Source organism: Actinomycetospora aurantiaca (genome assembly GCF_037401875.1).
GTDB lineage: Bacteria > Actinomycetota > Actinomycetes > Mycobacteriales > Pseudonocardiaceae > Actinomycetospora > Actinomycetospora aurantiaca.
In genome coordinates, this window is the sequence record NZ_JBBEGN010000013.1 from 115,344 (window position 1) to 161,314 (window position 45,971).

Genomic DNA, 45,971 nt, shown 5'->3' on the forward strand with positions numbered 1-45,971 from the left:
GGGAGAATTGGCTCTCCGAACACCTGTCACGGCTCGGCGGAGACGACGTCGCGGCCCTCCTCGCGGCAATACCGGCCCTCGAACAACTCTGTGACCCCGCCCTCGAATGACGTCTCACGACGGTTCTGTGCGCGACAAGCGCGATCGCGAGCGAGCCACCGCCTCGTCCGCCCCCGACCGGCGCGCCTCGGCGAGGAAGTTGAACTCGTCGGGTTGGTGGTGGATGTTGCTGAGCGAGGCACCCACCACCGTCGCCGCGGCGAAGGAGTGGTCGACTCCCATCGTGGCCAACGAGGCGAAGACCGCGTACTTCTCGGTGACGATCCCGTCTCTCATGATCGACGCGCACATCGCCGCCAGGCCGTCGACAGTGGCGTCGACATCGTCGGCGACCTGGTCGACGAGTCCGGTCCGCTCCGCCCTGGCCGCGTCCCAGATCCGACCCGCGAATGCCAGCTCCGACGTTCGCTTGAGGCCCACCGTGGCGATGAGCAGCGACAGGTCGCCGTCCGCCCCGAGGCTGTGCCACCGCGGGACGGCGAACCGGGCTCCGGTGCCCGCCACCACCAGGTCGGCGCACACGGCGAGGAACAGCCCCGTCTCGAAACACTCCCCCACTGCCTTGACCACGGTGACCTTGCGGCAGTGCAAGAGCCGCCGGTAGAGCCCCTTATCGCCCCACCACGACTCGTCGAACGCCTCGAGGCGGGCGCGTTGGCTCGGGTGCTTGCGCACGGCGCCGCCCGGCGCCTCGATGAACTGGCGCCAGGCATCGTCCGGATCCCACCCCCGGGACAGGTCCGGCCCGGTGTTCTCGATGACGACGACCTTGACGTCGTCGTCCGCGTCGATGGTGTCGAGGTGGTCGACGATCCGCCGGGCCATCCGCCGCGTCACGAACGCGCGACCCAGCTGGATGATCGCCCGGTTCTCGGCACGGTCGAGCAGGAGCTCGACCTCCTCGGTTCCCTCCATCGTCCTCACCCCTCCACAGCTCGCCGGCCCGACGCGTAGTGCGGGGCGAGGTCGAACTCCCGGCCCACCCCGTGTGCGTCGAGGACCGCCTGGCGAAGCATCGTCGTCATCACCATCCCGTCCAGGGGCATCGCCGCCATGTCCACGGCGAGCCGAGCCGCCGCCTCGGGCAGGGCCGCACGCGAGACGACGTCGTTGACCAGCCCCGCCTCCTCCGCCCGGACCGCCCCGAGCGGCTCGTCCGTGACGGCCCACGCCTTCGCCCGGTTCAGCCGCATCGTGAGCGCGGCCAGCACGAAGTTGGACTCGGGCAGTACCGCGAACGGCGAGCCGAAGAGCGCGTCGTCAGCGGCTACCGTCAGGTGGGAGCAGAGCACCAGCATCGCGCCCGCGCCGACGCATGAGCCGGCGACCTCGGTGACGACCGCCTTCTTCGCGAAGCAGAGTGACTGATAGAGCCCGTTCGCCCCAGCGAAGACCCGCCTCCACCGAGGAGACGGGGGCGACGCCGCCGAGACGGGACCATCCGGCCATGGAGCGAAGTCCGCCCCGGTCGCACGCAACAGGACGACCTTGACCAGGTCGTCGTCCGCCAGGGCCACGACGGTGTCCCGTAGCTCCCACGCGAAGTCGGCGTCGAATCGGGAGAGCGGCGCGAAGCCGGGGACCGAGACGGTCGCCACCCCGCCGGCGCTCGACACCTCCATCACGACGTCCCCTCCACATTCGTGACACCCCGGGACCGTGGGTCCGCGGCGCCCCGCAGGGCCTTATCGGCGTCGAGCGCCCCTCCGACACCGACCTCCTTCGCGGTGCGCCAGAAGTCCGCCTCGTCCTGGCCGGGCTGCAGGAAGTGCGATACCAGCAAGCCGGTGATGGAGGGCACGCTGGTGTTCATGAGTGCCTCCGCCGCCCGCAGCCGCGCGACCAGGTGGTCGACCTCGGCAGGGGAACGCATGGCGACCCGCCGGACCACCGCCTCCGTGAGGGTTGCGAGCTCGGCTGCCGGGGCGCAGGCATACACGAGGCCGAGCCGCTGCGCCTCCAGCCCGCTCATCGGCTGCGCGGTGTACCCGGTGCGACGGGCGGCTTTCATCCCGAGGATCCGGTTGATGTGGACGCTCGCCACCGCGCCCGCCGGTCCGAGGAAGCGGGCCTCGAGCGCGCCGATGCGGGCATCCTCCGCGGCGAGCACCAGATCGACCTTGCATGCGATCATGAAGTAGGCGGCGGCCGCGCAGTACCCGTGCACCTGGGCCACGGTCACCTTCGCACACCGCGAGACCGCCTGGCTGAAGCCCAGCCGGCCCCAAGCCATGTCCGCCCCGTACCGATATCCGACGGCGAGGGTGCGGCGCCGTTCGTGCGGCCGCCGTTGGCCCCACTCCTCGTTGATCTCGTTGCCGCTGCAGAAGGACCTGCCTTTGCCACGGAACACCACGGCCCGCACATCGTCGTCCTCGTCCACCTCGGCGATCAGGTCGACGATGCGGTCCCGCATGGGAACGCTCAGCGCGTTGTGCTTCTCGGGGCGGTTGAGGGTGATGGTGGCGATCCCGGTCCCTCGGTCGACGTCGTAGAGCACCTGTTCGGTCGCGGCGGCGCGGGACGCTTCTGTCCCCCAGCGACGCGGCCTCACGGCGCTGCCTCTCCGTCGGCGGCCTCGACGACGCCGGCCTCGAGCAGGGCCTGGACGTCGGCGGGCGTGAACCCCAGGGCCACGAGCTCGTTCCGGGTGTCCTCGCCGAGCGCCGGCGTGTGCTCGCCGACGCGACCCGGTGTGGCGCTCATGTGCAGGGGGTGGCCGATGGTCCGGACCTCGCCGAAGGTGGGGTCTGGCTGAGAGACGACGTAGCCGTTCGCCAGTACGTCGGGGTCCTGCGCCAGGTCCAGGAACGTGTTCACCGGAGCGACGGGGACGTCGGCGGCCCGCATCCGCTCGACCCAGTCGTCGCGATTCCGGGTGCGGAAGGCCTCCTCCAGCATCGGCTCCAGCACGGCACGGTGCTCTTCGCGGAGCTTCCCATAGGCGAAGCGATCGTCGGCGAACAGGTCGTCGCGATCCAACGCGGCGGTCAGGCTGCGCCACAGCTTCTGGTCGGTGGCCCCGACGACGAGCCAGCGGTCGTCCCGGCAGCGGAACGCGCCCGAGGTCGAGGTGACCCGCCCCTGCGGTCGGTGGATCCGTTCCTCGTTCAGCGAGATGGTCAACTCGGCGGTGTGCATCCCCAGGCACGCTCCGACGAGGCTGGCGTCGACCCGCTGCCCGTTGCCGGTGCGCTCCCGTACGTAGAGCGCGGACACCACGGCGAGCGCCAGGAAGATCGCCCCGGCGGAGTCCGCCATCCCTCGGGTGGCCAGCCGAGGTACGCCCTCGGGGCTGCGCATGAAGTCCGAGACGCCAGAGACGGCCTGAGCGACCATGTCGTACATCGGTTCGCCACTGTGGGGGCCCGACGGCCCGTAGCCGGAGGCGCCCGCATAGATGAGCCGAGGGTTGACTCCACGCAGATCGTCGTAGCCTAGGCCGAGCCGGTCCAGGACTCCCGGCCGGAAGTTTTCGATCACCACATCGGCCTCCCGGGCGAGGCCGAGGACGATGTCCCGTCCCGCCGCGACCGTGATGTCGACCGCGAGTGACCGTTTCCCGCGGTTAAGACCGTGGAAGAAGCCGTGGAAGCCGTTCGCCGCAGGCCTCAGCCTCCGGTCCCACTCACCGCCGGGGCGTTCGATCTTGAGCACGTCCGCGCCCATGTCGGCGAAGAGCCGCGTGGCCAGCGGGCCCTGCATGAACCGGGTGAAGTCGAGGACCCGGACGCCCGCGAGAGCTCCGCCGGGATTGTGGCTGCGGCCCGGCGCCTGCCCGGGGGCGCTCACCGCGGACCCTTGGTCAGGACGAGAGCGTCCAGACCCTCGGCACCGGATACCGTCGCCAGCAACGGGTTGACCTCCAGCGTCTCCAGCCGGTCCCCTAACGACAGGGCCGCGTTGCTGATCGCGACGATCGTCGCGGCGAGTGCATCGAGGTCGACCGGGTCGACGCCCCGGGCGCCCTGCAGGAGCGCGGCAGCCTGGAGCCCCGTCAGCATCTCCTTAACGGTCTCGGCTCCGACCGGCAGCACGCGCAGGCTCACGTCCTTCAGCACCTCGACCCAGATCCCACCGAGCCCGACGGCGAGGACGGCACCGAAGGTCGGGTCGCGGGTCACCCCCACCAGGAGCTCGACGCCGGCGGCGTCACGCATGGGAGCGACGAGCACACCCCGGACGTCCGCCTCGGGGGCGTGGCGCGTGGCGGCCGTCCGGATCCGCTCGAACGCCGAGCGGGCCTCCGCCTCGCCCTGGACGTTCAGCACCACTCCACCGACATCTGACTTGTGGGTGATCGCCCGTGAGCAGACCTTCATCGCCACCGGGCCGTCCGTGTCCGCCGCCACACGCGCGGCCTCGGCGGCGTCCTGGACCAGGACCGCGGGCACCATCGAGGCCCCGTGCCGGTCAAGCAGCGCTCTGGCCTCGTCCTCCGCCCAGGCCCCGACCGGTTCGTCCGCGCCCTCGACGACCGGTGGTCGGGCGGGTGGCTCGACGGCCAACACGCGGTCACGGAGCCTGATCCAGCGCACCATGTTCCCCACGGAGGCGAGGCCGAGCTCGGCTCCCGGGAGCAGGAAGAGCTCCGCCCCCTCGAGCAGGCCGCGAGGGTAGTCCGCGACGTCCAGACAGGTGTTGGAGGCCATGACGACCGGGACGGGCGAGTCCCGCACGATCTGCCCGAGGATCCGCAGCCTGCTCTCGATGAACGTCGGGTCCTCGGGACGTGCGCTGGGCAGCGGCGTCATCATCGTGAACATGAAGTCGATCCCGCCGTCCTGAACGGCGATCTCCATCAGGTCGTCCTCGGCCTTCGTCGCCCGTGGCCGGGCTCGTGCATGCCCGAATCCCGTCGTGTCGAGGGGGTTGAGGGTCGAGGCGAAGGTCGGCAGCTGCTCGGCCAACGCGGTCACCACGGAGGGCTCCCACGCGGGCAGCTCCAATCCGTTGACGGTCGCGAGGTCCGCAATGATGTTGCATCCGCCGCCGGACGAGGTGACCACACCCATGCGTGCCCCCTTCGGCCGCACTTTCTGGTAGCCGAGCAGGCCCGCCGTGGAGACCAGCTCCTCGATGCTCGCGGCGCGGACGATCCCGGCCTGCCCGAATGCTGCGTCGACCACGGCGTCGTCTGTCGCCACGGCCCCGGTGTGGGCCATCGCCGACCGTTTCCCCGCCTCGCTGCGGCCGGCCTTGAACGCCACGACCGCTTTGTCCAGCTCCAGGGCCCGCCGCCCCAGCGCGAGCAGTCTCTCGGGTTCGCGGACGGTCTCCAGGAAGAGGGCGATCGAGCGCGTGCCCTCGTCCTCGAGGAGGTACTCGAGAATGTCGAGGCTGGTCAGGATCGCCGAGTTGCCGACCGACGCCCACAGGCTGCAGCCGACCCCGTGCGCCTGGGCGAACTCATACGCCGCCCGGGCCATCGACCCGCTCTCGAACACGGCACTCACCGGTCCGCGCATCGGCGGGCGCTCGCTCGCCACGGCCCAGGGCGCGATCCCGAGGCTCGAGTTCACGTATCCGATCGTGTTCGGCCCCATGACGGTGATGTCGAGCTCCCGGGCGAGCTCGGCGAGCCGCTGCTGACGCGCACGGCCTTCGTCGCCGGTCTCGCCGTAGCCGGCCGCGAGCACCACGGCGTTCCTGACAGCGGCCGCGGCGGCGTCCTCGAGAAGTGGCTCGACCCGGGACGGACCGACCATGAGGAACGCCAGGTCCGCCGGTTCGTCGAGGTCGCGCATCGACGGGATCGTCGATCTACCGAACAGCTCGGAGTATTGCGGGTGGACGAACGTGAGGTCCTTCAAACCCCCCGCGGCGTCCAGGTTCCGCATCAGATTGCGGCCCCAGCTCGAGGTCTCGGACGCACCCACCACGGCCAGTCGCCGCGCGCCGAAGAAGTGTCGGAGGCGATCAGGTGTAACCAGCGCGCGCCGTTCGGCGAACTCGAGGGTCGTCATGTGGCCCTACTTCCTGCGCGGCCACGGCACGCGCGTTGTCGCCTGTATACTTAGTCATGTGTATCATCTTATCGGCGAAGGAGGCCATCCATGTCGGATCCCGCAAAGGTGCGCCTATATCACACGGGCCTGATCGTGAACGACCTCGATCGGGCCATGTCGCAGATGGGGCGTGCCCTGGGCCTGCGGTGGGCCCCACCCAAGGAGTCCACGACGCCGCTGCTCGGCCCGGACGGGCTCGTCGGGCGGCACGTGCGGTTCACCTACTCGCTCCAGGGCCCTCACTTCGTCGAACTGCTGGAGCAGATTGACGCACGCCCCTACGTGAATCTGACCGGCGGCCGCTTCATCCACCATCTGGGCTACTACACGAATGATCTGGCCGCGGCCTCGGCCGACCTCGAGCACCATGGCTATCGCCGGGAGCTGTCCGGTGACGAGCAGGACGGCGCAATCACCCGGGCCGCCTTCCACTACAACGACGAGACTCCGGGCATGTGGATCGAGCTGGTGAGCCACGAGATCGCGGTCGAGATCGGGGCCTGGATCGCCGAGTCCGCAGCCGCCGCCGGGATCCCGTACGTCTCGCCGTTCGATCCCGTCCCGAGCCCTCCGCCGTGACGTCGGCCGACCGCTGTCAGCTCGGTCGGTGCCCCTGACCGGAGCCACCGCCGACGACCGGCATCAGCGCCTGCGACACCCCACCGTCGACGGTGATCTCGGTGCCGGTCACGTGGGCCGCCGCCGAGCCGATCAGCCACAGCACCGCCTCCGCCACATCCTCCGCGCGCCCGATCCTCCGCAGCGGAATGAGGGACTCGCGATGGCGTCGGTTCTCCACCGCCGCCTCGTTCGAGGTGTCACCGAAGGCCGAGAACGTCAGCCCGGTATCGGTCGGCCCCGGGGCGACCGCGTTGACCCGCACCCCGTCGGGCCCCCACTCGAGGGCGAGCTGCTTGACCAGCATCAGCAGTGCGGCCTTCGACGGGCTGTACGCACCCATGGGCGGCGTGGGCTGGCGGGCGGAGACCGAGGTCGTGGCGACGATCGACCCGCGGCTCGCCACCAGCGCCGGGTAGGCCGCCTTCGCCAGCAGCCATGTCGCCCGGACGTTGACGGCGAAGATCCTTTCCCAGGACTCCACGTCGAGCGTCCGCAAAGGACCACCGTCACCCAGCCCGGCGTTGCTGAACAGCGCGTCGATGCCTCCGAGCTCCTGCTCCGCCGCGCGCACGGCGTCCGCCGGACCCACGACAGCAGAGAGATCCGCCGGGACGACGACCGCGCGGCCACCCCCCGCGGTTACTGCCCGGGCCGTGTCGCGGAGCGAGTCCTCGTCGCGATCCACCAGGGCGATCGCGGCCCCGTCGAACCGTTCGGTCGCCATTCGGGCGACCGTCCCGCCGATCCCGCCCCCGGCTCCTGTCACCACCAGTCGCATCATCACCACCTCGTCGTCGTGCCGGCGAAACCCTCAGAGAGATGCACCCGCATCGAGGAGAGTCTGCGTCGCTGTGATGTGTCGGCCGGAGTCGGCGACGAGATGCAGGACGGCCTCGGAGATCTCCGAGGGGTCCAGGGCTGCGACCGGGAGCAGGTTCACCACTGTCGCCGCGGCCTCGAACTCCTCGCGTGTCGGGGCGTCGAGGTCAGGCCGGAAGAGCTTGTAGGTCGAGTCGTTGAGCACCATGCCAGTGGCGACCGTGGTGGGGTGGATCGTGTTCACCCTGATTGCATGGGGCGCCCATTCCTTCGCGGCCACCTTTGCCAGGGCGACGAGACCGGCCTTCGCCGCGCTGTAATGTCCGATGTTCTCGTTCGCCTTGACAGCGGCCACTGAACTCGTCAGGACCACCGCCCCACCCCGTCCGCCCTCGATGATCGCCGGCACGCTCGCCGCGAGTGTCCGCCAGACGCCGGTCAGGTTGATGTCGATCATCTCCTGCCATGCGGTCTCGGAGAGCTCCAGCACCGGCGCCGGACTGGACACGCCGGCGTTCGCGAGCACGATGTCCAGCCGTCCGAATTCACGAAGACCTTCCGCCACGGCGAGGTCGAGCGACTCGCGATCCCGGACATCCGCGTCGACAGCCACGATGCGTCGGTCCATCGCCTCGACGAGCCGGACGGTCTCGGCCAGATCCTCGGGTCGGGCGAGTGGATACGGCACGGAGTCGACCGGCCTCGAGGTGTCCACCGCGATGACGTCCGCGCCCTCCTGCGCCAGCCGTACCGCATGGCTCCGGCCCTGCCCACGCGCGGCGCCGGTGATGAAGACGACCTTGCCCTCGAGCCTACCCATGAATGCCCGGTCCTCCGATCACGATCGAGAAGGTCAAAATGTGAGACCAGGTCCGACTCACACGAGCACCGGGAGAGGCCGGACCAGCGGCAGCAACTGGGCGCGAGCTTCCGCGGGCGTGATGAACTCGTTCTCGGGGACCTCAACCACGGTCGTCTCCCGAGGGTCCTCGTACACCGTCTCGCCGATCATCCGACCGTGCTCGTCGTACGGCCAGTGCATGCAGATGAGCCGGCTCTGCACGTAGAACTTGTCCGGGTCCCCGTCAGGCAGCGCCGAGCCGCGGAGATAGACGTGAACTCTGTACTGGGAGGCGAACCCCCAGTCCGCCACCGCGAGTTCCTCGTCCTCGACGGCCATGACATTCATACCGAGGTCGACCAGTTGCCGGTAGAACCCGGTCACGGCGTCGTGCCCCTCGAGCGTCATCCGACCGTTCGGACCTTCGACGTTGTAGATCGGGTGCTCGACCGTCATGTCCGGAGTAAAAATCTGTTCCCACGATCCGGCCACCTCGAAAATGGCGTGCAGTCGATAGTTCTCCAGAATACGTCGGTGCAGGGGATTATCCACACGTAGTAGTGCATCGTCCGCCGCGGCGACCAGTCGCTTGATGTCTCGCTTCATGATCTTTTCTCCTGTTATCACGTGGTGGGGTGCTTCAGAGTCATCCGTTGCTGAGCCTCTGGCGGTCAGCGACGGAAACGAGAACCGTAGTGCGACGGCGCCAGACGTGGCCCTGCGCCGAACATCTTCTCCCGGAGCGTCCCTGGCCGGTACTCGGTCTTGTATCGACCGCGGTTCTGCAGCTCCGGTACCACGAGGTCGACGAAACTCTTGATATGTCTCGGCTCGAGATTGCGGGTCAGGGTGATGCCGTCGACACCGACGTCGTCGACCCAGGAGATCAGCTCGTCGCACACCTGCGAGGTCGACCCCACGAGATACCCCTCACGGCCGGGCATCCCGTTGAACTCGGCGAGGTCCCGCAGCCGGACGGTTCGCCCTCCCTTGGATGCGGTCATGGCATCGGCCAGCGACTGGATCGCGTCGCTCTCGATGTTCTCGACGGGGTCGTCCCAGGCGTACTTCGAGAGGTCGGCGCCGATCATGCCGGACATCGCCGCGAGATTTCCTTCGGCGCTCGTGTACTCCCGGCACTCCGCCTCGATCTCGCGGGCCTCGGCCTCGGTGGGCGCCACGATCACCGTCATCGCATTGAAGACCTTGAGATCATCCGGAGCACGTCCCGCGTCCACGGCGGCCTTCCGGTACCCGTCGACGACGCGTCGAGCGAAGCCCTTGTCGAAGGCCCCCATGAACGCGGCCTCCGCGTGCTTCCCCGCGAACGCCGTGCCGCGGCTCGACGCACCTGCTGCGAAGAGGAATGGTGTGCGCTGGGGCGAAGGTTCGCACAGGTGGTAGGCCTCGCAGGCGTACCTACCCTCATGCTTGATCTTATGAATCCGGTCGGGATCGGCGAAGACCCGGCTCGCCTTGTCGCGGACGACCGCTTCGTCCTCCCAGCTCTGCTCCCAGAGCTTGTACATCAGATCCATGTACTCCTCGGCGACGTCGTACCGCTCGTTGTGCGGGATCGGTTCGACGCCCACGGCCTTCGCTACCGACCGCATCGCGCCGGTCACCACGTTCCAGCTGATCCGGCCGCGGGTCAGCTGGTCGAGGGTGGAGAACCTTCGAGCAAGCAGGAAGGGCGGTTCGACCGTGGAGTTGCCGGTGATGCCGAACCCGAGATTCTCCGTGACCACCGCCATGGCGGGGACGATCACCATGGGGTCGTTCATCGGGAAGAAACCGCCGGTTCTCATGACCGCGTCCGGCTTGCCCTCGTAGGTGTCGTAGACGCCGATACCGTCCGCCATGAACACAGTCTCGAACAGACCACGCTCGGCGGTCCGTGCGAAATCGAGCCAGAAATCGAACTGATCGTAGCGCTCACCGTTGGACTCGGGATGCGCCCACAGGCCCGGCCACTGGTGCGAGGGCGACGCCAAGGAGATGGCGTTGAACAGGATCTCTTTTCCCACGTGACGACTCCCTTGTCGGTGTCGGTTCGCCTGTTCTGTCGTCCGACGACGGCACGGCCGTACCGAGCTCCATCACAAGAAATGAGACGACGGCAGAACCCCGCTTCGCTCTTTCCCGCTCCGGCGACCCCGTCGACTGTTCTGGCTCGCCTCTGCTCGCTGATACTTAACTATGTGTTGTACTTGATGTCAAGCGGACCGTCGGACTACGTCGTGCACGTGCAGCTGACATGATCGAAGCCCTGGGTCGGCACGGGTCCGGAACATCGATGCGGCCTCCGCACCCCCGAGTTCGAGTTCCTGCTCGGGCCGGGTCCATCGCCGGCTCAGTGCGTTCCCGCGGCATCGAGGGCCGCGAACTGCTCGTGGCTGAGCTCGATGTCGGTGGCGGCCACGTTCTCCTCGAGGTGGGTGATCGACGAAGTGCCCGGAATCGGACACATCACCTCGGCGCGCGCCAGCAGCCACGCCAGGGCGACCTGCGCGGGCGTGCCGTTGGTCTCGGCCGCGATCCGATCGGCGACCCCACCGGAGCGGGCGAGGTCACCGTTCATGACCGGGAACCAGGGAACGAACGGGATCCCGGCCTGCGAGCAGTACTCGACCACGTCGTCCCAGGTTCGCGTGGTGAGGTTGTAGATGTTCTGCACCGCGGCGACGGTGATCACGCTGCGGGCGGTGTCGACCTGTTCGATGTCGACCTCGGAGAGCCCGATGTGGGCGATCTTGCCCTCCTGCTGTAGCTCACGGAGAGCGCCGACCTGGTCGAGGAAGGGCACGGACGGGTCGGCGCGGTGCAGGTAGAGCAGGTCGATGCAGTCAGTGCCGAGGCGGCGCAAGCTCATCTCGCACTGGTGGCGCAGGAACCACGGGTGGCCGACCGGCACCCATTCGAGGGGGCGCGGCTGAACCTGGCCGATCTTCGTGGAGATCAGCAGGTTCTCCGGGTAGGGGTGCAGGGCCTCGCGCAGGATGTCCTCGGAGACTCCCAGCCCGTAGGTGTCGGCCGTGTCCACGTGCTCGATGCCGAGCTCGACGGCTCGTCGAACCAATCGGACGGAGTGCTCGCGATCCGAGGGAGGCCCCCAAATCTGCGGGTCGGCCAGTCGCATGGCGCCGAACGCCATCCGCGGCACTCGCTTGCCTGCCACGATGAGCGAGTCATTGGTCAGGGTCGTCGTCGCCACGTCCGGTGGTCCTCCTCGGTCGATCGGTACTTCTCATGACGGACACGGACGGGCCCGGCCGGCCGGTTCAGGACCGGGCGCGTCCTCCCGGTCATCGGTCCGGGTAGTGCTCGAGACGGGCCGCGGCGAACCACCAGGTGAAGCCCCGCGCGGTGCTCCACGCGGGCGGGGTGCGGTCGAGGGCCCGGGCCCAACCCGCGACGTCGTCGGTCATCTCGACCGACCACTCGTTGTCGGTCAGCCAGGCAGCCGGCGCCGACGGAGGTCCGGATTCGAGGAGCTCGCCGATCAGCTGTCGGGCGATGCCGCCCGAGTCGAGCTCCTCCAGCACGGCGGCCATGTCACCGTGCGGGTACTCGAGCGCGATCCTGCTGCCGGGCGCACTGAGATCGGTGACGGCACGGATCAGCACCGAGCAGTCCGCAGCCGGCAGGTAGAACAACAGGCCCTCGGCGAGCCACGCGGTGGGCGCCGCGCGGTCGAAGCCGGCGGCGAGCAGCACCTCCTCCCAGCCCTCGCCCGCGAGGTCGGACACGACGGAGCGGACCGGGCTGCGCTCGGGGAGGCCGTGCCGCTCGACGACACTCCGTCGGTAGTCGGTGACTCCGGCGGTGTCGACGGCGAAGACCGTGACGCCCGGCAGGGTGAGCCGGTACGGCCGCCCGTCCAGACCGGCGCCCAGCAGCACGACCTGCCCGATCCCCTCCGCAGCGGCGCGCGCCAGGTAGCCGTCGAACCATCGCGTACGCATCGCGACGTAGTCGCGCAGCGCAGCCGCGATCGGGGTGGGCGTCCCGTCCCGGACCCAGAGCTGCGCGGTCTCGGTGTCGATCTCGTCGTCGACGGCCTCGGCCAGCGGGTCGGAGCCGAACAGGGAGTCCGGCCGGGTCGACTCGGAGGCGCGCAGCGCGGCGATCAGCAACGCCGTCACTCCCACACCCGTCGGAGCCGTTATGCCGGGCGCTCGGCTGTCGTCGAAGTCCATGGCGACAGCGCACACGGTGCCGTCGCGGCACGGTCCAGCCGAGACGGTGTGACGTGGGCCGGCCCACAGGTTCTCATCATCAGTACGGCACGGACGAGCCGTTGCGGAGCGGGTCCCACTCATCGAGCCCGGACGGTGTCGGCCGGTGCGGACGGGTGCGCTGCCCTCCGATCGTCGGATGGCAGCGGGGTTGCGGTGAAGACTCCGGTGGGGTCGACGCGGTCCTTGACGGCGAGGAGGCAATCGGTGTTCGGACCGTAGGCGCTGCGGACCTGGTTGCGGTCGTCGGCGGCGAGCAGATTGACGTACCCGCCGGGCATGGCGTCGTCGGCGAGCGAGCGGTGCACCTCGTCGGCCCACTCGCCGTCGCGCGCACCGGATTCGTCACCGGAGAGCCACATCCCGACGATCTCGACCATCTGGTGCCGACGCCGTTCCCCGAACGCGGCGCTCTCGAGCGGGATGCGGGTCGCGGCGCCGTGGAAGGGGTGGATCGAGAGGGCCGAGTAGGGCGAGTTCCTCGAGGAGCCGGCCGTGACCAGCCGCTCGACGACCCGAGGGGAGAAGTCGGGCACGTTGCGCGTCCGGATGCGCACGTGCCGGCCGGGCGGGAACGACGCCGAGACGCCCGTCATGGCGGCGTGCCACGCCGAGGTCCCCATGTCGACCGCGATCGGGTCGCCGAGCGCCTCCACCGGTGCGACCGCGGCGGGCCCCTCCGCGAGGGATCCGCTCCAGGTCGGCATCACCGCGACGAAGGGGTCGCCGTCAGGGCCGCTCGAGATGACGGTCTGCAGGCTGAGCTCGTCGGGGCACGAGGAGAGCAGCGGGTTCAGGCCGGTCAGGACCGACGTCGCCTGGGACCACGGAAAGATGATCATCCCGGTGTACACGGGTCCGACCTCGTGCAGACGGACCACCGCGGAGGTCACCACGCCGAAGTTGCCGCCACCACCACGCAGAGCCCAGAGCAGGTCGGGATCGTTCTGCTCGTCGACACGGACCACCGTGGCGTCGGCGGTGACGAGCTCGGCCGAGACCAGGTTGTCGCAGGCGAGCCCGAACCGTCCGTTCAGGGGACCGTACCCACCGCCCAGGGTCAGACCGAGCATGTGAACCAGACCCACGGTCCCCGTGACGGGGGTGAGACCGGCCTCCTCGGTCTCGCGGGACACCAGGTCGGAGCGCGCCCCGCCGCCGACGCGGGCCGTCCGGCTCTCGACGTCGACCTCGATGTGGTCGAGGGCGGAGATGTCGGCGACCAACCCCCCGTCGAGGACCGAGCGACCGGCCCAGTCGTTCCCGCCGCTGAACACCGACAACCCCAGCCCCGCGGCCCGAGCCGTACGAATCGCCGCCTGCACGTCGGCGGTGTCGCGGCAGCGCACCACCACGTTCGCCCCCGCCGGTGTCGCGGCGTTCCACATCGGCAGCGTGGCCTCGTCGACCTCGGTCACCACCCGCGACGGCTCCAGACCCTGCCCGCGAGCAATCGATTCCACGGTCGTCATGTTCTGCCTGCCTCCGATCTCACCGACACCGATCGGTCTGCCGCCGACGATGTGCCGGGCCGGAAGCTATCGACGTACGACGCCCCGTCCCGGTCGTCCGACGATCGGTGTCTGCAGAACGGGGAGGACCATCCACGAACGACGGGAGCTTGCGCGGACGCGCTGACGCGGGCGTCCTCGGCAGGCACCGTGTCGAGGACCGACATCGACCCCGTCAGGTCGTGGGGCGACCGAACCAACGGGGCTCGGCGTTCCTGGCGTATAACGCTGCTACCCAAGATGACCTCGCCCGTGTAGCGTTGCTAGCGTGAAACAGCAGGTGCCGGCGGGAGCCGTCGACGGAGATGTCCGCACCAGGTTGATGCGGACGGCCGAGCATCTCCTCGCGTCGTCCACCAACGGCCAGATCTCCACGCGCGAGATCTGCTCGGGAGCGCGTGTCACTGCGCCGACCCTCTACCACCACTTCAAGGACAAGCACGCTCTGCTGGACGCCGTGGTACTGGAGGGATTCACCGAGTATCTCGACAGCAAGCGAGCCGTCGCCCGGAGCGACGACGTGCTGGAAGACTTCTCTAGGGGCTGGGACATGCACGTCTCCTTCGGCTGCGAGCATCCGGCCCACTATCGGTTGATGTTCGGCGACCTCCGGGTCGACCACACGTCTCCTGCTGCGGTGGTGGCCCAGGACGAGGTGGATCGCGTCGTGTCCGCATGGGCGGCCGCAGGCCATCTGAGGGTCTCGGCCGAGGCGGCGAAGGAGACGATCTCTGCCGCCGCGGTCGGGGTCACGCTGCAGCTGATCGCCGTGCGGGCCACCAGCTCGCACATCATCTCGACGAACGTCCGCGACACGATCGCTCGGTCGGTCTTCCGGGCGCAGGGCTCGAGCGGCACCGCCGCCGACGGCTGCGCCGGCTCAGCTACGCAGCTCCTGGACGCGTTGCCGAACGGCCCGTGGAAGTCCTTGCGTCCGACCGAGGTCGCTCTCCTGCGCGAATGGCTCGCCGTTCTCGCCGACCGACCCCGTTGACCGAGAGGGAGACACACGTGTCCTATCCATCGAGGGAATCACAGGCGCTCGCGGGCGAGCAGGCCATAGTGACCGGCGCAAGCCGCGGCATCGGAGAAGCCGTGGTCCGCAGACTCGCCGCCCGAGGGATGCGGGTGGTGATGGTCGGCCGGAACGACACGACTCTCCGGCAGGCCGCCGAGCGGGTTCGGTCGACGGTGCCCGACGCCGAGCTGCGCCTGGAGCGCGCCGACCTGTCCCTGGTCCGCGAGGTCCGTGCGCTGGCGGACCGGCTCGCCGAGAGCTCGTCGCCCCGCGTGGTGATCAACAACGCGGCGATCACGGCCGACATCGGCGCACGCACCGACGAAGGACTCCAGTCCACTCTGGCCACCAACCACCTGGCGCCCTACGTGCTGATGCGCACCCTCGCTGAGGCGGTCGGGGACATCCCCGCCCGGTTCGTGGTGGTCGGGGCCAGTCCCCGGGTGCTGAAGGCCTTCCCGGTGGACCTGAACGACCTCGACGCGCAGGACGCCCGCGCCCTCAGTCGCTTCCCGAGCCTGCGTCCCTTCCATGCCTACGCACGCACCAAGAACATGAACACGATGTTCGTCCACAGCCTGGCGGGCCGACTGGCGGACAGCAGCATCACGGTCAACGGAGCCCATCCCGGGATCATCGCCGGGACCGGCCTGTCCCGCGACGCGCGCGGGCTGGAGAAGGTGCTGGCCACGGCGGTGGCGCTCAACCCCGCCCGGAAGCTGCCCGACCAGGGGGCGGACAACCCGGTGTGGGTGGCGACCGACACCGGTCTCGACGGCGTGACGGGACGCTTCTTCGTGGACCGCAGGGCGGTCCCCACCCCTGATCACACCCTCTCCCACGAACGCTGTGAGGCCCTCTGGGAGATCAGCGCGCGACTGGTCGGGATGAAGCCGTAGACGAACCCGGGCCGTGACGCGCCCGTGCGTGGTCGTCGTGGAGCGCCCGTTTCCGACGACGTGGTGCGTTCGTCGCCTACACGCTCCGGCCGTGCGTGAGGAGGAACGAACCGTTGGTGCGCTCGGTGAGCGGGTCCAGGTCCCGGTGGTACTCGACCGCAGCGGTCCGCAAGGTGCGGGACTCGACGACCCAGCGTCGATCACGTAGCCAGACCTCCGAGGCGGGCCGGGGCCCGGCCTCGAGCAGAGTGGTCAGATCGATCCCCATGGACTCGGAGACGGTGCGGGCGGTCGGATCGCTCATGCGGTCCAGGAAGCCCAGGTCGTCCTCGATCGCCCATCGCGAACCCGGCGCGGAATTGTCGTCGACGGCCTCGAGAAGCGCCTGCTGCGCTTGCGGGGTCAAATAGTAGAACAGACCTTCGGCGATCCACACCGTCGCGTCGTCGCGCCGGAACCCGGCGCCCACCAGGGACGTCATCCAGTCGTCGCGGAGGTCGTGCGGTACGACTCGGTGCCGACAGGTCGCGTGGGCGCCCAGGTCGACGAGGACCTGACGTTTGAACTCGAGGACCTCGGGCTGATCGATCTCGTAGACCGTGGTCCCGGAGGGCCAGTCCAATCGGTGTGTTCGAGTGTCGAGACCCGAGGCCAGGATCACGACCTGCCGGACGCCGGCACTCATGGCGAGTCGCAGGACGTCGTCGAAGAATCGGCTACGCGTCCCGAGCAGGTCCGACATGGCACGCCAGTTCGGGGCATCGGGGGACGGTCGGGTCGGGATCGGGTGACGTGGATGCGTCGCCGCGACGAGCGCCTCGGCGTACGGGTCGTTCACCAGTCGGTCGTGACGGTGCGTGTCGATGGCGCGCGACGCCGCCGCGATGACAGCGGTCGTACCCACGCTGCTGTTGATGTCCCAGGTGCTCGTACGCTCGGCCATCGAGTCTCCCCACGTCGACGTCGTCCTTCCGGGTGCCGGGCTTCCTCGAGGTCCTCGCCGTCGATCAACCTCGGGTCGAGCCCGACACTCGCCTCGGCAGCGATTCGAGAGGGAGCCCGGACCGCGCGGCCGAGGCGGCGGCGATGCCGAGACAGCGGCCGTCGCCGAACAGGCCGAGGTCGTAGTGGACGTTCTCGTCGTCGTGACCTGTGACCGCGACGCCGACCCGGTAGTCGCCGGGGTAGAGGACCTCTCCGAGGTAGCTCACGTCGTACCGCCAGGGCAGCAGCGCAGAGATTCGCGCGATGTCCTCGGTCCCGACGAGGCCGTGTACGGCGGAGACCACGGCGTCGTCGTACAGGCCGAGCGTCGCGATGTAGTTGACGTGACGGTTCGCATCAACGTCAGTGATGCGTGTGGTGACCGATGTCCAGGCCCCGTAGTGCTCGGGCCGCAGGCTCGCCTCGTCGCGAGTCACCGAGGGCGACGGCGTCTCCTCGTCGGTGAGGAGGAGCTCCCGCAGATCGGTCTGCAGCGCGTCCGGCAGCGGCTTGGGGCCGTCCCGGTCGGCCAGCACGATGCTCGCCTGTGCGGAGGCGACGAGGACCCCCTCGGAGAACAACGCCTGACCGTAGGTGAAGGAGCTGGTGCCGATCCGGCGGATACCGGTACCGATCTGCACCTGCGCGTCGGGCCCACCGGAGTCGACATGCCGCTCGACGCGCTGGCCGACGAGCAGGATCCGGAACCGCCCGAACTGTCCCGAGGCCGCGAGCCGCTCGAATCGAGGCAACGGGAGCATGACGCGCGGATGCTCGAACAGCCGGGCCAGGGCGCTGGTGGACATCGCGCCTCGGGGACCCAGGTCGCTGTGGCGCAGGCCCAGGTGCCGGACATCGGGAAACGCGGACGCGGCGGTCGCGACGTCCGCGCTCTGGCAACCCGTCATCGTGCTCCTCTCGCAGCTGTCACGGCACAGTGGTCGATGCGGCCGCGACGACACCAGGGGGCATGCTCGATCGGCAGGGCCCGAGGGACCCGGTGAGTCGGATCAGGCACGTCGTTCTCCGGCCGGAACGCGTCTCCGCTCGACGCTCGGGCACACGCCCGGCTTGACCGTGCCTCTACGGCACGGTGTCGGCTGTCGCCCGGAGAAGCGGAGCTCGGGGAGGTACGGGATCATGAACGTCGACACGCTGATCGTCGAGGACATCCTGTTGCTCATGCTCGGGGATGCGGACCGCGCCCCGGTCACGTCCCTCGACGGTGCACTGGGCGGGGCGGTGCTCGCGGAGCTCGCCCTGCGTGGACATGCCCGGGTCGAGGACCGACGGGCCACGTCGGACCCCCTCGAGGTGATCGTCGCAGCGTCCGGGGACGGGACGCTCCTGGACCCGTTGCTGGGCGTCGCCCACGAGGCGGTCACCGCGGCCCCGCGTCGGCTCCGGACCGCGCTCCCGGGGCTCGGCGCGTCGCTGCGGACGCCGGTGGTCGAGCGCCTCATCGAGCGCGGCCTGCTGCGCCGCGAGCGCCGCGGGTTCGGCGGGCTGATCTCCACCACCCGGCTGCCGGCGACGGAACGCCACGAGACACGGCTGCGCGAGCAACTGCGTCTCGTGCTCGAACTCGGCGCCGACCCGGCACCGCGGCTCACCGCGCTCATCGCGCTCGTCTCCGCCGTCGGCACCCTGCCGAGCCTGCACCCCCACCCCCGGTGGACCGGGCAGGTCGCGACCCGGGCGCGGCGCCTCGGACGGGGCGGTACCGGGGATCTCGGCGTGGAAGCGGCGGCCGTCGTCCACGGGGTCGCCGCTGCCCTGTCCACGGCGACCGTGGCGAGCCCGCCGACGAGTGGGAGCGGCCTCGTCGCTCTATCCGTGCTCGTCGGGACTCCTGCCGCGACCCGTCGGGCGTGTTCGCTCGCTGATCGTCAGGAATCCCGCTGCGCACGGTAGCCGGGACGGACACGTCCACCACCGCAGGCGCCGGATCGACCCCGGTACCGCTCGGCGGGCCAGGACGCGATGCCACGATCCAGGTGGCCAGGTCAGGGCCACCCGGAGGGACGCGCCGATGCCCCACGATGGGCACCATGACCAGTGAGTCCACTCCCGACCTCGAGGGCGCGATCGTGACAGGGACATCGGCGGACGACCGATATGCACGCGGCCTGGAGATCCTGCGAGTCGTCGGCGGCCAGGACCCGCCCGCCGTCGTCGGTGCGCTCGGCGACCTGGCCCCGGACATGGCCCGGTACACCGTGGAGTTCGCCTACGGCGACATCTACGCGCGTCCGGGGCTGACCTGGCGCGAGAGACAGCTGCTGACCGTCGCTGCGCTGACCGCTCTCGGCACGGCCGACGCCCAGCTGCGGTTCCACATCCGCGGGGCGCTCACGGTGGGCGCGACCGCGCGGGAGGTGGTCGAGACCATCACGCACGCCTGCCTCTACGCGGGGTTCCCGGCCACTCTCAACGGCCTGACCGCTGCGAGGGCGGTCTTCGTGGAGACCGACCACGAGGTCGAGCACGAACCTGGGAACAGCCCCACGGAGAGCCGCTGGGATCGTGGATGGAGCATGCTCACGACCGTCGACGGTGGTGCCGGGGAGCGGGTGGTCGCGAGCTTGGAGGCCTCGCGCCCGACGTTGCGCGCTATCTCGTCGAGTTCGCCTTCGGCGACGTGTACTCCCGCGCCGGCCTGGACCTGCGAGACCGTGAACTGATCACGGTCGCGATCTGCACCGCTCTGGGCACGGCCGCGCCCCAGTTGCGACTGCACATCGGCGGATGCCTCAACGTCGGTGGCACCCGGGACGAGATCGTCGAGGTGATCACCCAGATGGCGGTCTATGCCGGTTTCCCCGCCGCGCTCAACGCTCTCGCCGCGGCGCGCGAGGTCTTCGACTCCCCCGCCGGCGAACCGGGCCGGTAGCGACCCCGGCCCTCACCGGGGATCGACGCGCGCGGCACGGCGTCGCGTGGACGAGAGCGCGCCCAGCAGGGAGAGTGCCTCGGCGCTGGACGACCCCGGACTTGCCTGGAAGAGCACCCGCTGCTGGCCCGGCGATGCCCTCACGTCGAAGGCGAGCATCCGCAGCGTCAGGTCACCCACGTCCCGGTGACGCAGGTTCTTGAGTGCTGTCGTCTCCTCGCGCACATCGTGGCGCGCCCAGTGTCGAGCGAAATGAGGGCGGCGTTCGGCCAACATCTCCACCACGGTCCGGATCTGGGTGTCGCCGGGATGAGCGCCGTCCGCGAGGCGTAGGCCGGCGACGGCGTTGCGGGCCTCCTCCTCCCAGTCCTGGTGGAGTTCCCGCGCGTACTCGTCGAGGAACAAAGGAGTCGCGACGACTGCGCAGGTACGTGCCGACCCGTGAGGGCACGAGTAGTCCTCGGGGTGGTGGCGTGTGGCCCGCCCCGTCGTCGTCGCCGGACGTGCCCGGCGAAGCCCACCCACGACGGCTCACGGGCGTCCCTCGGGGGACCGTCATCGGGCGGCGTCGACCGGCGGCGTGTCGAGCCGTGCGGTGGCGAGTCCGTAGCGCGTCCGGCACCCGACCTTCGCGAACAGGCGCGTCAGCTGGTTCTCCACCGTCTTCTCGCTGAGCTGCAGCGTCGTGGCGATCTGCCGGTTGGTGCGACCCTCCCGGACGAGCTCGACGAGTTGATGCTCCGCGGCGCTGACACCGGTCGACGAAGAGGCACGCGGGGCAGTGACGCCACGGCGTTTCATGGCCGCCCTGAAACGAGTGATCATCCGTACGGCGCCTGCCGACTCGGCAACGGCGCGGCCCTCGAGCAGGAAGGGGGCCGGGTCGTCGACCTCCAGTCCGATGGCGAGGCAGAGGAGAGCGACGTCCATCCGCCGCCCGTGGTGGTAGAAGGATTCGGCGGCCCACGTCGCCTGTGAGGCGTCGCCCACGAGCAGCGCCTCGAGCGCGCCCGCGTAGATGCCGGCCAGACCTTCGTCGCCGCTCGGCGTCAGCGCGACGACCTCGCCGAGCAGTTCGGCGATCCAGGCCTCGCGATCCGCCCGGTCGGACTCGACCGCCAGGACTCCCAGGGCGAGCAGCAATCGCCAGGCCGGTGCATACCGCGTAGCGCCTCGGATGACGGGGATGACCTGCCGGGCGAGGACTCGGTGGGGCGACCCGCTGTCGGTGCTGTCGGCGCCGTCCGTCAGCGCGGCAGCGACCCAGGCCCGGTAGACCGGGTAGGGCGAGTCCGACGGAACCGCGTCGAGCCACCGCCGGGCGGCCTGCTCGTGGCCCTGACATGCCAGCACCTCGGCGGCCAACAACCGGGTGATCTGCCGGGTCAGCGGATCGCCGGACCCGATCGCGAGGACCTCGCTCGCGAACCCCGGCACCTGCGTCCACCGACCCTCGACGTGCGCGACCCACAACCGGTGGAAGCTCACCGCCCACCCGGTCGCCGGCGCCCGGTAGGAGTCCGGGAACAGGGCAGCGAACACCGGGACGAGATCGCGCGTCGCGAGATCCTCCTGGAGCTGGAACCGGCGACCCTCACTGACACCGGCCACCGGGCGGCTCGCCGGCGACGGACGGCCGGGTCGGCCGATCGCCGGCAGGGCGGCGAACGCCGCAGCGAACTCGTTGAGGGACACGTCCTCTCCGGCTGTCCATCGCTCGCCGCACCGCAGCGGGCACGGCGCGTCGTCCCCGACGACCAGCCGTGCACGGACCTCGGGGTCGACGGCCTCGCCGGTGTGCAGAGTCGCCAGTCCCGCCAGGGCCGCGAGCTCGGCACGCCGATCGCCGGTCGGCGCGGTCTCACGCGTGACCTCCTCGACGAGCCCGGCCAGCTCGGCGTAGGCGCCGGTACGGAGCAGGAGGTCCTGCAACGCCGACGTCAGCTCGTCCCGGAGTGCCCCGCCGGCCGCATGGCGGCGTGCGACCCGGTATCGTGCCGCCGCCCGCGCGGGGTCACGGCGCTCGACCCGGCGGGCCTCCTCGGCGAGCACCTCGACCAGGTCCGGACTCGCGTTCAGCGCGTCGCCTGCGGCGACGATGTGGTCAGCGAGCACCGCAGGAGCGAACGCGGCACCCCGAACGTCGACGGCGGTCCGCACGTGCACGAGCTCGGCATGGAGGCGGCGGGCGCGGTGGTCGCCCATCCTCTCGGCAACCGCTGCACCCACCGCGGGAGAAGCCAGCACGAACTGCGCGTCGTCGAAGGTGAACACTCCGAGATCGACGAGCGCGTCGGCGGCCTGCCCGCACTCCGTCGCCGGGCGTCGAGCGGCCCCGGCGAGCAGGGGGATGTCGTCCAGGGCCACCGGGTTCTCCCGGGCCAGCACCACGACGTCGCAGGCGGCGGCACCCAGCGTCTCGGTCGCGACCACGGAGGGATGGTCGTCGGGCAGCGTGACCGTGACGTCCGCGGACGACGGACAGAGGCGTCCGTGGACGTCGACGAGATCGTGCCGACGCTGCATCTCCTCGAGGGCGCCGACCAGGGCACCGGGATTACCGCCGAGGACACCGAGGCCGGAGACGATCGTCTCGACGACGGCAGGAACCACGGGACGTCGGGCCCGCCGGGCGATCAACGTCGCGCTGGCGGCCGGACCCAGGGCCCCCAGGTCGACGACCCGGTCGGCGAGGGCGGCGATCTGGGGGCCGCGGGCATCGACCGCGCCGTCGGACCGCACGGCGGCGATGACCAGGTGTCCGACGGTGGAGGCCCACGACGCGGAGTCCGTCGATCCGGCCAGGTGGTCGGCGTCGTCCACCACGAGCACGAGGCTCTCGGGCTCGCCGACACGGCGCAGGAGCCGACAGAGATGGGCGAGCAGGCTTGCTCGCCCATCCGGGTTAGCGTAGGCGGCGGGCGTGCACTGCCGGTCGACGACGGCGATCGCGTCGGCCAGGCCGGCGTCGGCGCCGAGGTCCTCGAATCGACGTCGCACGGCGTCCAGCACGCCGACGACGCCGTAGTCGTCCCACCCCGGGCACTGCCTCGCTGCCACGTGCAGGACCAGCGTGCCCTCCGCAGCCTTGCGCCGGGCGAGGTGCTCGAGCAGGAGGGTCCGTCCGCTGCCGACCTCGCCCCGGAGGACGACCAGGCCCCTCCGCGATGTCGCCAGCGCGTCGAGTTCGGCGCGCCGACCCACGAGGGACGGGAGTCGGGAGGCGGAGCGGCGGAGCGAGATGGCCGTCATGAAGCGCTCCTTTGTCGTCGGATCCCGTCAGCAATCACAGAGAGGTCCACGCGGTCGGTACGCTGGTCGCCAACGTGTCGGGCAGACGGCCTGTCGTTCGGCCCTGTCGGTGAGGAGGTCGACCTGCCTGCCCGCGCCCCGGGCCTGCTCACGCGTGGAGCTCCCCCGCTGACGGTCCTGACCGGTCCCGCCGGTGCGGGTCGAACATACGCGCTGCGCGAGCTGGCGGGCGATCTCGTCGCCGCGGGACGTTCCGTGCACTCCCTGCGCTTCACACCCGACCGCGTCCTCGTCCCCGGGCGCCTGTCGTCGTCGCGCACCGGCACCGAGGACGCAGGGCCCAGCACCATCCTCGCGCCGGGCCCCCGCCGGGGCGCTCACACCGATCCGCAGGTGGCGCGGCGGGCCGGCGCGGCCGCCACTGCGCAGCTGCGCGGCGACGGCGTCCTCCTCGTCGACGACGCGCAGTGGGCCGACCGCGACGCCGTCGCCGTCCTCGAAGCCCTCGTGCCCCGGTTGCGGGGCACGGACGCACGATGCGTCGTGACGGTCCGCACGCCCGGGCTCGAGCCCGTCCGCACGGACGGGCTCGCGACGATCGCCCGCCTGCGCGAGCTCGGGCTCGTCACCGTGCGACGTATGCCCCTGATGCGCCGGGACGGCGTCGACCGCGCCCTGCGCACGGCCCTCGACGCCGTCCCGGCGGCGGACCTCGTCGACGGCGTCCTCTCCGTAAGCCGTGGGGTCCCGGTCGCGGTGCACGACGTGGTGAACGCCGTCATCGAGCGCGACGTGGTCCGCATCGTCGATCGGCACGCCTACCTCGTGCGTCCCGGGCCCGGAGGGACGGCCGACGACCAGCGCCACCTGTTGGGGTCCCTGCGCCGCCTCGGAGCCGACGCATGGGTCACGGCGACCGCGACCGCCTTCCTGCACCCCCTGGGCGCGGCGGCCCCGGCCCTGATCGCCGAGGCGCTCGGTACGAGCGTCGACCGCACCCGGGAACGCCTCACGACCCTGCACGCTGCGGGCTTCCTGCACCGTGGCCGGCGGGGCGAGTCGTGGCGGTTCCTCGTCCCATCCGTAGCTGCGGCCCTGCGGACCGCCGCCGGGCCGTTCGAGTGTCGCCGGCTCTCGGCACTCGCGGTCAACGCCGTCTGGGACGGGCGGGCCCACTGCGACGACGCCGACTTCCTCAACGAGCGAATCCTCGAGGCCGGCAGTCTCGTCGCCGCAGGTCCGGCCCGTCGCGCGCTCCTGGCGCAGGCGGCGCGGGTCGCACACGCGAGCCCGCTCGACGCTTCCCGCTGGTGGCGCGCCGCGTCCGAGGTCGCGCGGGACCGTCCGGAGTGGGCCATGACCAGACTGACGGAGAGCGCCGCGCGCTTCCTCGGCGGCGACTACGACGGCTGCCTGCGGCTCGTCCGGGGCCTGTTCGACGAAGCGGGCGACCAGCTGCCGGCCGAGGCGGCGCAGGAGGCGCTCGTCATGCTCGTGTACGCGCTGCACAACACGGGAGACGTGACCGCGCTGGAGGCGATCGCCGACGGAAGTGGACTGATGGCGCAGGACGACGCCGCGGAGGCGCTCTGCCGTGCGATCGCCCTCGGCCTTCTCGACCGCTGGTCCGACGCCCTCCATCTGCTCGACGACACACGGGACGCCTGGAAGGGCACCTCCCTGACGCTCGACCTGGGGCAGGCGCTCGAGGCCGTCGCGGACCTCTACCTCGGGCGTCCGGAACGCTTCGAGGCGCGGCTGGCGGGCGGCGGGCCCGCGACACGGGTGTCCGGTGAGCCGCGACGCGATGCCCGCAAGGAGGTGACAACCCTGCTGGCCCACGAGGACCTGCGCCGTTCGGAGGCGGTGCTCGCCACCGAGGGGATCCCGGAGGACACCCTCAGCCTGACCGACCGCGCCTCCCTGCAGATGCTGCGTGGCGACCCCGGGCCGTCCGGAGATGTCCTCGAGCTCGCCCGACGGGCCCTCGCCACCGGCAGCGTGCTCGGCCACGACCTCGGTCGTGTCGCGATGACGCGGATGGCCGTGGCCATCCTCTGGGGCCGCGGGCACATCACCGTCGCCGGCGATCTGCTGACGAGCGCGCACGCGGAGCGGCCCTCGCTCGCACACCTTCTCGACGACCCCGGCATCCCCACCGCCATGGCGCTGCGCGACAAGGAGCGCGGTCGGGAGCTGGCCGCCGCGTCCCTGCGTGCGGCCACCGATCGGGGCATCGTCGCGGGCCTGGAGATGAAGCGGACCCGGCTCGGGGGTCTGGCCTTCCTCCTCGGCGACCACGCCGGCGCGGCGGAGCAGCTCCGGGCGCTCGAGGACCTCGGGCGGAAGGTGCCGACCGACCGCACCGCGATGATGGTCGCCTTCCTCCGAGCCCTCGTGCACCGCGACGGCGACGCGGGGTGGGAGGCCGTGACGATCGGACGGGCCCGCGGCGTGCAGTTCGACCTCGCGATCGCGCAGCTGCAGCTGGTCGGCAGCGGAATCATCGATCCGACCGAGATCCTGGAGGCCTACGCGATCTTCGGGCGCTTCGCCGCCCTTCTGTACCGGGCCCTCGCCCGCCACCAGATGGCGCGCCACCACGTCACGGTGCCCGGGCGGCAGACCACCGTGGTCGAGAACGAGCGCCTGCTGGCGACGCTCGTTGCCGAGGGCTTCAGCAACCGTCAGATCGCCACGGCCATCGGCGCCAGCGAGAAGAGCGTCGAGGGCCGCCTCGGTCGCCTCTTCGCGCACAGTGGCTACCAGTCGCGTATCGAGCTGGCTGGCGCGATCCAGCGCGGCGAGCTCGGGACCTGAGCACGACTTCCTGGAGCCGGGCCAGGTCCCGCCCTCCGGGCGCGTGCCGCTCTCGCCGGCGGGCGCCGGACGATGCTGCCCCACCGACCTTCCGGCGAGCCTCGTCCTCCGGCCCGGACCGGATCGGTGCTGCATCGCTCTCCCGCTCGATCGACACGTTCGACGGCCACCGACGGCCACCGACGGCAGCGCAGGAGCCGCCGGTCGCGCAGGCTAGGGCCGTTTCCCACCGACGGTCGGCGCGTCCGATCCGAGGAGGTCGAACCGAGGAGAATCACTCAGGAACAGGGCGGCGCCGTCCGGCGATGCCGGCCCCTACCGCGCGGTCGAGGCCCACCTCGCCGAGCACCTCGACGCGCCGGGGTCCGTCGTCCCCTCGTCAGTGCCGGAGCGTTCCTCCCCCGGCGGCGGCCGTCGCCCCGCCGAGGTCGACCACAGTCACCGGGAGCGTCGTAGGGGCGGTCGAGGCGCGGACCTCCGTCACCGCGGTACTGGCCTGCGCCCGGAGCGTGGTCACGTGCCGGTAGAGCGTGCGCCCGGCGGGCGTGGGCTCCACTCCTCTGACCGATCGCACGAGCAGATCGACACCCATCTGGCGCTCGAGGGACCTCATGGAGCGGGAGAGAGCCGGCTGTGTCATCACCAGCGCTCGCGCGGCCATCGTGATCGACCCGAGGTCGACGACGACCGCGAAGTAGCGCAAGAGGCGTAGGTCGAGGTCGGACTGCGCCCCGCTCACGGGGCGACCCGGTCGATCTCGTCGCGCACCAGAGCGATCCTCACTCGAGCAGTGATGGGGTTGGCGAAGCCACCGTCTCCCGACTCCCGCGCCCGCGGGCGCGCTGCCGGCCTCCCTCCGTGACCACGGGAGGATCCCTCACCGGGAGTTCGGCGGATCCCGACGCATTCGGCATGTCCGACTCACGTCTCCGCGCACACCGCCGGGCGTCGGCGAACTCGGGAACCCTTGACGAGCCTCGTGGTCGAGCGGCGGAACGCCGAGAACGCGACCAGGGCCATCAACGCGGTCAGCGGCATCCCGGTCACGACCTTCGCGACCGCGAGCCAGCCCGTGGCATCCGCCAGGTAGAGCGTCTGGTTGACCGCGAACCGCCCCGCGAACACGACGGCTGCGAACAGCGTCGCGATGTCGTGAGCACGCAGGGTCGGGCCGTCCTCGCGCCAGGCGAACTGCCTGCCGTGGAACCAGCTCCACGCGAGACCCGTCAGCGGACGGCGTACGACAAGCGAAGCGACCAGCACGACCGTTGCCACGAGGGCGGCCCAGATCCCGACCAGGAAGAAGTCGCGCGGCGAGCCGGTCCAGACGGTGATCCCGCAGGCGATCCCGACCCCGATGACCCCGCCGGAGGCGGTCATGAGCTTCTCCTTGCGGACCGCCATGCGGTAGATGGCGAGCACCACCGCGGCGGCCAGGGCGATGACCGTAGTGGTCAGGAGCGGGAAGTACGCGTTGGCGATCGAGAAGACGATCGCGGGGATGTTCGTGTAGATCATCCCCCTCCAGCCGCCCGCCGCGTCGAGCATCACCCGCCCCGGCGACTTCGGCGGCTGCGCGGCGACCACGTGCTGCACCACCGTCGCCTCCGACCCGGCGACCGGGATCGGTGCCGTGACCTCCTCGAGGCCTTCCGCCTGGCGCCGAGGCTGTTCGGTGAACATGTCGTCTCTCCGGGGGTGTGGGTCGGTGACGAGCTCAGGGAAGGCCGTGACGCTGGGGCACTCTCAAGGCGGGAGTGAGCCGAGCCACAGCGAGCGAGCGGGGGGTCCGACCTCTGCCGCGCCCTGATGCCACCTCCCGCCGCGGCGTGAGCGGCGTCCGTCGGACCGGCGACGTCCCGAGAAGAGCAACAACCGGAGGTCGTCATCGCAAGCGCACGCCTGACGGCGACCGTCTCCCGTTCGTAGCGTCGGCACGCGCCTGCCGAATGGAGAACGATGCCGACGCACGACCGTCCCGCGGGCGGTGAATGCCCGCCCGTCACCGTCTCCATGGAGGTGAACGAGCGACCTGTCGACCTGTCCCTCGACCCGCGGACGAGCCTGCTCGACGCCCTGCGGGAGCACCTCGGGCTCACGGGCACCAAGAAGGGCTGCGACCAGGGAGCGTGCGGGGCGTGCACGGTGCACCTCGACGGAGACCGGATGCTGGCGTGTCTCACCCTGGCCGCCCAGGTCGACGGCCGACGTGTCACCACGATCGAGGGCGTCCCGGCCGACCCGACCGGCCGCCTCCTCGCCGACGCGTTCCTGCGTCACGACGCCTACCAGTGCGGATTCTGCACGCCCGGGCAGATCGTGTCCGCGCTCGGCCTGCTCGCCGAGGGTCGTGCCGGGTCCGACGCGGACCTCCGCGAATTCATGTCGGGCAACCTGTGCCGGTGCGGCGCGTACCCCAACATCGTGGCGGCCATCCGTGAGGTGGCATCCGCGCCGGTCCCGAGCGACGAGGACGGTGCCTGAGGTGCGGCCCTTCGTCTATCACCGGGCGACGAGCGTCGACGACGCGATCGCCGCGGTCGGCGGCGACGCTCGCGCCGCGTACCTCGCCGGCGGGACGACCCAGCTGGACCTGATGAAGGACGGGGTCTTGGCGCCGGAGTTGCTGGTCGACATCACCCGACTGCCCCTGCGCGGGATCGACGTGCTGGACGACGTCGATGACGGGGACGAGGTCCTGCACGTGGGGGCCCTGACGACGATGGAGCAGCTCGCCCGCCACCCCGTCGTCAGCGACCGGCTTCCGCTGCTCGCGCAGTCGCTCCTGTCCGGCGCCTCGACCCAGCTGCGCAACATGGCGACGATCGGGGGAAACCTCCTGCAACGGACGCGGTGCCGGTACTACCGCGACCCCACGATCGGCGCCTGCAACCGGCGTCTGCCGGGCACCGGCTGTGCGGCCGTCCAGCAGACCGCACGGATGCACGCCGTCCTCGGGGCCGGGCCACGATGCATCGCGGTCCACGCGTCCGACCTCGCCGTGGCGCTCGTCGCGCTCGACGCCGTCGTGGAGATCACCGGACCGGACGGGGCGCGTCGCGTCCCACTGCGGGACTTCTATGTCCCAGCAGACGTCGACCCCGCCCGCGAGCACGCCATCGGGCACGGCGACCTGGTCACCGCCATCAGGATCCCGATCCCCGCGTTCGCACGGAACTCGGGCTACCTGAAGGTCCGCGACCGCGCGTCGTATGAGTTCGCCGCCGTCTCGGTCGCCGCCGCGTTCGACGTGGAGCACGGGCGGGTCGGGGAAGCTCGCATCGCCTTCGGAGGCATCGGGTCGGTGCCGTGGCGTGCCGTCGAGGCCGAGGAGCTCCTGCGGGGCGCCTCCGTGTCCGACACCGACGTCGGTGCCGCCGGGCGAGCAGCCCTGGCGGGGGCGTTCACCGTCCCCGGGACGGCATTCAAGCCCGAGCTCGCGATCGGGGCACTGGTGCGGCTGGCCGGAGTCCTCACCGGCACGCGCGGGGCGGTGCTGGTGTGACCACGTACGTGACGGCACCGGCCGTGGACCGCCCGACGGCGACGGAGCCCGCGACCGCCACGCCGTGGGTCGGCCGTGACCTGACCCGCGTCGACGGCCCGCACAAGATCGCCGGACGGGCCCCCTACTCCTCGGACGCCGATGTGCCCGGCATGCTGCATGCCGCGCTGGTGACCTCCACGATCGCTCACGGACGGGTGACGGACGTGCGGGCGGCCGAGGCCCTCGCGCTGGCCGGCGTCGTCGACGTGCTCACCTGGCGGAACTTCCCCCGTCTCGCGCCGGGCCCGGAGGTCCCGCTCGGCTGGCCGCCGCCCCCGCCGCTCCAGGACGACGGCATCGGTTTCCACGGCCAGCCGGTCGCCGTCGTGCTCGCCGAGACCTTGGAACAGGCGCACGAAGCGGCTCGCCGCGTGGAGGTCGACTACGAGGAGCAGCCCGCGCGGCTGGCCCTCGACGACGCGGAACCCGAACCCATCCCGTGGGTACCGGACTCCTCGCGCGGGGACACGGGCGCGGCCTGGCGGTCCGCGGCGGCGCGGGTCGAGCTCGAGTACCGCACCGCGGAGAACGTCAACAACCCGCTCGGGCTCATGGGGGCGCTCGCCGTCTGGGACGGGGACCGGGTGGACGTCCACGACTCGACCCAGTGGCCCACCCTGGTGCGGCGCGGCATCGCCACGATGTTCGGGGTGCCCCTGGCCGGTGTCCGGGTGCGTTCACCGTTCCTCGGGGGCGGGTTCGGCGCCGGGCTGATCACCTGGGACTACAAGGTCCTCGCCGTCGGGGCCGCCCGCGTCACCGGTCGTCCAGTCAAGCTGATGTTGACCCGGCCGCAGATGTTCACCCAGGTCGGGCACCGACCCGAGACCCGACAGACCCTGCGGGTGAGCGCCGCTGCGGACGGGACGCTGACCTCAGTCGAGCACCGCGCGCTGGTGGCCGGAGCCGTCGAGCGACTTCCCCTGGGCCTCGTGACCGCGGCGACCGCCCACGGCTACGCGTGCCCCAACGTCACGACCTCGGACCGTGCGCTACGGCTGCACCGCCGCTACTCCTCGGCGATGCGGGGACCGGGCGAGCACGAGGGGAACGCCGCGCTCGAGGTGGCTTTGGACGAGCTCGCCGAGCAGCTCGCCATCGATCCCGTGGAGCTGCGCCTGCGCAACCTCTCCACGGTCGACCCGGCGTCGGGCCTGCCCTGGTCGAGCACGGCCCTGGCCGAGTGCCTGCGACTCGGAGCCGAGCGCTTCGGCTGGGGAGACCGCGACCCGCGGCCGAGATCGATGCGCGACGGGGACCTCCTCGTCGGGTGGGGAGTCGCGGCCGCGGCCTACGGCGGCTACGAGCTCCCCACCAGCGTGCGCGTCACCGTGTATCCCGACGGCAGCGCGGCGGTCCGCAACGCGGCCACCGACATCGGCACCGGTACGTACACCATCGTCGGGCAGATCGCCGCCGACCTGCTCGGCCTCGCTCCTGACCAGGTCGACGTGGACATGGGCGACACCGAGATGCCGCCGTCGGCCCAGTCCGGAGGCTCCGCCCTGGCCGGCTCGGTCGCCCACGCCCTGCACCGCGCCGTCGATCGGCTCCGCGACACCGTCGCCGAGCTCGTCGCGACCGACGCGGACTCGGCTCTCGGAGGCGCGGCCGCGGACGAGCTGGAGCTCGTCGCGGGCGGCGTACGCATGGTCGGCTCCACCGACATCGAGAGATGGTCCGATCTTCTCGCCCGGTCCGGGCTGGAGTCGCTGTCCTCGGAGGGCACCGTCGACGGGAGCGACACGAGCGGCGGCACGATGGCCAGAGCCGGCGCCTTCGGCGCCCGCTTCGTCGAGGTCGTCATCGACCCCGTCATCGGGCGGCTCCGGGTGCGTCGCGTCGTGTCCGTGAACGACTGCGGCCGGGTGCTCAACCCGCTGCTCGCCCGCAGCCAGATCCTCGGGGGCACCGTCGGCGGCATCGGTGCCGCGCTCTTCGAGGACGTCACCGTCGACCCCGACACGGGTCGGGTCGCCAACGGCACTCTCGCCGACTACCTCGTCCCCACCCACGCCGACGTCCCGGACATCGACGTGACCTTCGTCGGGGACCCCGACCGCTTCACGCCCACCGGCGTCAAGGGCGTCGGAGAGGTCGGGCTGATCGGCGTCGCACCCGCGATCGCCAACGCGGTCCACCACGCGACCGGCCGGCGGATACGACACCTCCCGATCCACCTCGAGGACCTCCTCTCGACACCGCGGGACCGAGGAGCGACATGAAGGTCTGGTTCATCACCGGCGCGTCGAAGGGCCTCGGCCGGGAGTGGGCCACCGCGGCGCTCGATCGCGGCGACCGGGTCGCCGCCACCGTGCGGGATCTCGCGACCCTCGACGAACTCGTCGGGCGTTTCGGCGAGAGCCTGCTCCCCCTCGAGCTCGACGTGACCGACCGGGCCGCGGACTTCGCCGCCGTCGAGCACGCCGCCGCGCACTTCGGCCGGCTCGACGTCGTGGTCAACAACGCGGGCTACGGCCAGTTCGGCATGATCGAGGAACTGTCCGAGGCCGAGGCGAGGGCACAGCTCGAGACCAATCTCCTCGCCCCGCTGTGGATCACCCAGGCCGCCCTGCCGATCCTGCGTGCCCAGGGGTCCGGCCACATCCTGCAGGTCTCCTCCATCGGTGGAATCACGGCGTTCCGGAACGTCGGCATCTACCACGCCTCGAAGTGGGCGCTCGAAGGGATGAGCCAGAGCCTCGCCCAGGAGGTCTCCCGCTTCGGCGTCCGGGTCACGCTGCTCGAGCCCGGCCCCTACTCGACCGACTGGGCAGGACCCTCGGCGAGACACGCCACGGCGCTCCCGGCCTACGAGCCCGTCCGTGAGCTCGCCGCCGCGGCCATCGCCGCCCGACCGACTCGTCCCGGTGACCCGGCCGCGACGTCCGGGCCCGTCCTGGAGATCGTCGACGCCGCGGACCCTCCGCTGCGCGCCTTCCTCGGCAGTCTGCCGCTCTCGCTCGCCCGGGCCGACTACGAGGGACGGCTCACGGAGTGGGACGCAGGGCAGCAGCTCGCCGTCCGGGCCCATGGGGTGACCTGACCCGGGGCCCGAGGGCCACGACGGATCGGCCTGTCACGGACGCCGACGGAAGTCACCGGGCGTCATTCCGTGGCGTTCGTGGAATAACGTCGTGAAGCGGCTCGTGCCCGCGTACCCGCAGAGCGCCGCCACCGACGACACGCTCAGGTCGCCGGTGACGAGCAGCTCGGCCGCTCGTTCCATCCGGAGATCGGTCAGGTAGCGGTGAGGCGTCACGCCGACCCTTGCGGTGAACCGCCGGAGGAAGTGGTACTTGCTGAGGTTGGCCTCGCGCGCCAGGTCTTCGAGGGAGACCGACCACTCCAGATGGGCGCGCATGTACTCCGTGACCCTCTCCACGACCCTGTCCGGCAGGGGTGCCGACGCCTGGGGCACGCCCGGGGAGCGCCGCCCGCCCGGCGAGGACATGAGCTGGGCGGCGAGTGCCTGCGCCAATGACTCGGCGACCAGCGGCTCGGCGCGCCGCTGCAGGGCGGTGTGCAGCGCCGAGAGGACGGCACCCGCGGCGGGGTCGACCCGCTCCAGGGCGTTCAGGTCGAACCGTCGGCGAGGCGATGCCTGCGCGTCGTGGACCTCGGCGAGCAACGCGGACGGCAGGTGGACGTGCAGGGTCGTCGGGTTCCCGACGTCGGGCCCGCGCCACCGCAGGATGTCGGGCTGTCCGGGCGCCGTGATCCCGATCGTCCCGCGGTGGTAGCTCGCTGTCGCCCAGTCGCCGTGCGCCCGGGACTCGACCCGGAAGCGGCCGGTCAGGACCATGACCGCCAGCAGGTCCGACGTCGTCGGGGTCTCGAACTCCTCGGCGACGGGGGGCTGCTCGAAGACCTGCACGAGCGGCCAGAGCCAGCCCAGAGCCTCGCTGGTGTCGAGCAGGCGGGCGGGCAGGTGGCTGGCCGCGGCCAGGCTCGCCTCGTGGAGCTGCACGGGACCTCCGTCGCCGACGTCCGCCCGTCCGGGCCGGACGATCATGCGGTCGACGGTAGTGCGCCGAGCCGCAGCGCGAGAACTGGGCCGCAGACCGCGATCCGTGACTGGACCAACAGGCTATTGCCATCCGTAGTTTTCCCACCCATTGTTTGGTAGAACCGTGAGGACGTTGCCAAGGAGGGACGACATGGGCGAGGACGCGCCCGTCGTGGCCGACACGACGGGACCGGTCACGACGGTCACGCTGAACCGGCCCGAACGGCTGAACGCGATCAGCCCGGCCGTGGTGGACGCGATCGACGCCGCACTCGACGGCCTGACGGCCTCGACGCGAGTCCTGGTGATCACGGGCCGCGGCCGGGCGTTCTCGGCGGGCGGCGACCTCGAGGCCGTGGAGGCCATGGCCCGGGAGCGCGGGCTGGGGGCGGGCGCCGGGACGGAGGAGTTCCACGCTGCGATTTCCGCGGTTCTGCGTCGCCTCGAGCTGCTCGATTTCCCCGTCGTCGCGGCCGTGAACGGTCTCGCGGTGGCCGGGGGGCTCGAGATCGCCTGCGCCTGTGACGTGGTGCTCGCCGTCGAGTCCGCGAGGTTCGGCGACGGTCACGCGAACTACGGCCTGCTGCCCGCGGGCGGCGGCTCGGTCCGCCTCCCGCGCCGTCTCGGGGTCGGCCGCGCGAAGTACCTGATGTACACCGGCGAGACCGTGTCCGCCGCCACGATGCGCGACTGGGGCCTGGTCGCCGAGCTCGTCGGCGACGGCGAGCTCGCGGCCGCGACCGACCGGCTCACCGCGCGGCTCGCCGCAGCCAGCCGTGACGGCCTGGGGCGGATGAAGACCATGGTCGACCGCGGTCTCGAGATGACCGTGGACGACGCGCTCGCCCACGAGCAGAAGGTCGCGGCCGAGCACGTGCACGCCGCCGACTACGCCGAAGGGCTGTCCGCCTTCCGCGAGCGCCGCGCGCCGCGCTTCGACTGACACGACGAGAGAGGAACGACCCCATGACCGCACACATCGCGGGCGTCTCGATGACCCCGTTCGGACGCCGACCCGACACGACGGTCAAGCAGCTGGTCGCCGACGCCGTCGACGAGGCCCTCAAGGACGCCGGGCTCACGCTCGACATGGTCGACGCGGTCGTCTTCACCAACACCATGCAGGGCGCCCTCGAGGGGCAGCACGCGGTGGCCGGACAGATCGCGATGCGATCGCTCGGCTTCCAGTCCGGTCCGGTCATCAACGTCGAGAACGCGTGCGCCAGCGGCGACACCGCACTGATGCTGGCCGACTCCCGCGTCCGTGCGGGCGACGCCGAGGTGGTCCTCGTCGTCGGCGCCGAGCGGATGACCGTCGACAAGGCCGGGGCGCTCGCCTGGTTCCACGGCGCGTGGGACGTCCACGAGGCCGATGCGACCACCGCCGGGCTGCTCGCCCTCGGCGCCGACGTCGCCACCCCCGACGACGTCGACCAGCCCGACCCGGCGGCGAAGAGCCTCTTCATGGACGTCTACGCGTCCCTGGCGAAATACCACATGGACCGCTACGGCCTCACGGCGCGCCAGCTCGCCGCCGTGGCCGCGAAGGACCACCAGCACAGCGTCCACAACAGCCGGGCGCAGTACCGCCGTCCGTTCACCGTGGACGAGGTCCTCGCCGCCCCGACGATCTCCTGGCCGATCACCCTGCCGATGTGCGCCCCGATGACCGACGGCGCCGCCGCCGCCGTCGTCGTGAGCGAGGACGCCCGCGGGCGCCTCCCCGCGCCGGACCGGACCGTGCGGATCGCCGCCGTCGAGCTCGCCAGCGGCTCGGACCGGGCGCCGCACGATCTCGACCGTCACCTCTCGGTCGTGGCCTCGACGCGTGCGTACGAACGCGCCGGCATCGGTCCTGCGGACATCGACGTCGCCGAGGTCCACGATGCGACGAGCTTCGGTGAGATCCTCCAGACCGAGAACCTGGGGCTCGTCCCCCGCGGTGAGGGCGGAGCGGCCGCCGAGCGCGGGGAGACGACGTTCGGCGGGCGCATCCCAGTGAACCTCTCCGGAGGCCTGGTCTCCAAGGGCCACCCGATCGCCGCCACCGGCCTCGCGAAGACCTTCGAGCTGGTCACCCAGCTGCGCGGCGAGGCAGGCGAGCGTCAGGTGGACGGTGCCCAGTTCACCATCAGCCAGGGCGGAGGCGGCTTCTATGGCATCGAGGACGCCTCCACCTGCGTGACGATTCTCGCCGGGCGCTGAGGCGTGAGGACCACCGCTGCCGTCCTGCACGAGGTCGGCAAGCCGCTGGAGATCGAGGAGATCGAGCTCGACGAGCCCGGCGAGGGCGAGGTGCTCCTGCGCTACACCCACGCCGGGCTGTGCCGCTCCGACCTGCACGTCATGCAGGGCGACATCGCCGGACGGCTGCCGATGGTGCTGGGGCACGAGGGTGCCGGGATCGTCGAGGGCGTGGGCCCCGGGGTCTCCCGCGTCGCGGTCGGCGACCACGTGGTGTGCTCGTTCGTCCCCAGCTGCGGCTCGTGCCACTGGTGCGCCACGGGACAGCAGGCCATCTGCGACTGGGGTGCGGGCACGATGCGCGGGCCGCTGCCCGGTGAGCGTTGGGTCCTACGGGGTGCGGCCGGCTCCTACGGCGCCATGTGCATGCTCGGGACCTTCGCGGGTCACGGGGTGGTCCACCAGAACTCGACGGTGCGCATCGATCCCGACATCCCGCTGGCGCACGCGGCGCTGGTCGGGTGCGGGGTCCCCACCGGTTGGGGTTCCGCCGTCAACGCGGCCGACGTCCGGCCCGGCGACACCGTGCTGGTCTACGGCGCCGGCGGCATCGGGGTGAACGCGGTGCAGGGCGCGCGCTTCGCGGGTGCGCGCCACGTGATCGCGGTCGACCCCGTGACGCTGAAGCGTGAGACCGCGCTACGCATGGGCGCCACCCACGCGGTGGCCGAGGCCGGCGAGGCGCAGACCCTCGCCACGGAGCTGACCCGAGGGGTCGGAGCCACCGCCGCGATCGTCACCGTCTCGACCATGCATGCCCAGGTCGTCACGGAGGCCTTCGCGGCGATCGGCAAGGCGGGGACGGTGGTGCTCGTCTCGATGGCCGGGTTCGGCGACGTCACCGTCTCGCTCCCGGGGACCGTGGCTACGCTCTGGAAGAAGACGATCAAGGGCAGCCTGTTCGGCGACTGCAACCCCACCACCGACATCCCGCGTCTGCTCGACCTCTACCGCGACGGTGCCCTGCACCTCGAGGAGCTCGTGACCGCGACCTACTCCCTCGAGGACGTGAACCGGGGCTACGACGATCTCGTCGCCGGCCGGCTCGTCCGCGGCGTCATCGCCCACGACGCACCCTGACCGGTCCGCGACCCGTGACTCAGCGCGTCTCGAGGCCGCCGAGGACGAGCTCGCAGAACTCGACCCCGATCTCCTCGGCGGAGCGGGGCCCGTCGGGCCGGAACCAGCGGTAGGCCGAGTTCACCATGCCGAAGATCGCGTAGGTGGCGATCTTCGGGTCGAGATCGGACCGCACCGTGCCGGCGCGCTGCGCCTCGCGGATCCAGTCGAGGACGGCGTGCTCGTGGCGGGCGCGCTCGGCGATGATCGCCTGCTGGCGCTCCGCGGACAACGAGCGCCACTCGGTGTAGAAGAGGCTCGACCGCGTCAGGTTGGTCGCCGTGTGCGCCGTCTCGGTGGTGATCAGCTCGCGCAGCTTGTCCAGCGGTGACTCATCGGAGGCGAGGATGCGCTCGAAGTAGCTCCGGGTGTCCTCGTGGTAGCGCTCCACGATCTCGAAGAGGAGGTCCTCCTTCGCCGAGATGTAGTAGTAGATGCTTCCCTTGAGGAGACCGAGCTCGGCGCCGATGTCCTCGGTCGTCGTGGCCGCGTAGCCCTTCTCGAAGAACATCCGTGCTGCGGTCTCGAGCACCTGCTCGCGGCGAGCGGACCGACGCTTGCGGGTCCTGTTCGACGTCGTCGCTCCCGGCGTCGCCGGCTCGGCATGCTCGGTCACGGTGCCACTGTACGAAGGTCCGGTCGTGGCGCGCAGGGAGAGGTCTTGCCCGGTCACAGCTGGATCGACTTGACCTCGAGAAACTCCTCGAGCCCGTAGCGGCCGAGCTCGCGGCCGGTGCCCGACTGCTTGTAGCCCCCGAACGGGGCGAGCGGGTTGAACGCTCCGCCGTTGACGTCGACCTGGCCGGTGCGCATGCGCTTCGCGACCGCGAGGCCCCGCTCCTGAGACCCCGCGAACACCGCGCCCGCGAGCCCGAAGACGGTGGCGTTGGCGATCTCCACGGCCTCGTCCTCGTCGCCGTAGGGCATCACCGACAGCACCGGGCCGAAGATCTCCTCCTGCGCGATCGTCGCGTCGGGCCGCACGCCCGAGAAGATCGTCGGGCGGACGTACGCGCCGCTCTCGAGCCCGTCGGGCCGACCCGGGCCGCCGACGGCGAGCTCGGCACCCTCCGAGACGCCCTGGCGATGTACTCCTCGACCCGCTGACGCTGGAGTTCCGACGACATCGGCCCGATGCGGGTCGACTCGTCGGTGGGGTCGCCGACCGTGTACTTCGCCGCCTGCTCGACGGCCATCTCCACGACCTGGTCGTGCAGCGACCGGGGCACGAGCAGGCGGGTCCACGCGGTGCAGGTCTGCCCGCCGTTGATGAAGCAGTTGCCCAGACCGAGCTTGACGGCCTGGGTGAGGTCGGCGTCGTCGAGGACGATGTTGGCCGACTTGCCGCCGAGCTCGAGCGCGACGCGCTTGACGGTGCCGGCCGCGACCTCCTGCACACGCCGGCCCGCGGGCACCGACCCGGTGAACGACATCATGGCCACATCCGGGTGGGCGGCGAGCGCCTCGCCCGCCTCGGGACCCGTGCCGTGCACGACGTTGAGGACACCGGCGGGCAGGCCGGCCTCGCGGGTGATCTCGGCGAGGATGCCGGCGGTCAGCGGCGCGACCTCGCTGGGCTTGAGCACGATCGTGGCGCCGGCGACCAGCGCCGGCACGACCTTGGCGACCACCTGATGCAGCGGGTAGTTCCACGGTGTCACCGCGCCGACCACGCCCACCGGCTCGCGCACCACGAGCGAGTTGCCGATCTCCTCGGCCCACGGGAACGACCCCGCGAGACCGGCGACGCCCTTCGACGTCGCCAGCGGCATGCCGACCTGCACCGTGTGGGCGAACCTCGTGGGCGAGCCCATCTCCGCGGTGATCGACGCCGCGATCTCGCCGCTGCGCGCCTTGATGCCCTCGCGGACGGCCAGTACCGTCGCCACCCGGTCGGCCAGCGGGGTCGCCGCCCAGCGCGGAAAGGCGTGGCGCGCTGCCAGTATCGCGGCGTCCACCTCGGCCTTCCCGCCGGCGGGGACCTCCGCGAGCGTCTGCCCGGTCGCCGGGTTCACCACGGCGATCGACCCGGAACCCTCCTGCCAGGCGCCGTCGATCCAGTGCCGCGTGATCGTCCCGACGTCCACGGCCATCCGCGACCGACCTCCTCTGCAGTCCGACGAACGTCATCCTCGCACATTCCACCCACCGGTGGGCTTTCGAACGGTCGACGACGACCGACCGCGGAGGTGCACGGCAGCGGCTGGAGACGACGACGCAGGTCGACTACCTCACGCCCTGTGCCGCCGACCTCGTCACGGCGGAGTCGATCGACGTCAGCATTCCCACCCCGCACACACCCCTCGGCATCCGAATGAACCGGCTCCCGTTGACCCCCGCAGCGCACCTGGGAGGTGGTCCGCGAGGCGTGCCGGACCCTCGACGGTGTTCCCCGCCGGTCGCCCAGGCGCACCGGCGGGTCGCTGAACCACGGGATCCGGTACCGGGCATGGCCGCCACGACCTTGTGCCCTCGTCGCGCCTCTGGCATGTTCAAACCACCGGTGGATAGGAGAAGCTCATGGACGTGCCCAGCCTCATGCGCCAGTCCGCGCGGTTCCACGCCGACCGGACGGCGCTGCTGACCCGCGATGTCTCGCTCACGTTCGCGCAGGCCTGGGACCGGGGCGTGCGCGTGGCGAACGGCCTCCGCGAGCTCGGCGTCCGCCCGGGAGACCGGGTGGCGGCGGTCGAGGACAACACCCTCGGTGCAGCGGACTTCTTCGTCGGTGCCGCCATCGCCGGCGCGGTACGGGTCCCCCTCTACCCGAGGAACAGCCGGCGGTCCCACCAGCTGATGATCGAGTCGACCGGCGCGGTCGTCGTCGTCGCCGAGGCCGCGTACGTCGACGGCGTGAAGGGTCTCGAGGACGACACGGCCTGCCTGCGGCACGTGCTCGTGCGCGACGAGAGCTACGAGGACTGGCTCGCCGCGCGGTCCGACGTCGACCCACTGGTCGAGGTGGCGCCGGACGACTGGTACGTCATCCGCCACTCGTCGGGGACCACCGGCCGTCCGAAAGGAGTCGGGTACACCCAGCAGGAGTGGCTGGTGAACTGCCGCAACTGGTACTACCGGCTGCCCAACCTGACGTGGGACTCGGTGGTGGGCCACGCCGCGCCGATCTCCCACGCCGCGGGATACCTCTTCCTCCCGGCGTGGCTCGCCGGGGCGACCAACCTGCTCTACGGCCCGTTCGACGTCGCCTCGGTCCTGGAGCTCACCGAGCGCCACCGCGTGAGCCACACCTTCGCCGCCCCGTCGATGCTCGCCGGCCTCGCGGCCGACCCGGGCGCCGCGTCGCGGGACTGGTCGGCGCTGCGCTGCATCCTCGTGGGCGGGGCCCCCATCACCGACGCCACCGTCAACGCCGTTCGGAGGGTCTTCGGCGACCTCATCTACCAGGTGTTCGGGCAGACCGAGGCCACCCCGCTGACCATCCTCACCCCCGAGGAGTGGTTCACCGACGTCCCCGGCTCGACGCCCATGCGCTCGGCCGGTCGCGTCCTGCCGTTCTGCCGCATCGAGGTCCGCGACCCCGACGGCACGGTCCTCCCCCTAGACGCCGAGGGCGAGATCTGGACACAGGTCGAGGCCCAGATGCACGGGTACTGGGGCGATCCCGAGCGCACCGCCGAGCGCCTGGTGGACGGCTGGGTCCGCACGGGGGACATCGGCAGGCTCGACGCGAACGGCTACCTGTACGTCCTCGACCGCGTCGACGACATGATCGTGTCCGGTGGCTTCAACATCTGGCCCGCCGAGCTCGAGACGATCCTCGCCGACCATCCCGATGTGCGCGCCGTCGCGGTGTTCGGCATCCCTGACGCGAAGTGGGGCGAGACGCCGATGGCCGTGTGCGTCACGGCTCCGGGCGCGGCCGTCACCGAGCAGGAGCTCATCGCCCTGGTGTCCACCCGCCTCGGCAGTCACCAGAAGCCCTCGCGTGTCCGCCTCACGACCGAACCCCTGCCCGTGTCGGTCACCGGCAAGGTCCAGCGCAAGACGCTGCGCGACCCGTTCTGGGCGTATCGGGACAGCCGCGTGAGTGGAGCCTGATCCCTCGCGCGCATCCCCGCCGCGGGCTCGGCGCAGGACCCCTACCCACCAGGACCACGACCTCAGGAGAGGACATCGTCATGGCAGAGCTGGACACCGAGGAGCAGGCCGTCGTCGACCTCGTCCGCGAGTTCGTCGACCGCGAGGTCAAGCCCCAGGTCCGGGAGATGGAGCACGCAAACGAGTACCCGGAGAAGTTCATCGAGCAGATGAAGCAGCTCGGCATCTTCGGGCTCGCGATCCCCGAGCCGTGGGGCGAGGTCCCGGTCTCGATGCCCTGCTACGCGCTGGTCACAGCAGAGCTCGCCCGCGGCTGGATGAGCCTCGCGGGGGCTATGGGCGGGCACACCGTCGTCTCCAAGCTGATCGTCGAGTATGGCACCGCGGAGCAGAAGGACCGATACCTGCCGCGCCTGGCGACCGGAGAGCTGCGCGCGACGATGGCGCTCACCGAGCCCGGCGGAGGGTCCGACCTGCAGGCCATGACAACCACAGCCCGCCGCAACGGCGACGGCTACGTCGTCAACGGCGCCAAGACATGGATCACCAACTCGCGGCGCTCCGGGCTGATCGCCCTGATGTGCAAGACAGACCCCGCCGCCGAACCCAAGCACCGCGGGGTGTCGATCCTGCTCGCCGAGCATGGGCCCGGACTGACCGTCTCCAAGGACCTGCCCAAGATGGGCTACAAGGGCGTCGAGTCCTGCGAGATCGTCTTCGCCGACCACCACGCACCCGCCGAGGCGCTGCTCGGCGGGGTGGAGGGTCGGGGCTTCGCGCAGATGATGAAGGGGCTCGAGACCGGCCGCATCCAGGTGGCCTCCCGGGCCCTCGGGGTGGGCAACGCCGCGCTCGAGGACGCCCTGCGCTATGCCCAGGAACGCGAGAGCTTCGGCAAGCCGATCTGGCAGCACCAGTCGATCGGCAACTACCTCGCCGACATGGCCACCAAGCTCACCGCTGCTCGCCAGCTGATCCTCCACGCCGCGCGGAAGTACGACGCCGGGCAGCGCTGCGACATGGAGGCCGGCATGGCCAAGCTGTTCACCTCCGAGGTCGCGATGGAGGTCGCGCTCAACGCCGTGCGCGTGCACGGCGGCTACGGCTACTCCACCGAGTTCGACGTCGAGCGCTACTTCCGCGACGCCCCGCTGATGATCGTCGGCGAGGGCACCAACGAGATCCAGCGCAACGTCATCGCCTCCCAACTGGTCAAACGCGGCGGTCTCGACCGGTGGTGACTTGGCTTCTTGCCGGGCACACCCGCTGTTCTCTCCCGGCGTCCAGCCGAGCGGTTCGAGAAGACCGCGGCGGCGGTCCGGCATGGTGATGGGGCGGATCGCGCCGGTCGGGTCGGCGGCGCGACCGATCGAGGCGGCGGACTTGCCTGGAAGCGGTCCGGCTCCAGGAACTCGGCTCCACCACGACGGGCGGCGCGAGGCGGGCTTGGAGGAGCCTCGGTCATCACGACATGGTGGGCACCACGACCTCGAGCACGGTCCCGAGGCCGTTGTTGACGGCGTGCACGATCACTCCGGGCCAGATCGAGCCCGTTCGCAGGAGGAGTACAGCCGACACGACCCCGACGAGCGTCGCGGGCAGGAGCGTCAGGTTCAGGCCGTGCGCGACCGCGAAGAGCAGCGTGCTCGCCGCGATGCTGAGGAAGGCGCCGTGAGACTGGAGCGCCGAGACGAAGACCCCGCGGAACAGGAACTCCTCTCCAACGGGCGTGAGGACCGCGATCAGGAGGAGCTGGGCGGCGAGGGCGAGAGCCCCGCCCCCCGCAGCGGCACGGTAGTCCTGCTGCGGGTCAGCGTCCGGCAGGGTTCCGGTTGCGAGGAGCATCGCGAAGACCAGGCGCGCGGCGACGAACACCGCGAGACCGAGACCGATCGCGACGAGAATCCAGCGCAGCCCGGTTCCCTTCACCCCGAACGCCGTCCAGGCACGGAGCCGGATCAGGAAGGCGGCGACGAACCCGATCAGGCCCACGATCCCCGAGAGCGCGGCTGCGGCGAGACCGCGCGTGACGCCGTCCTCCCCGCCGACGATGTCGACGACGGCGGGGGACAGCACGAAGGCGATCGTGTAGCCGCCGACGCCCGCCAGCAGCTCCGGCCAGCCCGGCCGCGCCGGGGCGGACCGCATGGACGCTGGATCGAGGTCCGAACTCATGGGGGTTGTCCTCTCCTCTCGGTCAGGGGACCGATCGCGGCAGGGCAGCCGTGCCTCGACGTCCTCGACGCAACGGCTGGACGCAGCCGTGCGTTCTCACGCTGGCGCGGTGCGACCTGATGGTCACCGCGAATCGTGGGAACGAGGGCGCCCCACCGGCCACGAGCCGTGCGTCAGCTTTCGAGCGCGTCGTAGACGGCCGTGACGTACTCGGCACTGCGCGGCGACCCGATGATGCCGGCCGACATCTTGTTCATCACGTAGGAGATCGTCATCCGGCGGTCCAGGTCCATGACGACCATGGAGCCTCCCCACCCGCCCCAGAAGCAGACCCGCCCATCAGGAATCCAGGGCAGGGTCTGCGGGCACGGTAGACCGAAACCGATACCCCACCGCAGCGGGATGCCGAGGACCAGATCGACGCCGTCGGCCTGCGGCTCGAGAACCCGATCGATGGTCGGCCGGCGCAGGAGCCGAGCGCCGTCGCTCTCACCGCCCCGGGCGATCACCGAGAGAAGGTTGGCCAGTGCACGGGCGTTGCCGTGCCCGTTGACCGCCCCGAGCTCGGCCCGGCGCCATGCGCCGGTGTTGGCGTCCTCCGGCGTCGCGCCGACGGCGAAGGTCCGCGCTGCAGGGCTGTCGGGCGCCGCAACCCCGGGGTCGATGTCTGCGTCGGGCATCGGCGCAACGACCGGCGCGATGACCGGGGCGATGCGGGGCCAGTCGGCCGCTGCCGCACCGATCTGGAAGTCCGCGTCCAACGGTCGCGCGATCTCCTGGTCGACGAAGCGGGTCAGAGAGACACCGCTGATACGGGCGACGAGCTCGCCGATCAGGTGCCCGTAGGTGAGCACGTGGTAGCCCGACGCCGTACCCGGCGTCCACCACGGTCTCTGCCCTGCCAGCCGCGCCGCGGTCCCGCGCGCGTCGTAGAAGTCCTCGAGGGTTGCGGGCTGCTCGAGCCCCGAAACGCCCGAGGTGTGGGACAGCAGGTGCCGCACCTCGACATCGGACTTGCCGTTGTCGGCGAACTCCGGCCAGTACTTCGCGACCGGAGCATCGAGGGCGAGTTCACCCCGGTCGACCAGCAGCAGCGCTGCCAGCGCGGTGACCATCTTGGTGCACGACCAGAGGTTCGTGATCGTGTGCATCTCCCAGGGCGAGTTGTGTTCCACGTCGCGAAATCCGCCCCAGAGGTCGACGCTCCGGTGGCCGTCGATGTCGACCACGACGGACGCACCGACCTCTGCGCCGTCGTCGATGTTCCGCTGAAGCGCCTGCCCGACACGGTCGAACCGCGAATCACAGATTCCACGCACTGAGGTCACGGCGCGATGATCGCGCGTACGGGGGGCAATCGACTCGGACCGGCTGTGGGCACCGTGAAGGTGGGGGTTTCACCCACGAAACGGCGATCGGAAGCAGAGCCGCCGAGGGGTCGGCGGTCCTCCTCGGCGGGCGTTGCCGCGTCGAGCCGCGGTGGGGCAGACCGGTCCTGTTACACCGTCGAGGTCTGTCGGCGGCTGCGTCGGCCACCAACGACGCGCGCTGCGTTGTCTCCCTCCGCAAGCCCGACGAGCTCTGTCGCGGTGAGGCCGATCCCCTGCGGCCTTGCGTTGCTCGTTGGCCAGCGACTTGCGGCTGGTCGTCGGTGCACAGCGCGACCTCAGTACCTGCACGGAGGCTCTCCGGCAATGGGTGTTCATGCAGAGCCGGCACCGCGCGGGTGTGGACGTTGCTGGTCAACGCGACCTCGAGGACGACTCCCGACTCGGCGAGCCGCTCGGACAGTGTGGGGTCCTCGGCGCGGCGGATGCCGTGCCCGATCCGCTGTGGGTGCAGAAGGTCCAGAGCCGCACGCATGGTCGTGGCCAGGCGGGCGTCCCGCGCGAGCTGGTGTGCTCGGCGAACAGCCCGACCGGGACCCCGGCCTCGTCGCCTAGCGGGGTCTGCCGGGGCTTCCGTGGAAGGCTCCGGTGCCGGTGCCGGTGCCGGTGCCGGTGCCGGTGCCGGTGCCGGTGCCGGTGCCGGTGCCGGTGCCGATGGCGGCCGGTGGATCAGCACTCGAGTTGCGTGAGCGGGTCAGATCTACCGTCAGATCGTGCGCCCACCGGTCGTGAGCGGACCAAAGCCGCTGATGGGATGTCGTGCCCTGCGCGAGCGCGTGGCTGGTGAGCACTTGACCATTAGGTCGCGGCTGGCCCCCTCGACGCTGCCTGACATGGTCGGTGCAGGCAGCGCGGAGGGGCTCGTGGCGCTGTTCGTCGGAGATGACTGGGTCAAGGACCACCACGACGTGGAGGTTCCCGACGAGACCAGACGCCGGCTAGGGCGAGCGCGTCTGTCCGAGGGCGCGGTGGGGATGTCTCGGTTGCACGAGCTGATCGCCGCCCACCTCGACGACGATGCGCGTGATCCGGCGACGGGGTAGCTGGGCGCGGGGCAGGTCGTGGTGGGGATCGAGACCGACCGGGGCCCGTGGGTGGTCGCGCTGCGGACTGCGGGCTACTAGGTCTTCGCGATCAACCCGATGTCCGCGGCGCGCTATCGGGAGCGGCACCCGAGTTCGGGAGCGAAGTCCGACCCCGGTGATGCGCACGTGCTGGCAGAGATCGTGCGCCTGGACCGGGACCACCACCGCCCGGTCGCCGCCGAACCTCGTCGTGCACGGCATCGAGACCATCACCCACCTCGCCTTCTACACCGGATGGCCATGCGCGGTCACCGCGGCCAAGCAGCTGCGCGCCATCCTCGACGGCCGCACCAGCTGACGGCATATCCTGGTGTGTCCTGGAGGCAGTCCTCCAGACGGACGGTTCCCGACCACCGACGTCCGCCCTTCCCTGCTCAACTG

At 71.1% G+C, this 45,971-nt stretch carries 41 protein-coding genes and 2 pseudogenes (1 of these 43 only partly in view); 19 read left to right on the top strand and 24 right to left on the bottom strand.

Going from position 1 to position 45,971, the window contains the following annotated elements; translation table 11 throughout:
* Positions 1-110, top strand: the 3' end of a protein-coding gene (locus WCD74_RS22235) for a MarR family winged helix-turn-helix transcriptional regulator (protein ID WP_337697072.1). 364 nt of this gene lie to the left of the window's left edge; the window shows 110 of its 474 coding nt (coding positions 365-474); the start codon falls outside the window, past its left edge; its stop codon occupies positions 108-110.
* A gap of 4 nt (positions 111-114) precedes the next feature.
* On the opposite strand, the gene WCD74_RS22240 is transcribed toward WCD74_RS22235, so the two are convergent.
* Genes WCD74_RS22240 through WCD74_RS22260 form a run of 5 tightly spaced genes read right to left on the bottom strand, consistent with a single transcriptional unit; the run spans position 115 to position 6,026 of the window.
* Complete coding sequence (locus WCD74_RS22240) at positions 115-975, bottom strand: enoyl-CoA hydratase/isomerase family protein (RefSeq protein ID WP_337697073.1); 861 nt, start codon at positions 973-975, stop codon at positions 115-117.
* Positions 976-980: 5 nt separating this feature from the next.
* Entirely contained in the window at positions 981-1,682 is a 702-nt protein-coding gene (locus WCD74_RS22245; protein ID WP_337697074.1) for an enoyl-CoA hydratase/isomerase family protein, read from the bottom strand.
* The gene (locus WCD74_RS22250) at positions 1,682-2,560 is read right to left on the bottom strand and encodes an enoyl-CoA hydratase/isomerase family protein (RefSeq protein ID WP_337697076.1); all 879 of its coding nucleotides are present in this window, start codon (positions 2,558-2,560) and stop codon (positions 1,682-1,684) included. The genes WCD74_RS22245 and WCD74_RS22250 overlap by 1 nt, the downstream gene beginning before the upstream one ends.
* Positions 2,561-2,610: 50 nt before the next feature.
* A complete protein-coding gene (locus tag WCD74_RS22255) occupies positions 2,611-3,852 on the bottom strand; it encodes a CaiB/BaiF CoA transferase family protein (protein ID WP_337697077.1) in 1,242 nt (413 codons plus the stop codon).
* Entirely contained in the window at positions 3,849-6,026 is a 2,178-nt protein-coding gene (locus WCD74_RS22260) for an acetate--CoA ligase family protein (RefSeq protein ID WP_337697078.1), read from the bottom strand. Before WCD74_RS22260 ends, WCD74_RS22255 begins: the two co-directional genes overlap by 4 nt.
* A gap of 90 nt (positions 6,027-6,116) precedes the next feature.
* Here WCD74_RS22260 and WCD74_RS22265 point away from each other — a divergent pair, with 90 nt between their 5' ends.
* Positions 6,117-6,647 (top strand): VOC family protein, encoded by a 531-nt coding sequence (locus tag WCD74_RS22265; protein ID WP_337697079.1) that lies wholly within the window; start codon positions 6,117-6,119, stop codon positions 6,645-6,647.
* A 16-nt stretch (positions 6,648-6,663) separates the two neighbouring features.
* On the opposite strand, the gene WCD74_RS22270 is transcribed toward WCD74_RS22265, so the two are convergent.
* From WCD74_RS22270 to WCD74_RS22300, 7 genes are all read right to left on the bottom strand, one after another.
* Positions 6,664-7,470, bottom strand: coding sequence for an SDR family NAD(P)-dependent oxidoreductase (locus WCD74_RS22270; protein WP_337697080.1), 807 nt, complete (start codon positions 7,468-7,470; stop codon positions 6,664-6,666).
* A gap of 30 nt (positions 7,471-7,500) precedes the next feature.
* Positions 7,501-8,328, bottom strand: a complete 828-nt coding sequence (locus WCD74_RS22275) for a mycofactocin-coupled SDR family oxidoreductase (RefSeq protein WP_337697081.1) — start codon at positions 8,326-8,328, stop codon at positions 7,501-7,503.
* 57 nt (positions 8,329-8,385) lie between these two features.
* Positions 8,386-8,955, bottom strand: a complete 570-nt coding sequence (locus tag WCD74_RS22280) for a hypothetical protein (RefSeq protein WP_337697082.1) — start codon at positions 8,953-8,955, stop codon at positions 8,386-8,388.
* A gap of 65 nt (positions 8,956-9,020) precedes the next feature.
* On the bottom strand, positions 9,021-10,376 hold the full coding sequence (locus WCD74_RS22285) for an NtaA/DmoA family FMN-dependent monooxygenase (protein ID WP_337697083.1): 1,356 nt from the start codon (positions 10,374-10,376) through the stop codon (positions 9,021-9,023).
* Between the two features lie 326 nt (positions 10,377-10,702).
* Complete coding sequence (locus WCD74_RS22290; protein ID WP_337697084.1) at positions 10,703-11,563, bottom strand: aldo/keto reductase; 861 nt, start codon at positions 11,561-11,563, stop codon at positions 10,703-10,705.
* Positions 11,564-11,654: 91 nt separating this feature from the next.
* Positions 11,655-12,494, bottom strand: coding sequence for a class I SAM-dependent methyltransferase (locus WCD74_RS22295; RefSeq protein ID WP_337697085.1), 840 nt, complete (start codon positions 12,492-12,494; stop codon positions 11,655-11,657).
* Positions 12,495-12,667: 173 nt separating this feature from the next.
* A complete protein-coding gene (locus WCD74_RS22300; RefSeq protein ID WP_337697086.1) occupies positions 12,668-14,059 on the bottom strand; it encodes an FAD-binding oxidoreductase in 1,392 nt (463 codons plus the stop codon).
* Between the two features lie 307 nt (positions 14,060-14,366).
* Between WCD74_RS22300 and WCD74_RS22305 the strand changes: the two genes are divergently transcribed.
* Together WCD74_RS22305 and WCD74_RS22310 are read left to right on the top strand one after the other, a co-directional pair.
* Positions 14,367-15,092, top strand: a complete 726-nt coding sequence (locus WCD74_RS22305; RefSeq protein ID WP_337697087.1) for a TetR/AcrR family transcriptional regulator — start codon at positions 14,367-14,369, stop codon at positions 15,090-15,092.
* A gap of 17 nt (positions 15,093-15,109) precedes the next feature.
* Positions 15,110-16,015: an SDR family NAD(P)-dependent oxidoreductase gene (locus tag WCD74_RS22310; RefSeq protein WP_337697088.1), complete on the top strand. Its 906-nt coding sequence runs from the start codon at positions 15,110-15,112 to the stop codon at positions 16,013-16,015.
* 76 nt (positions 16,016-16,091) lie between these two features.
* On the opposite strand, the gene WCD74_RS22315 is transcribed toward WCD74_RS22310, so the two are convergent.
* Both WCD74_RS22315 and WCD74_RS22320 read right to left on the bottom strand, forming a co-directional pair.
* Complete coding sequence (locus tag WCD74_RS22315; RefSeq protein WP_337697089.1) at positions 16,092-16,958, bottom strand: SAM-dependent methyltransferase; 867 nt, start codon at positions 16,956-16,958, stop codon at positions 16,092-16,094.
* A 64-nt stretch (positions 16,959-17,022) separates the two neighbouring features.
* Entirely contained in the window at positions 17,023-17,907 is an 885-nt protein-coding gene (locus WCD74_RS22320; protein WP_337697090.1) for an acyl-CoA thioesterase, read from the bottom strand.
* A gap of 232 nt (positions 17,908-18,139) precedes the next feature.
* On the opposite strand from WCD74_RS22320, the gene WCD74_RS22325 reads away from it, so the two are divergent.
* From WCD74_RS22325 to WCD74_RS22335, 3 genes are all read left to right on the top strand, one after another.
* Complete coding sequence (locus WCD74_RS22325; protein ID WP_337697092.1) at positions 18,140-18,913, top strand: GOLPH3/VPS74 family protein; 774 nt, start codon at positions 18,140-18,142, stop codon at positions 18,911-18,913.
* Between the two features lie 137 nt (positions 18,914-19,050).
* Positions 19,051-19,683, top strand: coding sequence for a carboxymuconolactone decarboxylase family protein (locus WCD74_RS22330; RefSeq protein WP_337697093.1), 633 nt, complete (start codon positions 19,051-19,053; stop codon positions 19,681-19,683).
* Positions 19,641-19,892, top strand: a complete 252-nt coding sequence (locus tag WCD74_RS22335; RefSeq protein WP_337697094.1) for a carboxymuconolactone decarboxylase family protein — start codon at positions 19,641-19,643, stop codon at positions 19,890-19,892. The genes WCD74_RS22330 and WCD74_RS22335 overlap by 43 nt, the downstream gene beginning before the upstream one ends.
* A gap of 12 nt (positions 19,893-19,904) precedes the next feature.
* Here the strand turns inward: WCD74_RS22335 and WCD74_RS22340 are convergent, their stop codons facing one another.
* Together WCD74_RS22340 and WCD74_RS22345 are read right to left on the bottom strand one after the other, a co-directional pair.
* Positions 19,905-20,297 carry an MmyB family transcriptional regulator gene (locus WCD74_RS22340; protein WP_337697095.1) on the bottom strand — a complete coding sequence of 131 codons (393 nt, stop codon included), beginning with the start codon at positions 20,295-20,297 and terminating at the stop codon, positions 19,905-19,907.
* A gap of 150 nt (positions 20,298-20,447) precedes the next feature.
* On the bottom strand, positions 20,448-23,144 hold the full coding sequence (locus tag WCD74_RS22345) for a helix-turn-helix transcriptional regulator (RefSeq protein ID WP_337697096.1): 2,697 nt from the start codon (positions 23,142-23,144) through the stop codon (positions 20,448-20,450).
* Between the two features lie 255 nt (positions 23,145-23,399).
* On the opposite strand from WCD74_RS22345, the gene WCD74_RS22350 reads away from it, so the two are divergent.
* Complete coding sequence (locus WCD74_RS22350) at positions 23,400-25,964, top strand: hypothetical protein (RefSeq protein WP_507237334.1); 2,565 nt, start codon at positions 23,400-23,402, stop codon at positions 25,962-25,964.
* A gap of 379 nt (positions 25,965-26,343) precedes the next feature.
* Here WCD74_RS22350 and WCD74_RS22355 read toward each other — a convergent pair whose 3' ends face one another.
* On the bottom strand, positions 26,344-26,703 hold the full coding sequence (locus WCD74_RS22355; protein ID WP_337697097.1) for a LysR family transcriptional regulator: 360 nt from the start codon (positions 26,701-26,703) through the stop codon (positions 26,344-26,346).
* 182 nt (positions 26,704-26,885) lie between these two features.
* Positions 26,886-27,647, bottom strand: a complete 762-nt coding sequence (locus tag WCD74_RS22360; protein WP_337697098.1) for a DUF3159 domain-containing protein — start codon at positions 27,645-27,647, stop codon at positions 26,886-26,888.
* Positions 27,648-27,977: 330 nt separating this feature from the next.
* Here WCD74_RS22360 and WCD74_RS22365 point away from each other — a divergent pair, with 330 nt between their 5' ends.
* The 4 genes from WCD74_RS22365 to WCD74_RS22380 are packed head-to-tail and all read left to right on the top strand — an operon-like array spanning position 27,978 to position 32,557.
* Positions 27,978-28,448, top strand: coding sequence for a (2Fe-2S)-binding protein (locus WCD74_RS22365; RefSeq protein WP_337697099.1), 471 nt, complete (start codon positions 27,978-27,980; stop codon positions 28,446-28,448).
* Positions 28,441-29,469 carry an FAD binding domain-containing protein gene (locus WCD74_RS22370; RefSeq protein WP_337697100.1) on the top strand — a complete coding sequence of 343 codons (1,029 nt, stop codon included), beginning with the start codon at positions 28,441-28,443 and terminating at the stop codon, positions 29,467-29,469. Before WCD74_RS22365 ends, WCD74_RS22370 begins: the two co-directional genes overlap by 8 nt.
* Positions 29,466-31,736, top strand: coding sequence for a xanthine dehydrogenase family protein molybdopterin-binding subunit (locus WCD74_RS22375; RefSeq protein ID WP_337697101.1), 2,271 nt, complete (start codon positions 29,466-29,468; stop codon positions 31,734-31,736). The genes WCD74_RS22370 and WCD74_RS22375 overlap by 4 nt, the downstream gene beginning before the upstream one ends.
* Positions 31,733-32,557, top strand: a complete 825-nt coding sequence (locus WCD74_RS22380) for an SDR family oxidoreductase (RefSeq protein WP_337697102.1) — start codon at positions 31,733-31,735, stop codon at positions 32,555-32,557. The genes WCD74_RS22375 and WCD74_RS22380 overlap by 4 nt, the downstream gene beginning before the upstream one ends.
* A gap of 33 nt (positions 32,558-32,590) precedes the next feature.
* On the opposite strand, the gene WCD74_RS22385 is transcribed toward WCD74_RS22380, so the two are convergent.
* Complete coding sequence (locus WCD74_RS22385) at positions 32,591-33,526, bottom strand: helix-turn-helix domain-containing protein (RefSeq protein ID WP_337697103.1); 936 nt, start codon at positions 33,524-33,526, stop codon at positions 32,591-32,593.
* Positions 33,527-33,671: 145 nt separating this feature from the next.
* Here WCD74_RS22385 and WCD74_RS22390 point away from each other — a divergent pair, with 145 nt between their 5' ends.
* The 3 genes from WCD74_RS22390 to WCD74_RS22400 are packed head-to-tail and all read left to right on the top strand — an operon-like array spanning position 33,672 to position 36,844.
* Entirely contained in the window at positions 33,672-34,463 is a 792-nt protein-coding gene (locus WCD74_RS22390) for an enoyl-CoA hydratase/isomerase family protein (RefSeq protein ID WP_337697104.1), read from the top strand.
* 23 nt (positions 34,464-34,486) lie between these two features.
* On the top strand, positions 34,487-35,725 hold the full coding sequence (locus WCD74_RS22395) for a thiolase family protein (protein WP_337697105.1): 1,239 nt from the start codon (positions 34,487-34,489) through the stop codon (positions 35,723-35,725).
* Positions 35,726-35,728: 3 nt separating this feature from the next.
* Complete coding sequence (locus WCD74_RS22400) at positions 35,729-36,844, top strand: Zn-dependent alcohol dehydrogenase (RefSeq protein ID WP_337697106.1); 1,116 nt, start codon at positions 35,729-35,731, stop codon at positions 36,842-36,844.
* 19 nt (positions 36,845-36,863) lie between these two features.
* Here WCD74_RS22400 and WCD74_RS22405 read toward each other — a convergent pair whose 3' ends face one another.
* Positions 36,864-37,499 carry a TetR/AcrR family transcriptional regulator gene (locus WCD74_RS22405; protein ID WP_337697107.1) on the bottom strand — a complete coding sequence of 212 codons (636 nt, stop codon included), beginning with the start codon at positions 37,497-37,499 and terminating at the stop codon, positions 36,864-36,866.
* Between the two features lie 53 nt (positions 37,500-37,552).
* Positions 37,553-38,976: pseudogene (locus WCD74_RS22410) on the bottom strand (aldehyde dehydrogenase family protein).
* 427 nt (positions 38,977-39,403) lie between these two features.
* Between WCD74_RS22410 and WCD74_RS22415 the strand changes: the two are divergent.
* The gene (locus WCD74_RS22415) at positions 39,404-40,942 is read left to right on the top strand and encodes a class I adenylate-forming enzyme family protein (RefSeq protein WP_337697108.1); all 1,539 of its coding nucleotides are present in this window, start codon (positions 39,404-39,406) and stop codon (positions 40,940-40,942) included.
* 80 nt (positions 40,943-41,022) lie between these two features.
* Positions 41,023-42,183 (top strand): acyl-CoA dehydrogenase family protein, encoded by a 1,161-nt coding sequence (locus tag WCD74_RS22420; RefSeq protein WP_337697109.1) that lies wholly within the window; start codon positions 41,023-41,025, stop codon positions 42,181-42,183.
* A 223-nt stretch (positions 42,184-42,406) separates the two neighbouring features.
* Here WCD74_RS22420 and WCD74_RS22425 read toward each other — a convergent pair whose 3' ends face one another.
* The 3 genes from WCD74_RS22425 to WCD74_RS29985 all read right to left on the bottom strand — a co-directional run bounded on the left by WCD74_RS22425 (position 42,407) and on the right by WCD74_RS29985 (position 44,980).
* Positions 42,407-43,117, bottom strand: a complete 711-nt coding sequence (locus tag WCD74_RS22425) for a CPBP family glutamic-type intramembrane protease (protein WP_337697110.1) — start codon at positions 43,115-43,117, stop codon at positions 42,407-42,409.
* Positions 43,118-43,290: 173 nt separating this feature from the next.
* On the bottom strand, positions 43,291-44,445 hold the full coding sequence (locus WCD74_RS22430) for a serine hydrolase domain-containing protein (protein ID WP_337697111.1): 1,155 nt from the start codon (positions 44,443-44,445) through the stop codon (positions 43,291-43,293).
* Complete coding sequence (locus WCD74_RS29985) at positions 44,420-44,980, bottom strand: amidohydrolase family protein (RefSeq protein WP_373696111.1); 561 nt, start codon at positions 44,978-44,980, stop codon at positions 44,420-44,422. The genes WCD74_RS22430 and WCD74_RS29985 overlap by 26 nt, the downstream gene beginning before the upstream one ends.
* Before the next feature lie 238 nt (positions 44,981-45,218).
* Between WCD74_RS29985 and WCD74_RS29990 the strand changes: the two genes are divergently transcribed.
* Positions 45,219-45,548 carry a hypothetical protein gene (locus WCD74_RS29990; RefSeq protein ID WP_373696112.1) on the top strand — a complete coding sequence of 110 codons (330 nt, stop codon included), beginning with the start codon at positions 45,219-45,221 and terminating at the stop codon, positions 45,546-45,548.
* A 99-nt stretch (positions 45,549-45,647) separates the two neighbouring features.
* Positions 45,648-45,971 (top strand): annotated as a pseudogene (locus tag WCD74_RS29995) (hypothetical protein); the annotation flags it as partial.

Coding starts and splice junctions, on each gene's coding strand:
- WCD74_RS22390 (WP_337697104.1), top strand. CDS start 33,672: ATGGGCGAGGACGCGCCCGTCGTGGCCGACACGACGGGACCGGTCACG.
- WCD74_RS22325 (WP_337697092.1), top strand. CDS start 18,140: ATGAACGTCGACACGCTGATCGTCGAGGACATCCTGTTGCTCATGCTC.
- WCD74_RS22365 (WP_337697099.1), top strand. CDS start 27,978: ATGGAGGTGAACGAGCGACCTGTCGACCTGTCCCTCGACCCGCGGACG.
- WCD74_RS22345 (WP_337697096.1), bottom strand. CDS start 23,144: ATGACGGCCATCTCGCTCCGCCGCTCCGCCTCCCGACTCCCGTCCCTC.
- WCD74_RS22330 (WP_337697093.1), top strand. CDS start 19,051: ATGACCAGTGAGTCCACTCCCGACCTCGAGGGCGCGATCGTGACAGGG.
- WCD74_RS22265 (WP_337697079.1), top strand. CDS start 6,117: ATGTCGGATCCCGCAAAGGTGCGCCTATATCACACGGGCCTGATCGTG.
- WCD74_RS22245 (WP_337697074.1), bottom strand. CDS start 1,682: ATGGAGGTGTCGAGCGCCGGCGGGGTGGCGACCGTCTCGGTCCCCGGC.
- WCD74_RS22380 (WP_337697102.1), top strand. CDS start 31,733: ATGAAGGTCTGGTTCATCACCGGCGCGTCGAAGGGCCTCGGCCGGGAG.
- WCD74_RS22315 (WP_337697089.1), bottom strand. CDS start 16,958: ATGGCCGAGCGTACGAGCACCTGGGACATCAACAGCAGCGTGGGTACG.
- WCD74_RS22275 (WP_337697081.1), bottom strand. CDS start 8,328: ATGGGTAGGCTCGAGGGCAAGGTCGTCTTCATCACCGGCGCCGCGCGT.
- WCD74_RS22300 (WP_337697086.1), bottom strand. CDS start 14,059: ATGACGACCGTGGAATCGATTGCTCGCGGGCAGGGTCTGGAGCCGTCG.
- WCD74_RS22385 (WP_337697103.1), bottom strand. CDS start 33,526: ATGATCGTCCGGCCCGGACGGGCGGACGTCGGCGACGGAGGTCCCGTG.
- WCD74_RS22360 (WP_337697098.1), bottom strand. CDS start 27,647: ATGTTCACCGAACAGCCTCGGCGCCAGGCGGAAGGCCTCGAGGAGGTC.
- WCD74_RS22240 (WP_337697073.1), bottom strand. CDS start 975: ATGGAGGGAACCGAGGAGGTCGAGCTCCTGCTCGACCGTGCCGAGAAC.
- WCD74_RS22425 (WP_337697110.1), bottom strand. CDS start 43,117: ATGAGTTCGGACCTCGATCCAGCGTCCATGCGGTCCGCCCCGGCGCGG.
- WCD74_RS22415 (WP_337697108.1), top strand. CDS start 39,404: ATGGACGTGCCCAGCCTCATGCGCCAGTCCGCGCGGTTCCACGCCGAC.
- WCD74_RS22280 (WP_337697082.1), bottom strand. CDS start 8,955: ATGAAGCGAGACATCAAGCGACTGGTCGCCGCGGCGGACGATGCACTA.
- WCD74_RS29985 (WP_373696111.1), bottom strand. CDS start 44,980: ATGCGTGCGGCTCTGGACCTTCTGCACCCACAGCGGATCGGGCACGGC.
- WCD74_RS22395 (WP_337697105.1), top strand. CDS start 34,487: ATGACCGCACACATCGCGGGCGTCTCGATGACCCCGTTCGGACGCCGA.
- WCD74_RS22420 (WP_337697109.1), top strand. CDS start 41,023: ATGGCAGAGCTGGACACCGAGGAGCAGGCCGTCGTCGACCTCGTCCGC.
- WCD74_RS22260 (WP_337697078.1), bottom strand. CDS start 6,026: ATGACGACCCTCGAGTTCGCCGAACGGCGCGCGCTGGTTACACCTGAT.
- WCD74_RS22320 (WP_337697090.1), bottom strand. CDS start 17,907: ATGACGGGTTGCCAGAGCGCGGACGTCGCGACCGCCGCGTCCGCGTTT.
- WCD74_RS22270 (WP_337697080.1), bottom strand. CDS start 7,470: ATGATGCGACTGGTGGTGACAGGAGCCGGGGGCGGGATCGGCGGGACG.